The following is a 55,858-nucleotide window of genomic DNA, read 5'->3' on the forward strand; positions in this document are numbered from 1 at the left end:
GATGATAGAGCGTGTACATGCGGGCCTTGGTTAAGGAAGCGGCGTTAACAAAGCGTCTCGGTCGCGGTGGTATAAATGATGCGCGAAGCGCGCCAAACTAGCGAAGCGCGCATGAGAGGCAAGGCGCGATTGCACGCTTTTTGCGATTGCAGCAATGCAGGGAATAAGCGAGAAGAACCCGGCTTTTTGAGGCCCGCAAAATCAGGACGGCAAGTCGATGATGTCTGATGTGTTGAGGGCGGTGATTCTCGGTGTTGTCGAGGGCGCCACCGAATTCCTGCCGGTGTCCTCCACGGGCCATGTCCTTCTCGTCGAACGCATTCTGGGACTCGACGAGATCGGTCTCTGGAAAAGCTTTGCAATCCTGATCCAGCTTGGCGCCATTCTCGCCATTCTCTCGATCTATTTCGGCAAACTGTGGCGGATCGCGCTCGATATGTTCAAGGGCGATGCAGCCGCTCGCCGTTTCGTGATCGGCGTGCTGATTGCCTTCCTGCCGGCAGCCGTGCTCGGCGCGGCCGTTGGCGGCTACATCAAGGGGTATCTGTTCAATCCCTGGGTCGTGTGTTTCACATTGATCGTCGGCGGAGCCATTTTGCTCTGGGTCGATCAGCTTGATCTGCAACCGGTGCATCACGATGCCACCGAGTTTCCGCTGCTCACTTACTTCAAGATCGGCTGCTGCCAGTGCGTGGCCATGATCCCCGGCGTGTCGCGTTCGGGTGCCACGATTGTGGGCGCCATGCTGATGGGCGCCGACAAGCGCGCCGCTGCGGAGTTCTCGTTCTTCCTGGCGATCCCGACCATGGTCGGCGCCTTTGCCTATGATCTCTACAAGAGCCGCAATGACATCACGTCGGATGGCGCTGTCATCATCGCCATCGGCTTCGCCGTCTCGTTCATCACTGCGATCTTCGTCGTGAAGACCCTGCTGAATTACGTCACCCGCCACGGCTTCGCGCTGTTTGCATGGTGGCGCGTGATAGTCGGCACGCTTGGCCTGATCGCGCTGGCGCTCGGCGCGTAAGCGTCCTGTCGGTAAACAACTTATTAAAACCTGAGCTCTAGGGTCGCCGCCATCAGCGGACGATCGCAATGACCATGAATCTCGAAGCCGGCACGCCTGCGATGTCAGGCGCGCGACGCTCGCTTGTCGGCTGGCTTGCATTGGCAGGCCTGTTCGCCGCCGCGATCTGGCTTCGGCAGGTGCTGGCGGCCAATACGGATGTGAGCTGGCTGCTCACGGCCGGCGAGCGCGTGCTCGGTGGTGGCCGCCTTTATACCGACGTGCTTGAAACCAATCCGCCGATGTCCGTGCTGGCGTATTTGCCGGCCATCGTCCTGTCGCGCATGACCGGACTTGCCGCAGAAACCATTGTCGATGCGCTGGTCTTCCTTGGCATTCTCGCATCGCTCACCTTTTGCACGCTTCTGTTGCGGCGACATGCTGGTTTCACTGGCGCGCGTGGTTGGGTGCTTCTGCTGTTGGCCTTCGCCGTTCTGGCGATTCTGCCGACCCACACTTTTGGTCAGCGCGAACATATAGCGCTGATCGCCTTGCTCCCTTTTCTGGCGACGCTGATCGACCGCATCACGGGTGGTGTGCCGCCGCGATGGCTGCCGGTCGCGGCGGGATTCGGTGCGGCAGTAACCTTGGCGTTCAAGCCGCATTTCGCTTTGGCCGTTTATGTCCCGCTTGCGGTCGTCGGTGTCGTGACGCGCGCGTCATGGCGCGTGCTGCTTTTGCCTGAACACGTTGCGGCGGCGGTTGCCGGTCTTCTTTATGTGATCGTCACAGCGATCCTCTGGCCGCAATTCTTCACCGACATTCTGCCGCTGCTGCGCGACGTCTATGTGCCGGTCAAACCGCCCTTGATGGCGCTGCTGGAAAAGCCCGCCGTCTCACTCTGGGCCATTGCCTTGCTCGCGATCGTCGCCTTGCATCGCAGGCATCGGCTATCGCCGTCGCTGACTCTCCTGATGGCGACCTCGGCCGCCTTCGCCGTGGCTTTCATGTTGCAGGGTAAAGGCTGGCCGTATCAATCCTATCCCGCGATCGCGCTGGCTCTGTTTGCCCTTGGCTATGCATTAACGTCGGAGACCGGCGCATCGCGCATCTGGCGGCTCGGGGGCAGTCTGTTGCTGCTCGCGCTGTTCGTCCGTTCGATGCTGTGGTTCGACACATCTTTCGATGCGTTGCCGCTGCAGCAGCGAGTCGCGCAGCTTGGCCAGAAAGATCCGGCTGTTCTCGCGATCACGGCTGAGCCAGGGATTGGTCATCCACTCACCCGCGCCATCGGCGGCACCTGGGTATCGCGCCAGCAGGGGCTCTGGATCGACACCTATCTGAATGTCATGCGCCGCGATGGCATGCTGGATCAGGCGCGGGACTATATGCTTCAACCCTATGTGCAACGCGAGCGTGAGAGATTGATCGCGGATATCCGCCATATGCCGCCAACGATCCTGATCGTGGACGACCTCACCGGCCATGGCAGCGACTGGCTGAAGGCACATCCGGATGTCGCCGCTTTGCTGACGGATTTCGAGCTGGTCGATACCGTCAACAAAGTCGGGATTTTCACGCGGAAGGCGTCAGGCAGCTAGATCGCCGGATTTGACGCGCTTCACGCCGGCTTTGGTCATATCGCTCCACGCCTTGGCGAGTGAGCCCTGCGTATCGATGCCACGACAGGCGTCCTCGATCACATAGGTCTCGAACCCTGCCTTGCGTGCGTCCAGTGCCGACCACGCCACGCAGAAATCGGTGGCCAGCCCGGCTATGAAGATGCGTTGCAGTTTGCGCGCTTTCAGATAGCCGGCAAGGCCGGTCGTGGTCTTGCCATCCGCTTCGGTGAAAGCCGAATAGCTGTCGACCGCCTTCTCGTAGCCTTTGCGCAGAACGAGCTGAGCGTGCGGGATAGCCAGATCCTTCGACAGCGCCGCGCCTTCGGTGCCCATAACGCAATGGTCGGGCCACAAAACCTGCTTGCCATAAGCGACGTCGGTGGTGTCGAACGGCTTCTTGCCGCCGTGGCTGGAGGCGAATGAGATATGGCCGGGCGTATGCCAGTCCTGGGTCAGCACCACATGCGTGAATTTCTTGGCGATGGCATTGATGACGGGCACGACCTTGTCGCCATCTTTCACCGCCAGGCTGCCACCGGGCAGGAAGCAGTTCTGCACGTCCACCACGAGCAGCACAGAATTGCGGTCGGCGGTCACTTTGCCGGCTGCTTCGAGCGCGTTGGGCATCATGCTGGCTGCAGTCATCGCACCAAATCCCACAAGAAGCTGACGTCGATCAAACATCGCAACATCTCCCGCCGGAATGCGCCAGCAAATCAGGTCGGGAGATCGCCGTAAAGCTTTCGGTTGAGTCAGCGCGGCTCGATACCGTCGCGGACGGCACGGAAGCGCGGGAAGGCTTTCGACCAGTCGTCGCGCGGGGCGCTGGCAATGATGCGCATGGCGGTCTTGCCCGAGCCGAAGCGCAGCCACTGCACCACGGTCACCGGCGTGTTGCCTTTGCCGCTGATGGCGTCGATCCGGGTCTCGTAGCCCGGGGCACCATCAATCCGCTGTGGCTCGGACAGCGTGATGCGCGCGTCGCGCAGGCCGGGGATCTGGGCGGCCGCCTGCTGAGCGAAACGGCCGCGGTCATCGGGCCGATCGGGCGCCGAGCCGACGCTGCCGAGGATCATGAACGGGCCCTGCTCGATGGCATTCTCGTCGGCGGAATCCGCCAAGAGAATCGCGGCACCCGGCGCCAGCGTACGGACAGTCTTGAAGGCGCTGAGCTCCGAAATCTTGAACGGCATCATGCCGAGCTGCTCGTCGAGGGGCACTTCCTTGCGCACGGTGACGCTGGCAAACATCTGCCGGACGGCATCGTCGGTATAGATTTTCTGGGCGTTTTCAGGAACTTGCACTGCGACATAGCCCGAGAAGGTGCCGCCATTGATGATCATTGAGTAGCGACGCACGGGAACGCCGGCGGCGTCCTTGGTGGGCTCGACGGTGTAGAAGGCCTGGCCGGCGCCGGTCTCGATGGTCTCCGGCTTGAGCGTCATGCTGGCCGGGTTGGTCCTGAACGCCGTCTCGACCTCGGTGAAGGCACTGGCCGGCAATTCGGTCATCAGCATCTTCACGCCCTGATCCGAGGTCTGGAATCCCGTAAAGGTCTTGGACGGCTCCAGCCCCACCGACGGGGTCACCCCGATGCGGACCCCGGGCGGATAGATGGGATCGGCCGCGGAGGCCGGGGCATGAGCGGCCAGCAACACGGTCAGGGCGAACAGGGGCGCGAGGTGTCTCATCAGGCTCTTACTTGGTTCGGTGTTGCGGCGGGGCGACGGACGGGGCGGCCAGAGCGGCCAGCCAGCCGAAACGGGCTTAGGTTGCCCTGTTCCAGCAACAGATCAAGGCACAAATCCGTTCCCGCAAGGTCCCGCGCCGATCCGCCGCGTTGTCAGTTTCCGACCACGCATTCAGGGTTAATTAATTTCCCGAATACCCTATGATTTCCGCGCCTAAGCCGCGATGGGATGCCTTGCAGCAACCTAGCCCCCTCCTATATGACGCTGAGCGTCGCAATATCGCGAGCATGTGATTGATTTGGGGGTTTGAGCGGGGCGCCCGTTGGGCCCGGCCAACCTGCCGCAAAAAGAAGGAAGTGAGAGCATGGGAAAGGTCATCGGTATCGACCTCGGTACGACGAATTCCTGCGTGGCCGTCATGGACGGCAAAACGCCGAAGGTGATCGAGAACGCAGAAGGTATGCGGACGACGCCGTCGATCGTCGCTTTCACCGATGATGGCGAGCGCCTCGTCGGCCAGCCGGCCAAGCGCCAGGCGGTGACCAATCCCGAGCGTACGATTTTCGCAGTGAAGCGCCTCATCGGCCGCCGCTACGACGATCCGACCGTTGAAAAGGACAAGAAGCTCGTCCCCTACAAGATTGCCAAGGGTGGCAATGGCGACGCCTGGGTCGAAGTCGACGGCAAGACCTATTCGCCCTCACAGATCTCCGCCTTCACCCTGCAGAAGATGAAGGAAACCGCTGAAGCCCATCTCGGCCAGACGGTCGATCAGGCTGTCATCACGGTTCCCGCTTACTTCAATGACGCCCAGCGTCAGGCCACCAAGGACGCAGGCAAGATCGCCGGCCTCGAAGTGCTCCGCATCATCAACGAGCCGACCGCTGCCGCGCTGGCCTATGGCCTCGACAAGTCCAAGTCCGGCACCATTGCCGTGTACGACCTCGGCGGCGGCACCTTCGACGTCTCGATTCTCGAGATCGGCGATGGCGTGTTCGAGGTGAAGTCGACCAATGGCGACACCTTCCTCGGCGGTGAAGACTTCGACATGCGTCTGGTCGGCTACCTCGCCGACGAGTTCAAGAAGGAGCAGGGCATTGACCTGCGCAACGACAAGCTGGCCCTGCAGCGCCTGAAGGAAGCCGCTGAAAAGGCCAAGATCGAGCTGTCGTCCACCACCCAGACCGAAATCAACCTGCCCTTCATCACGGCGGATGCCTCCGGTCCGAAGCATCTGACCCTGAAGCTGACCCGCGCCAAGTTCGAAGCGCTGGTGGATGATCTCGTGCAGAAGACCATCGAGCCTTGCCGCAAGGCGCTGAAGGATGCCGGCCTCACCGCCGGTGAAATCGGCGAAGTGGTGCTGGTCGGCGGCATGATCCGCATGCCGAAGATCCAGGAAGTCGTGAAGCAGTTCTTCGGCAAGGAGCCCCACAAGGGCGTCAACCCGGACGAAGTCGTGGCCATCGGCGCCGCCATTCAGGCCGGCGTTCTGCAGGGCGACGTCAAGGACGTGCTGCTGCTCGACGTCACCCCGCTGTCGCTGGGCATCGAGACGCTGGGTGGCGTGTTCACCCGCATCATCGATCGCAACACCACGATCCCGACCAAGAAGAGCCAGGTGTTCTCGACCGCTGAAGACAATCAGAACGCGGTCACCATCCGGGTCTTCCAGGGCGAGCGCGAAATGGCTGCGGACAACAAGCCGCTCGGCCAGTTCGACCTGATGGGCATTCCGCCGGCGCCGCGCGGCATGCCGCAGGTCGAGGTGACCTTCGACATCGACGCCAACGGCATCGTCAATGTCTCGGCCAAGGACAAGGCGACCAACAAGGAACAGCAGATCCGGATTCAGGCATCTGGTGGTCTGTCGGAAGCCGACATCGACAAGATGGTCAAGGACGCCGAAGCCAATGCGGCCGACGACAAGAAGCGCCGTGAGGCCGTGGACGCCAAGAACCATGGCGATGCGCTGGTGCATTCGACCGAGAAGGCGATTGCCGAGCATGGCGACAAGGTCGGCGAAGACGAGCGCAAGGCCATTGAAGACGCCATGGCCGATCTGAAGGAAGCGCTGAAGGGCGACGACGCAGAGGCGATCAAGACCAAGACCAACACGCTGGCCCAGGCTTCCATGAAGCTCGGCGAGGCGATGTACACGCAGCAGGCCGAAGCCGACGCCAAGCGCGATGCGGCCAAGGACGACATCGTGGACGCCGAGTTCACGGAAGTCGACGACGACAAGCCGAAGAAGTCGGCCTGATCACGAGCAAAATCATGACCCTCATCCACAGCAGCACAAGGCAGCTGACGATGGATGGGGGTCATTTTTTGTAAGGTCGGTGCGGCTAGCATAGCCTTTGCATCGGCATATATCGCATCATGATGATGCGGCGACCTGGGATTTCGGGCGGATCTGACGAATGTCCACCAAGCAATGTTACTACGAGACGCTGGAAGTCGAGCGCACCGCGAATGACGCGACGCTCAAGACCTCGTTCCGCAAGCTTGCGATGAAGTGGCACCCGGACAAGAACCCGGGCGATGCCGCCGCCGAAGTGAAGTTCAAGGAAATCGCCGAGGCCTATGACGTTCTCAAGGACGGCGACAAGCGCGCCGCCTATGACCGTTTCGGCCATGCCGCCTTTGAGCAGGGCCATGGTGGCGGCGGTGGTCCGGGCTTCGGCTCCGGCTTTGCCTCGTCCTTCTCCGATATTTTCGAAGACCTGTTCGGCATGGCCGGGCAGCGTGGTGGCGGTGGCCGCAGCGGCGGTCGCGAGCGTGGCGCCGACCTGCGCTACAATATGGAAATCACGCTGGAGGAAGCCTTCTCCGGCAAGACAGCACAGATCGAAATTCCTGTCGCCGTTACCTGCGAAGCCTGCTCCGGCACCGGCGCCAAGGCTGGCACCAAGCCAAAGACCTGTTCGACCTGCGCCGGCCAGGGCCGTGTGCGTCAGGCCCAGGGCTTCTTCACGCTGGAGCGCACCTGCCCGAGCTGCCACGGCCGCGGCCAGATGATCGAGGACCCGTGCCCAAGCTGCTCCGGCGCCGGCCGTGTCGAGCGCGAGCGCTCGCTCTCCGTGAACATTCCCGCCGGCGTCGAGGATGGCACCCGCATCCGCCTCGCCAATGAAGGCGAAGCCGGCACGCGCGGCGGTCCCGCGGGCGACCTCTACATCTTCCTGTCGCTCGCCTCGCACGACTTCTTCCAGCGCGATGGCGCCGATCTGCATTGTCGCGTGCCGATCTCCATGGTGACGGCAGCACTCGGCGGCGAATTCGAAGTGCCCACCATCGATGGCAACCGCAACAAGGTGAAGGTGCCGTCCGGCACGCAATCCGGGCGTCGTTTCCGCGTTGGCGGCAAGGGCATGCCTGTGCTGCGTTCGCGTCAGTCCGGCGACATGTATGTGCAGGTCGTGGTTGAAACGCCGCAGAACCTGACCAAGAAGCAGCAAGAACTTCTCAGCGAATTCGAGAAGCTTTCGTCTGGTGCAACGCAACCAGAAGCAGCGGGATTCTTCACCAAGGTCAAGGACTTCTTCGGAACACGCAACGCGTCCTGACGTTAGAATGCTTGACCGTTTCCACGGTTGACGATACCCCTTTATGACGAAATTCTGACGTCCCGCACGTTCCGCGGTCTGCTTGGAAGCACAATGCCTCTGCAATCGTCCGCGCGTCCGTTGAAAAAGCCGCTTCGTCTCGATGACGAAGTCCGCTTCATCCGTTCATGGATCGACAAGCCGCTGCATATGGGCGCCGTGATGCCGTCCGGCAAAGCGCTGGCGCGCACAATGGCGCAATATGTCGATCCCAAAGGGACCGGTCCGGTCATCGAACTTGGGCCCGGCACCGGCGCGATCACCACGGCGCTTGTGGCCCATGGCATCGATCAGAAGCGTCTGGTGCTCGTCGAATTCAATCCAACCTTTTGTGCCTTGCTCCGCGAGCGCTATCCGCAAGCGACCGTTGTGCAAGGCGATGCCTATACGCTGCGTGACACGCTGTGGGACGTGCTAAAAGAGCCGGCTGCTGCCGTCGTCTCCGGCCTGCCGCTTGTGACAAAACCGATGCTGACGCGCCTGAAGCTGATCCGCGATGCGTTTGCGGCCCTCGCGCCCAGCGCGCCCTTCGTGCAGTTCACCTATTCGGTGGCGCCGCCGATCCCGAAGTCGCTGCCCGGCGTGTCCACCGAAGCCTCCGAGCGGATCTGGATGAACCTTCCGCCCGCCCGCGTCTGGGTGTACCGCAAGGGCTGAGGCTAGAGCTCGTCGTCCCCGCGCAGGCGGGGACCCATAGCCTCCGACAGTCTGGCTAAGCGCGAAGGCCGATGCTACGGCATCCAATGATCTCTCCAGTGTCTATGGGTCCTCGCCTACGCGGGGACGACAAGAGAGTGATGACCTGACCCATGCCCGCAAAGATTCTCGTCATTCCCGGCTCACTCCGCACCGGCTCGCTCAATGCGAAGCTGGCCGCTGCTGCCGTCGATGAGCTGGTGCGTGCCGATGCCGAGGTCACCCGCATCTCTCTCGGCGATTTTCCGTTGCCGATCTATGACGGCGATCTCGAAGCGTCATCCGGCGTGCCGAAGCACGCGCTGAACCTCAAGCGCATGATCGCATCGCATCACGGCGTGCTGATCGTGACCCCCGAATACAATTCCTCGCTGCCGCCATTGGTGAAAAATACCATCGACTGGGTATCGCGCGTGACGGACGGGCAAGAGGCAAGGGGCCATGTGTTTCGTGGCCGTGCCTTCGCCATCGCTGCCGCATCGAATGGTCGTCTCGGCGGCACGCGCTGTCTTGAGGCGCTGCGGCTGGTGCTCTCGGCATGCCGCGCGCTGGTGATCCCGAGCCAGCTGGCGCTATCGCATGCTGACGACGCCTATGACGAGATGGATCGTCTCAAACACCCCGCCGATGTCGCGGCGATGCAATCCATGGTGCGGCAGTTGATCGATGTCGCCCAGCAGATGAAGTGAGCCTGACATGACCGCCATTATCGATCCCCGCGACCGCCTGATCGTCGCCCTCGACGTGCCCGATGTGGCATCCGCCGAAGCGATGATCGAACGGCTCAGCGACAGCGTGACGTTCTACAAGATCGGCTATCAGCTCGGTTATGCCGGCGGCCTGCCGCTGGTGCGTAAGCTCGCCGATGCCGGCAAGAAGGTGTTTGCCGATCTGAAGATGCATGACATCGGCAACACCGTTGCGCGTGGTGTGGAGAGCGTCGCCAAGCTCGGCGCGACGTTCCTCACGGTTCATGCTTATCCGCAGACCATGCAGGCCGCGGCGAATGCCAGCAAAGGTTCTGACCTGCGCATTCTCGCGGTCACGGTGCTGACGTCCTACGATAATGAAGATCTCAAAGCCGCCGGCTACCAGCTCGGCGTCAGTGATCTTGTGACGACGCGCGCGCAGCAGGCGCAGGCGCTTGGCATCGATGGTCTCGTCTGTTCGCCGGAAGAAGCCGGCAATCTGCGCAAGCTGATCAAGCCGGAGATGGTGCTTGTGACGCCGGGCGTACGTCCCGCCGGTGCCGACATCGGCGACCAGAAGCGTGTGATGACGCCCGCGAAGGCGATCGGTGCAGGTTCGGATTATCTGGTGGTGGGACGGCCGATTCTTGCGGCGGCTGATCCAAAAGCTGCAGCGGAAGCGATTGTCGCCGAGATCGAAACTTCACTCCGCCCCTCATCCTGAGGAGCGCGCATCGCGCGCGTCTCGAAGGATGGCCACGGGCGACAGAGTTTCACAAGCTCATGGTTCGAGACGGCGTTGCGCGCCTCCTCACCATGAGGGACTGAGATAAACAGGGAGAGAACCAAAATGCCAAAGGCCTACTGGATCGCGCGCGTCGATGTGCACAACATGGACGGCTATAAGCAATACGTCGCCGAGAACGGCCCGGTCTTCGCCAAATTCGGCGCGAAGTTCATCGTCCGCGGTGGCCAGTTCGAGGCCAAGGAAGGCACCTCGCGCACGCGTAACGTCGTACTCGAATTCGCGGACTACGCGACCGCTCTCGCCTGCTACAATTCGCCGGAATACCAGCGTCTCGTCGAGATGCGCAAACCGCATGGCGAGAGCGATCTCGTGATCATCGAAGGCTATGACGGGCCGCAGCCCGCTTAAGCATCTCTTTGATTCGATTGGTATCTGAGGGTTTTGCAAGACGCGCGCGTGTTGCCGTGGGCAGCACGCGCCGCTATACCGCCTGAGATACGAAGGAACGCCAGATGTCCGATATGAGATTGATCGTTGCCGGCGCCGGCGGCCGTATGGGCCGCGCGCTGATCCGCACCATCCATGACACGCCCGGTGCCGTGCTCGCCGGTGCGCTGGAGGCGCCGACCTCGGAACTGATCGGCCAGGATGCCGGCATTCTCGCCGGCCTGCCGGAAAACGGCGTCAAACTGTCGGCCGATCTGTGGACCATCTCGAAGGAAGCCGATGGCATCCTCGATTTCACGGTACCGGCCGCGACCATCGCCAATGTCGCCATCGCGGCCCAGCGTGGCATCGTGCATGTGATCGGCACCACGGGCCTCTCGGCGTCGGATGATGCTGTCATCAAGAGCGTCACCAAGCAGGCCATCGTGGTGCAGTCCGGCAATATGAGCTTGGGCGTCAATCTCTTGGCTGCTCTGGTCAAGCGCGTCGCCCAGTCGCTTGACGACGGTTTCGATATCGAAGTGCTCGAGATGCACCATAAGGCGAAGATCGACGCGCCGTCGGGCACCGCCTTCATGCTCGGCCAAGCCGCTGCCGACGGCCGCAGGGTGTCGCTCGATACGCATTCGGCCCGTGGCCGCGATGGCATCACCGGTGCCCGCAAGGCCGGCGATATCGGCTTCGCCTCGCTGCGTGGCGGCACCGTGGCCGGCGAGCACACGGTGATCTTCGCCGGCCCTCATGAGCGGATCGAACTCGTGCACAAGGCCGAGGACCGCATGATCTTCGCCCATGGTGCGCTGAAGGCCGCCATGTGGGCGCATGGCAAGCCGCCCGGACATTATTCGATGGCCGACGTGCTCGGCCTTGGTGAGAAGTAAGAACAAACTGGAATAGGAAACTGCGATGACCGACCGCCTTCTCGTTCTCGTCCGCCACGGCCAGAGCGACTGGAATCTGAAGAACCTGTTCACCGGCTGGAAAGACCCTGATCTCACCGAGAAGGGCGTCGCGGAAGCCAAGGAAGCCGGCCGCAAGCTGAAGGCCCAGGGCCTCACTTTCGACCGCGCCTTCACCTCGGACCTGACCCGTGCGCAGCACACGCTGCGTCTTGCGCTGGAGGAAATGGGCCAGACCGGCATTCCGGTGACCAAGAACCTCGCGCTGAACGAGCGCGATTACGGCGATCTCTCCGGCCTCAACAAGGACGATGCCCGCGAGAAGTGGGGCGAGGAGCAGGTCCATATCTGGCGCCGGTCCTACGACGTCCCGCCGCCCGGCGGCGAGAGCCTGAAGGACACGCTGGCCCGCACCCTGCCTTACTATGTGCAGGAAATCCTGCCCGGCGTGCTCCGTGGGGAGCGCACGCTGGTGGCCGCACACGGCAATTCGCTGCGCGCGCTGATCATGGTGCTGGAAAAACTGTCGCCCGAAGGGATTCTGGCCCGCGAACTCGGCACCGGCGCACCGATCATCTATCGCCTCAAGGCGGATGCGACGGTGGAATCGAAGCTCGATCTCGCGTAAGGCGGCGCTCCCAAACTCCGCCCTCATCCTGAGGAGCCGCGCAAAGCGCGGCGTCTCGAAGGATGGCTGCATGCTCCCATTCATGGTTCGAGACGCGCGCCAAGTGGCGCGCTCCTCACCATGAGGGGCAGTCGATAGCGGAGGTTAGTTCGCGCCGTTATGCGCGAACTGGCCGGTGGCGCGGAAACGCCAGAGATATTGCGGCGCCACGGCTTCCAGCGAATCCGGCGCGATGCCCAGCCCCTCTAGTGTCAGGCCGGCAGCCTTGGCGGCGTCCGAGACGACATTATCGACCTTCAGCATCGCCACCTGATCCGGCGTCAGCTTGAAGTCGCCGGGCGCGAATTGCAGGACATACGACTTCAGCTTGGCGATGCCCATCGGCACCGGCAGGATCATGCGCTCGCGCTCGATGGTCTTGAGCACGATGGCGACGATCTCCTGCACGGTCAGCACTTCCGGACCGCCCAGTTCATAGACGGCGCCCGGCTTGGTCTTGCCCTCGGCCGCATCGGCCACGGCCTCGGCGACATCGCCGACGAACACCGGCTGCATCTTCGTCTCGGCGCCGAACACCGGCATCACAGGCGCCATGCGGGCCAGCGAGGCAAAGCGGTTGGTCAGGCTGTCTTCCGGGCCGAACACCAGCGATGGACGCAGGATCGAGGCCTGTGGCACGGCAGCCAGCACATTCGCCTCGCCGGCGGCCTTGGCGCGGCCATAGGCCGATTCGGAATTGGCGTCGGCGCCGATGGCCGAGACATGCACCAAGCGGGCGCCGATCTCCGCCGCGGCCTGCGCGATGGCGCCGGCGCCTTCGGCCTGCACGGCATCAAAGCTCTGCTTGCCGCCTTCGGCCAGGATGCCGACCAGATTCACCACGATCGAAGCGTCGCGCATGGCGGCCTTGATGGAGGCGGGATTGCGGATATTGGCCTGCACGGTGTGCACCTGGCCGACGCGGCCGAGCGGCTGCAGGTAGCCTGCGAGCTCCGGGCGGCGCACTGCGACACGAATCCGGTAATCGCGCTTGGCCAGCGCGCGGACCACGTGACGACCCACAAAGCCGGATCCGCCGAAAACCGTCACGAGGGTGTCGAGGGGGGCAGCCATGGGGTCAGTTCCTTGCGTGGATAGGGCAGTGAAAAGGCGGCAGTTTAGACCGTTTCGCGATACGCCAACGCGCTTGGCCTGTACAGCGGAAAGGAATTGCACAAAGCAATTTGACAAGTGCGTAACGGCCCCCTACACACCGCGCCACGTGCCTCGCACGTGCCCAGGTGGCGGAATTGGTAGACGCGCTGGCTTCAGGTGCCAGTGGCTTAACGGCCGTGAAGGTTCGAGTCCTTTCCTGGGCACCACACCCCCTTTAAACCATTGGTTTACAAGGACATAAGCGGGATCATCGATCTCGGCGGTGCCGGTTGGTACACGCGGGTGGCACACATGATCTTTGTCGTGGCACGTCCATGAAACACCCCGAATAAGCCCCTCAGTATGGGACATCGCCTTTCAGCGTGAGCGCTGAGACACGGCCTGATGGGCGCAGATCGCTGGCCGAATGTTGTGGCGGTGCCAGCCGCACGATTTTGCGATGGCCGGGTGTCAGATGGAAATAATTATCGTCGGGCAAGAATGCGTCGTCGGCGATTTCGATGAAGCGCGTCGTTGCTGACGTCTGCAGATCCAGGAAGAAGCCGGCGGCGTCTTCGCCGAGTGCGGCTTCGATCGTGTGGTCGAGAACTGACGTCGGGGGACTCAGAAAATGGAACGCCTCTTGCGGCTGATCGGCGTTCTCCGTGGTGAAGCTCGCATGCACGGTGTCGTGCGGGGCGGGGCCGAAACGGTAGCAATGGCCGGCATCGAAGAAACGGTCGAGGAGGTCAAAGGAACTGATGGAGAGACCGCCATGCGGCGCGATGGCCACGTCGCGCGAGGCTTCGATCACCGGGATCTTGCCGTCTTTCAGGCAGCGCAAATTCAGCTGGCCGGTGACGGGCTGTGGCGTGTCGTTGACGACGTGCAGATGGAGCCCGTTGGTGCCTTCATCTGATATCGACAGGCGCAGCGGCAGTGATGCGCGGCGAAGCGCGTAGAAGGTTGATTTCGGACGGCTGTCGGAATCCAGCAGGCCCCAGCCGGCGCCGGGTTCGAGGTCGCGCAAGAGCCACAGCAGCGCGCCGGCGGTGATGGAGGCCGGACGGCGCCATTCGTCGATGGTGCGTTCGATCACTTCGGCTGCAATCGCACGCGAGAGTCGGCGCCAGCGTGGGGGATCGCTGTGGCGCAGGCTGCGCCCGTCTTCATGCCAGAGCGCCTGGAGATAATGCTCGCGCACATCGTCAAAATCCCAGGAGGCGCCGCCGTCGCGGGGCACGCCTTTGAGCCAGCGGTCGGGATTGGCGACGGGATCGACGGAATGATCGATGAAGTGGCGCTCGTCCGGCAGGTTGGCGAAAGCGAGACATTCGGAAGCGAAGCGCACATTGGCGCGGCGGGCGTCGTCGAGCGGGCGCATATAGGCGCCGACGCCGAAATAATGCGAGGGGCCGGCGTCATTCACGAAAGCCAGCGCGCCGCCGGATGGCGAGCCTGGCACATAGATGACGTCGGACCAATCAGCCAAGACTTCGGGAATGACGGTGTCCGCCAGGGGCACGTCACGCGTCTGGCGCGGCAGACCCATCATCGCGGCCTGCTGGGCGACTTCGCTGCCACTGCACACAACCGCCAATGACGGCGATGCGCCCAGGCGGCGAATGAGAGTCGTGACTTCGCTGCGGATGACATCGGCAAAAGCCTGATCCGACGGATAGTCGAAATTGGCCATCATGATGTCCTGCCAGACCATGATGCCGAACCGGTCGCACTGGCGTTGAAACTCCGGCGTCTCGTAGAGCATGGTGCCGCTGAGGCGAAGCATGTTGAGGCCGGCGCTCCGCAACAGGCCGAGATCGCGCGCGTAGTCGGCTTCGGAGGCTTGCAGGCCAACCACGTCGATGGGCGTCCAGCTTGCGCCGCGGCAAAAGATACGGACGCCGTTCACATGAAGCGTGAATCCGTTTCCGTCGAGTCCGCGATCAATGTCAATGCGGCGAAATCCGACTTCGCCGAGATCGATGCGTACGTCACCGATGGTGATACTCGCTGCATGGAGCGTTGGCTTGCCATGGGTGTGCGGCCACCACAGGTCCACATCCGGGATGCGGAGTGTGCCTTGCCAGTGTGTCGTCCCGGTGAGCGGCGTCTCTGATCCGGCGCAGTGCAGGATCGGTGTGACGCCTTCAGGCACGCCGGACAGATCGAGTGCGAGCGTTAGCACGCCGTCGGTGTCGTCGAGGCGGCTGCGCAGATCGATGTTACTGGCGCGCACCGCTCCCTCGTCGATCAGCAGCACGGATCGATAGGGTCCAACCACATCCACCGGCGGGCACCAGCCGGGCATATGGCCGATCAGCGTGGTGCGCAGGAATCGCAGTTTTGGCTCCGCGATCATCATGGTCTTCCAGCGTGCGCGCGGGCCTTTGGTCGCTGCGAGCACGTGGTGAAGACTCCGGAAGGCGATATGCAGCCAATGCTCGCCGTCGAGGACGATGTCGGCCTCATAAGGCTCGAACATCGAGCTGGCGGTGAGGATCGATGCGCCGTCGAGAAAGACTTCAGCGAATGTCGCGAGCCCCTCGAAGCGTAGCTTGCGCTCGCCGTGTCCGCTGATCTTCAGGCGATACCAGACATCCTTGTCATGGAGCGGCTGCGGCTCGTCGAAACTCCATTGCCCGAGAGCCCGCAATGCGCCAGTGGCTGTGCCGGGGACGATCGCCGGCAACCAGACGGCACCACCTAGCGCGCCGGGCTCCTGCCATGCCTGCGCGGGCGACAGCGCCAATTCCCAGCCGCTGTCTAGCGGCTGAACATGGCGCCCCGTCATGGTGCGGATGTCGGTCATGGCTTGAGAGATATCACACCGCAGCGCCGCGTGCGGCGAAAGCATCCGTGAGGCTGTCGAGAGCGATGTCGTAGTCGCTCGCCAACTGGTGGATGGCGCCCGTCACGTCGGGCACCTTGCCGCGGGCGGAGGCGCGGGCGAACTGGAATTGCATCATCTTGGTGCCGCCGGCGATGGCTTCCGCCGCGATCCTTGCGCGTTCAAGCGCCGGGTCCGCAACATGCTCCTGCAGCCAAGCCAAATAGGTCGCGAGCAGTTCAAAATTCGCGCCGGCCTGGCGCAAGGTGTTGAAGGCGTAGATGTGAAACCACTCGGGAGGCCGGCCCATCAGTTTGGCGATGTCGGCGCCGATCGTATCTCCCCATGCCGTGAACGGATTCTGCGATGGGCGGCGACGCAGATGATGTGCCAGCAGCGTGCGGGATATCTCGACCTGTGCCTGGGCTGATGGTGCCGGACCGAATTTGATGAATTCGACATAAGGAAACAGTGGCGCGCCGTTGTCGCGCGGCGTTCGCATTAGCGCGTCAAAATCCTCGCCTTCGAGGCGAAAATAGCCGGCATTGTGGAAGTAATCGAGCCGGCGACTGGTTGAGTCCAACACATTGACGCCGATGGTCGTCTTACCGTGGCTGTGGCGATAGGTGATGCCGCGGGTGTCCGGCAGATAGTAGGAATCGACCTCGATCATCGGCACGCGGCCGCGCGTCAATTGCACACGCACATGCTCTTCCAGCTCATCGAAGATCGAAAGCTCCAGGATCTCGACACCGTAGAGACGCGCAAGATCGGCTGCTGGATACTTGAAGAAAGTGAACTGGTCGCCCTCGTAATCCTGCGCCACGGTGAAAGCCAGCGCCGCGCGGGGATCGTGCCCGCGCTGGTGCAGCACCTCGATCAGGAGATCGACATAGCAATTGGTCTCGGGCCAGTTCCGCGCGGGATCATGCAGCGCATGCCGCGCGTAATGGGCGGGATCGAGACCATCAATGGCACATGCGATCGGCAAGGCTCAGCCCCACAGCACGCGGCGGACATCATCGGGCCAGGCTTCGACCTTGGTGCCGTGATGGCGGAACAGCGCAAGTGCCGTTCGCTCCAGGCCGAAGCCGACGCAGGCGGAATGCACGGCTTCGCCATCGGCAAATTGCATGCCCCACAGCGTACCAAAATGGTTCTGGTGATAGTTGAACGACAGGCACGCCGTCGGATTGTCATCGCTTGCGACCGGGATCAGCAGTTCGAACTTCAAACCCTGTTCGCGCTGGTTCGCCGCCAGCATGCGGCCGGGACGGCCGAAGAACGGGTCGTTGGCGAGATCGATGACGCAGGGCAGGCCCAGCGACTTGATGAGCTGTTCGCCGCGCTCCAGCCAGGTGGCGCGGAAGGCGATAACATCATCGGCGGTGCCGATGCGGACGAATTCGCGCATCCGGAACAGCTGCATGCGGCCGGGATCCTTCGAAGGCTCATGGCGGAAGCAGTAGGATTTGAGGTCGAACAGGCGGCCGCCATCGGGCACCGGGCCTGCAGCCGCCACTGTGGGATAGAGCGGATAGCAGGCCGCGGGTGTCAGCGCGACTTCCGTCGCGTCCTGCATCTCGGTCCAGTCTTCGCCCTTCTCGATCATGCCGACGAGTTTTGCGTGGTCGGCATTGTCGCCCATGAAGGAATGGACGCAGCCGGCGAGTTGCGGAAAGCTCTTGAGGTAGCCCGCCTTTTCGAGATTCTTGCGCGGCATGCCCGGCGGAAAATGAATCCGCGTGGCTTTATCGCCGACCGCCATTTTCGTCACGGCGTCCTCGAACCGGTCGATCACCTCCTCGAACACGCCGGCGCGGCCATAGAGGCCATCGACGCCAGTCTTGATAAGAATCGATTCGTCGAACAAGGAATCGAGGAAGGCTTCCGGGCTTTGTACGGCTTTGGCAGGCGCGTTCATCACTCTCACTCCAGACCTGAGTCAAATCGGCTCGCGACCACCAGGCCGGCGGTGTTGGCGAGAATGCGATCATTGGCCACCATCAGCGGCGCCGACAGCACATCCCTGAGATGGCGTCCGACTGAAAAAGGGCCGTCATTGCGATAGCCGGCAATGCCGGTCACCAGCAGCGCTTCACGGACGACATCGACGGCCATGTTCGAGGCCATGACCTTGAGATTGTTCATCTCGACCGTGAAGTTATTCGAGTTCAGATCGTCATCGTCGCGCTTCGCCGTCTCGAAGCGTTCGATATGGGCGACCAGCGTAGCCTTGAACGCCTGCAATTTCGCGGTCGCCTCGGCCAGTCGCGGTGCGCCGGGCAGCGGCCCTGCGAAATCGGCCGGCACGCGCCGCGCCGTCGCGCGAACCGAAGCATGCGCGCGCGCCAACGCATCGCTGGCGATGCCGAACCAGACGCTGCCCCACAACACATGGGCGGTGGCCAGCATGGATTGCACGGCGATCTCGTGGAACGGCTTTGGGAAGATCTGATCGGTGCCAGCCTTTGCCGTCAGGACAAAACCTTCCGAGCAGGTGCCGCGCATGCCAAGTGTATTCCACTCGGAGATGCGTTCGAGTTGGTAATCGTCACGTCGCAGCGCGATCAGTACCTGATCGGAGCCGGCCGAGCTGGGATGACGGCGCGCCGTGGCGAGAATGACGTCGGCTTCCAAAGCGTAGGACAGCACAGTCGCCTGCTTGGTCAGCGACACCCGATCGCCATCGGTTTCGATCGCGCAATTGGACACGCGCATATCGCCGCCGATACCGGCTTCCGTGGTCGATGACGCAAGCAGCAGCTGCTTGCTCGCCACATCGCGCATCAATGCGCGGTGATAGTCGGTCTCCATGCCATGGGCGACCAGGCTGGAAAGCTTGATCTGATGCATGGCGTAGATCATGCCGCTGGCGCCGCAGGCGCCTGCGAGAATGGCGCAGAGATCGGCGATCTGGCGCAGGCTGAGCTCCTGGCCGCCGAAGCTTTTCGGCACCATCAGGCCGAGCATGCCCTTGTCGCGCAGAGCCTGGAATGTCTGCGTGGGAAATGTCGCGGTCTGGTCCGCATGCGCAGCATGCCGGGCCGCCACGTCGGTCGCGATCTTCCGCATCACATCGCGCCACGGCGCGGCATTCGTCGCGTCAACGCCCTGCTTCACCGTGCTCGATGTCATGAGTTCAGGCTTTCTGCGCGACGAGCTGCTCGACGGCGGCGATCAACCCGCCCAAAGTCGCGAATGTCTTGCGGGTCAACAGCGCGTTGGGGAATTCGATGTCGAAATCTTCCTCGATCCTCAGCATCAGCTGAACCGAGCCGAACGATGTCATGCCGGCATCGAACAGGTTGTCCTCATCGGTCAAGCCTTCGACTGGAACGGGGACCAGATTCATCGATGCGACAATGGTACGCACGCGATCACGCATTCATTCCTCCAGAAATATTAAGCAATGGACGGCTTCTCTAGCGGGAAGCGTCACAAGGTTAGTTCGCTGATATCAGATAAATGGCGCGGGAGTCGTAAATGGGATCCCGAACAACAGGTCGTTTCGGCGTAAAGCCTAATGCATTGAAGATTTGATCTTAGCGAGCAGTTAAGTACCGAAAAGAAAACAGGCCCGACCGGGCATTAATGATGGAAAGCGATATCGAATGACTTCGTCGTCGCTCGTCAGTTACGAAATCGCTGCCCCTCAAGAGGCGATGGCCTGAACGACAAATATCAATTGCGGTCCGATTTCGCGGACGAGCTGAACTAGTCAAACGATAATGGTTTCCAGATCATGAATTCCCGCTATGGCATTCCGGTCACGTTCGAGACTTTCGGCGGCCTCTATCACGCGGGCAGCGTTGATCGGATTGGACGCAAGGCTGTCCTGTTGCTGTCGCCGATCGGCTATGAGGAATTGTTAAGCCGCGCGACCTGGTGCGCGCTGGCGGACATGATCGCAGCATCCGGCCATGCCTGTCTCCGCTTCGATTATCCTGGCACGAGTGATGCCATCGATGTCGTCGGCGAGCCGGACGGCATTGCCGATTGGCTCGATGCGGCGCGCAAGAGCGTCGCCTTTTTGCGCGACCATAATCCGCGTCTGGAACTCGTTCTCGTCGGGCAAGGTTTTGGCGCGACATTGGCGGCTCAGCTTGGAGCGGAACTGCAGGGCGTCACGGCGGCAGTTTTAATGGCGCCGGTGGTCAAGGGGCGCAGCTATCTGCGTGAACTCCAGGCCTGGTCGAATATGCTGACCGAGCGGATCGGCATCGGGCCCGACCCCGTCCATGACAACGGCTATTGCGTCGCCGGCCTTCCGCTCGCCAACGGCCGTGCCGCTGCGATCAAGGCAATCGATCTGACGCGGACGACGCAGTCTCCGGCCCCACGGGTATTGCTGGTCGACCGCACGCAGACCTCGCGCGAAAACTCGATCGGCAATCATCTGGCGACGCTTGGCGCCGATGTCTCCTATCTCGATTATGCCGGTTACGAGAATATACTGCAGAACCCATCGGTGGCCGAGCCGCAGCTCGGGACGCTGCGGCGCATCGTGTCGTGGATCGATGATCTCCCGCCTGGGCCAATGGCCGAGGGCGTGGCACCTGCGAAGGTCGTTGCTCCCCCGCGGGCCATCGCCGGCCCGCATTATGAGGAACTCCCCGTCCGCTTCGGGCCGGATGGGCGGCTGTTCGGCGTTTTGTGCAAGCCGCTCGGCCGCAAGCCGTCAGCCATCGCGGTGCTCGCCAATTCCGGGCGTGACTATCACATCGGCTGGGGCCGCGCCGGGGTCGAGCAGGCGCGGGCATTGGCCGAGCGCGGCATCGCATCATTCAGGTTCGATGCCGGCGGCATCGGCGACAGCATCGCTGCGGCCGGCGCGCCGGACGAAGTGCTGTATTCCGACGAACAGCTCGATGATCTCCGGTGTGCCATCGACTATGCCGCGACCTGCGATGCCGGCCCGATCGCCGTGGCCGGTCGCTGCAGCGGCGCTTACGGGGCCTTCCAGATCGCCGTGCAGGATCCACGGGTTCGCTACGCCATCCCCGTCAACATTCAGCGTTTTGTCTGGGATCCCCGGGAGAGCGTGGCGGAAGCGCTGCAATCGGCCCATCGCAGCATCTACGCATCCGCGACCATGCTGCTCAGCAAGCGCAACCTGAAGCGATTGCTGTCCGGCAACCTGCGCATCGGGACGGCGGCGGGTGCTTTGCTGAAACGCCTTGCCGGCAAGCTCTCACCGAAACCTGCCGAAGCGGCAGGCGGCGCGCCCGTTCCGAACCTCCATGACGAAGGTCATCGGCGCTTCAAATTGCTGGAGGACCGCGGCGTGCGTGTGGCGCTGCTGTTCTCGGAAGGCGATCACGGGCTGAACGAATTCCGCAGCTATATGGGGCGGAAGGGTGCAAAACTGCGTCGCTATTCCATGGCGTCGATCACGATCATCCCCGGCGCCGATCACGACTTCACCCACGCGGCCAAGCGTGCGCAGATGGTGAAAGCCCTGGGTGACGTGCTCGCGGCTAACTAACCGTCCTGTCATAAGCCACAACAGATGCCTGTGCGGTTGCCCTGACGTCGGCGACACTCATGCCGGGTTTGTACAGACTGCTGCCGAGGCCGAACGCCCGGATGCCGGCGGCAATGTAGTCGGCAAAATTCTTGTCGGATACGCCACCGACTGCTCCGATGACGGCATCCTTCGGCAGCACCGCGCGGATGGCGGCGATGCCCGATGGGCCAAGGATCGACGCCGGGAAGAATTTGAGCGCGGCAGCGCCCGAGCGCAGCGCGAGGAAAGCTTCTGTGGGCGAGAATACGCCGGGCATCGTGACCATGCCGCGTCGCGCAGCCATCGCCAGCACGTCCACATCGACATTCGGGCTCACCATCAGCCGCCCGCCGACGTCGGCGACGCGGGCGCAGTCGTCGGCCGTGAGCACGGTGCCAGCGCCGATCCACGTTTCTTTGCCGAATCGCTTGCAGATGCGGGTGATGGAATCGAACGGATCGGGTGAATTCAGCGGCACTTCGATCATCTCGAAGCCGGTGTCGATCAGCGTCTCGACGATGCCTTCCACTTCATCGGGCTTCACGCCGCGCAGGATGGCGAGAAGGGGACGTTTCACTTTGGGCCAAGGGACGGGTTGGGTCATGTGAATGTTGCTCCCCACAAACGGATGGCGGCCTTGGCGAGGCCCTGTTGCGATGCGCGTTCGGCATCGACAATGCTGATGTCGAAGCCGGCTTGCGCGAGCGCGGTGGCATAGAGCTGCCCGAGTGCGCCCGCGCCGATCAGACGTACCGGCTGCGTGCCGTAACGCGCGCTGGCATCGGCGATCTCGGTGCCGATCAGCAGGCCCGACAGGCGCGTTGCGCCATCTGCCCGTTGCTGGAAGCCGAGCAGTTGCGCAGCGCGAAGGCTGAAGAGGGAGGCTGTCAAACCTGCTGGCTTCGCAAGGGCGCGTTGCAGGCCGTCGCGAAACGCGTCATTTGCTGCGGGCGATGCTGCTTCGTACTCCATCGCGTGCTTCAGGATGCTGTGCTGGGCGATGACCGAAAACAATTCGCCAGTCATATAGGTCGTAAATGAGACGACGCTGCCGTTCTCGATCCTGATCCATTTGCTGTGCGTCCCGGGAATGCAAACGAGGCCGGTGAAGTTGGACTCGGTCACACCGAGCAGCTGCGTCTCCTCGCCGCGCATGACGTCGGGCGCGGCTGGGTCAACCTGTGCAATACCAGGCAGGATGCGCACATCACCTGGCGTATCCACGCGTTGGGCGCCGTCATGCAATGCGCCGAGCCGGGTCGGTGTGCGCAGATAGGGCGCCTCAACCCAGCCCTGCTTGGCCCCGGCCATGCCGCAGATCACTATGGGCAGATCCTGCGCCGCATCGAGTTTTGCAAGATGATCGGTGAGCACCGGGGCAAAACCGGTCGTCGCACAATGGAGCATGCCTTCTGAGCCGCGGGCTTCCGCGAGCACATGGCCATCGGCCGCCATCAGCCAGGCGCGAAAACTACTGGTGCCCCAATCCACGGCGACGAAGGCCGGTTTCCTCACAGTCACGTTTTTCTCCGGCTCTCTCGGCACGAATAGGCATCGAGCATAGCCGAAAGCGACGTGCCTAACAGTAGTTCTCGCACAGCATGGGCGTGAAATCGGTGCGCAGTGATGCGATGGCGGGGACGGCTGTCAGATGCGGTGTGCCGCGGCGAGCGATGGCGCTGCGAAACGCATCCAGAATGGCCGTGGCCATGTCGGCATGATGGGTCTCGACGGCACCGTCGAGCCAGTCCGGCATGTTGCGCTCGTTGGACAAGGCGCAATGCCACTCGCCCTCGTCAAAGGCCAGGCGACGGAGCTGCCAGTCCGGCAGTTCGATGGCAATCAGTGCGAGAGCCGCATCAGTCCATGCACCGGCTGCGACGAGACGATCGAGACGCTGTGCCTCTGTAGTCCGGCGCATTGCCGGCAAGCGCTTGCAGGATGCGAGGCAGATGGCGGTGAATGACGCGGCGTCGATATCCGATGTCGGATGCGAAGCAGCATTTGGAAGAAGTAAGAGACGCGGCATGGCGCAACTCCATCAACGGCGCGATCGTCGGGCGACCGCAACCTGACATTTGCTTAGCCGGCCGTTTGAAAACGAGACGATTTCAAAGGTGAAAATATAGCTGCGCCATAAACGCAAGCCGCCCGGCTTCCCGCGTCTTTATGGGATTCCTATAAGTTCGCAGTTCCCCTCATCTCGAAAACCTACGCCGTGAATGGCACCTGATCGAGCATCGGGCGCAGTCTTTGCGTCCTGTGCCAGTGCATCAGGAGCTTTCCATGCTGGACATTCTCATGCTGGGCCTCGGGCTCGGCTTCTTCCTTCTCACGCTTGGCTACACCTATGCCTGCGAGCGGCTGTGAGGCGATGGATCATGATCTTTGATTACGTGCTGGCCGGCACCGTCTCGGCTGCTCTCCTCGTCTATCTCACTTATGCGCTGCTCCGCCCCGAGCGGTTCTGAGCGCGCCGCACAAGGTCACACACCATGACACTCATCGGATGGATTCAGATCGCGCTGTTCTGCGCGGTGATCCTGGCGCTTACAAAGCCGCTTGGCGGCTACATGACGCGCGTGTTCAATGGCGAGGGCACGTTCCTGTCGCCGGTCCTGCGGCCCGTCGAGGCCGGCATCTATTCGCTCGCCGGGATCGATGCCAAGCGCGAGCAGCATTGGCTCACTTATACGGTGGGCATGATCTTGTTCCAGATCGTAGGTCTCCTGTCCCTCTATGCGCTGATGCGGCTGCAGGATGTGTTGCCGCTCAATCCGCAGGGGCAGTCGGCGGTAGCACCCGATCTCGCTTTCAACACCGCGGTGTCGTTCGTCACCAATACCAACTGGCAGAATTACGGTGGTGAGAGCACCCTGTCGTATCTGACCCAGATGCTGGGTCTTACGGTGCAGAATTTCGTGTCGGCGGCCACAGGCATTGCGATCGCCGTGGCGCTGATCCGTGCCTTCGCACGCTCGTCGATGCGCACCATCGGCAATTTCTGGGTCGATCTCACCCGCGCGACGCTTTATGTGCTGCTGCCGCTCTGCGTGGTCCTCACGCTGTTTCTCATCTCGCAGGGCATGCCGCAGACGCTCGGCGCCTATGTGGATGCGACCACGCTTGAAGGCGCCAAGCAGACCATCGCGGTCGGCCCCGTCGCTTCGCAGGTGGCGATCAAGATGCTCGGCACCAATGGCGGCGGCTTCTTCAATGCCAATGCCGCGCATCCATTCGAGAATCCCACAGCGCTGTCGAACTTCGTCCAGATGCTGGCGATCTTCGCCATCGGCGCGGCACTGACCAATGTGTTCGGTCGCATGGTCGGCAATCCCAAACAGGGCTGGGCGATCCTGGCAGTCATGGGCGTGTTGTTCATCGTCGGCGTCGCCGTCACCTATTGGGCTGAAGCCTCTGGCACCAATGTTCTGCAGACGCTCGGTCTCAGCGGCGGCAATATGGAAGGCAAGGAGACGCGCTTTGGCATCGCCGCCTCGGCGCTGTTCGCCGTCATCACAACCGCAGCCTCCTGCGGTGCGGTCAATGCGATGCACGACTCCTTCACCGCACTCGGCGGCATGATCCCGCTGATCAATATGCAGCTCGGCGAGATCATTGTCGGCGGCGTCGGCGCAGGTCTCTACGGCATGCTGCTGTTCATCGTGCTGGCGATCTTCGTCGCGGGCCTGATGGTCGGTCGCACGCCGGAATATGTCGGCAAGAAGATCGAGGCGCGCGAAGTGAAGATGGCGATGCTCGCCATTCTCGTCCTGCCGCTGATGTATCTCGGCTGGACGGCGGTGGCGGTCGTGCTGCCGTCGGCCGTCGCGTCGATGGCTAATGCCGGCCCGCATGGTTTTACGGAAGTGCTCTACGCCTTCACGTCGGCCACGGGCAATAACGGCTCGGCCTTTGGCGGCCTCACTGGCAATACGTTCTTCTACAATCTCACGCTCGCCTGCTCGATGCTGGTCGGTCGCTTCTTCATGATCATTCCGGCCATGGCACTGGCGGGGTCGCTGGTCGAGAAGAGGTCGATCCCGCCATCCGCCGGCACGCTGCCGACCACGGGCGGCCTGTTTGTCGGCCTCGTCATCGGCGTCATCCTCATCATCGGCGGCCTCACCTTCTTCCCCGCGCTCGCGCTGGGGCCGATCGTCGAGCATCTCGCGATGCTGGCCGGCAACCTGTTCTGATCGGAGCAATCCCCATGGAAACCCTCAAACTGCAAAAGCGTGCGTCTGGCTCGGCATTGCTCGATCCCAAGATCGTGGTGCCCGCCATTGGCGCGTCGTTCAGGAAGCTCGATCCGCGGGCGATGATCAGGAACCCGGTGATGTTCGTGGTCGAGGTCGTCGCCGCGCTCACCACGGTCATCTTCATCAAGAATGTGGTGACATCAGGCGAGGATCTCGCTTTCACCTTCCAGATCATCCTGTGGCTCTGGTTCACGGTGCTGTTCGCCAATTTCGCCGAAGCCGTCGCCGAAGGGCGCGGCAAGGCGCAGGCGGATACGCTGAAGAAGACGCGCACCGAAAGTCAGGCCAAGCTGCTCACCAGCAGCGATGCCGGCGATCGGAGCTATCGCATGGTGGCGGGCACCACGCTGAAGGTCGGCGATATCGTGCTGGTCGAGGCCGGCGATCTCATTCCGTCCGATGGTGAAGTGATCGAAGGCGTCGCCTCTGTCAACGAGGCCGCCATCACCGGCGAATCCGCGCCTGTCATCCGTGAATCCGGCGGCGACCGTTCCGCGGTCACCGGCGGTACGCAGGTGTTGTCGGACTGGATCCGCGTTCGCATCACCGCGGCGCAGGGCTCCACCTTCATCGATCGCATGATCAAGCTTGTGGAAGGCGCCGAGCGCCAGAAGACGCCGAACGAGATCGCGCTCAACATCCTGCTGCTCGGCCTCACCATCATCTTCGTGTTCGCGACGGTGACGATCCCGAGCTATGCCGCCTATGCCGGCGGAACGATCTCGGTCGTGGTGCTCGTGGCGCTGTTCGTCACGCTGATCCCGACCACCATCGGTGCGCTGCTCTCGGCCATCGGCATTGCCGGCATGGATCGCCTGGTGCGCTTCAATGTGCTGGCGATGTCCGGCCGCGCGGTGGAAGCCGCGGGCGACGTCGATACGCTGCTGCTCGACAAGACCGGCACCATCACGCTGGGCAATCGCCAGGCGACGGCGTTCCGTCCGCTGCGGGGGATCACCGAGCAGGAACTGGCTGATGCAGCCCAGCTCGCCTCGCTGGCCGACGAGACGCCGGAAGGCCGCTCCATCGTCGTGCTGGCGAAGGAGAAATACGGCATCCGCGGCCGCGACATGGCCGAGCTTGGCGCCACCTTCGTTCCCTTCACCGCGCAGACGCGCATGAGCGGCATCGATGCGTCCGGCATTTCGGTACGCAAGGGTGCCGTGGATTCGATTCTCGCTTATGTCGGCGGCACCGACATGGCGACGGTGTCGGGAAATACGGCCCGCGCGCTGCAGCCTGCGAACCTGTCACCGGCCGCCCGCGAATTGCAGACCATTGCCGATGAAGTGGCGAAGGCCGGCGGCACGCCGCTCGGCGTGGTGCGCGACGGCAGGCTGCTGGGCGTCATCTATCTCAAGGACATCGTCAAGGGCGGCATTCGCGAGCGCTTTGCGGAGCTGCGCCAGATGGGCATCCGCACCATCATGATCACCGGCGATAATCCGATGACAGCTGCAGCTATCGCAGCTGAGGCTGGCGTCGATGATTTCCTGGCGCAGGCAACCCCCGAAGACAAGCTCAAGCTGATCCGCGACGAGCAGGCCAAGGGCAAGCTGGTGGCCATGTGCGGCGACGGCACCAATGACGCGCCGGCGCTTGCACAGGCCGATGTCGGTGTCGCCATGAACACCGGCACCCAGGCGGCGCGCGAGGCCGGCAACATGGTCGACCTCGACAGCAATCCGACCAAGCTGATCGAGGTCGTCGAGATCGGCAAGCAATTGCTGATGACGCGCGGCGCGCTGACCACGTTCTCGATCGCAAACGACGTGGCCAAATACTTCGCCATCATCCCGGCGCTGTTCATCGCCTTCTATCCGCAGCTGGGCGCGCTCAACATCATGGGGCTCGCCAGTCCGCAAAGCGCCATCCTGTCGGCCATCATCTTCAACGCGATCATCATCATCGCGCTGATTCCGCTGGCGCTGAAAGGCGTGTCCTACAAGCCCATCGGCGCCGGTGCGCTGCTCGGCCGCAATCTGCTGATCTATGGCGTCGGCGGCCTCATCGTTCCGTTCATCGGCATCAAGGTCATCGACCTCGCGGTCTCCGCTCTACGCCTCGTCTAACTCCGTCATCGCGAGCGCAGCGAAGCAATCCAGAGCTACATGCAAAAAAAAGACCTGGATTGCTTCGTCGCTTCGCTCCTCGCAATGACGATCACAAAGGACATTCGTCATGTTGAAAGAATTGCGTCCCGCCATCGTCGTCTTCGTCCTGCTCACCGCCATCACCGGCCTTGCCTATCCCCTGGCGATGACCGGCATCGGCGGCGCTATCTTCCCCGCCCAGGCCGCAGGCAGCCTGATTGAAAAGGACGGCAAGGTGATCGGCTCATCGCTGATCGGCCAGGAGTTCAAGGGCGACACCTATTTCCGGGGCCGCCCGTCGGCGACCACAGGCGCCGATCCGCAGGATGCCACCAAGACGGTGCCGCAGCCCTACAATGCCGTGAACTCCATGGGCTCCAATCTCGGTCCCACAAGCAAGGCACTGGCGGATCGCATCAAGGAAGACGTCGAGAGACTGAAGGCAGAAAACCCGTCGATGCCGGTGCCGGTCGATCTCGTGACAGCCTCAGCCAGCGGCCTCGATCCGAACATCTCGCCGGAAGGCGCGCTGTTCCAGGTGCCCCGTGTCGCCAGGGCGCGAGGCCTGCCGGAGGATCGGGTGCGTGCGCTGGTACAGGAGAGAACCGAAGGCCGGCTGTTCGGCTTTCTGGGCGAACCCCGCGTTAACGTCCTCGCGCTGAATCTGGCGCTGGATGCGGCTGGCGCAAAGTAGCCATCTAGGCCGGTTCCCCGGCGGAGACTATATATCGCTTCATGGCACATCAAAGCCGCGACCCCGACCAACGTCCCTCGCCGGAAGCCTTGCTCGAAACAGCACGGCGCGAGGAAGGTGTGGCCGGGCGGCTGAAAATCTTTGTCGGCGCCGCCCCCGGCGTCGGCAAGACCTATGAGATGCTGCAAAGCGCCCATGCCAAGAAGAAGGCGGGTGTCGATGTGGTGGTCGGCGTGGTCGAAACCCATGGCCGCGCCGAGACCGAGGCGCTGCTCGCCGGGCTCGACGTCATCCCGCGGCGGATGATTGCCCATAAAGGCCAGACGCTCGACGAGATGGATCTCGATGCGATCCTCGCGCGTCGCCCGAAACTCGTGCTGGTCGATGAGCTCGCGCATACCAATGCACCGGGCTCGCGTCATCCGAAACGCTATCTCGACGTTGCCGAGCTGCTCACCGCCGGGATCGATGTTTATACCGCTGTCAATATCCAGCACATCGAAAGCCTGAATGATGTCGTCGCGCAAATCACCCATGTACGGGTGCGCGAGACCGTGCCGGACTCGGTGTTCGACCGCGCCGATGCCATCGAGCTGATCGATCTCACGCCGGACGACCTGATCCAGCGCCTGAAGGAAGGCAAGATCTACGTCCCGAAACAGGCCGAGCGCGCGCTCGAGCATTACTTTTCGCCGGGCAATCTCACGGCGCTGCGCGAACTCGCTCTGCGCCGCACGGCCGATCGCGTGGACGAGCAGTTGCTCACCCATATGCAGGCGAACGCCATTGCCGGCCCCTGGGCGGCGGGCGAGCGTATTCTGGTTTGTATCAGCGAAGATCCGCGCTCGGCGGGTCTTGTCCGCTACACCAAGCGCCTGGCCGATCGCCTGCATGCGCCATGGACGGCCGTCAGCATCGAAACGCGGCGCAGCCTGCAGTTCTCGGAAGAACAGCGCGATCGTCTCGCAGATACGCTGCGGCTGGCCGAAGCGCTTGGCGCCGAGGCGCTGACGATCCCTGCCGCAGCCCGGCATATCGCCGATGATCTGCTCGGCTATGCCCGTGCCAACAATGTCACCCAGATCGTGATCGGCAAGGCGTCGCGGTCATGGTGGTTCGAGCTGCTGCGTGGCTCGGTGGTGCATGATCTCGTGCGCCGTGCCGGTAATATCGGTGTCTATGTGGTTGCCGGCGATGCGTTGCCGACGGAGCCAAGCACCCGGCGCGCCCAGATCAGTGACCGGGCCGAGCCGTTCGATCCAAAACCTTATGCGTTGTCGATCGCCATTATCGCGGCAGCGCTCGGCGTCGGCATGCTGCTCTATCCGGTTTTCGGCGTCGAGAATGTCGATCTCATCTTCATGACGGCGGTGGTCGGCATCGCCGTCCGCTTCGGGCTCGGGCCGTCGCTACTCGCCAGCCTGAGCGGATCGCTGGCCTACAACTTCTTCTTCCTGCCGCCGGTCTACACGTTCACGATCACCGACCCGACCAATGTCGCGGCTTTCTTCTTCTTCATGCTGGTGGCGGTGCTGGTGTCCAATCTCGCGGCGCGGGTGCGTAGCCAAGCCGTTTCCGCCTTCGGCCGCGTGCGGACCACCGAGTCGCTCTATGCGTTCAGCCGCAAGCTCGCGGGCACGGCGACGCTCGATGATGTGCTCTGGGCCTCTGCCTATCAGATCGCGCTGATGTTGCGCGTCCGCGTCGTGTTGCTGCTGCCGGATGCCGGCGTCATCACGGTGAAGGCCGGTTATCCGCCGGAAGATCAGCTCGACCAGGCCGATCTCGCCGCCGCCAATTGGGCCTGGAGCAATGATCGCCCCGCCGGTCGCGGCTCCGACACACTGCCGGGCGCCAGGCGCCTGTTCCTGCCGATGCGCACCGGGCGCGGATCGATCGGGGTCATCGGCATCGATGACGACCGCACCGGGCCGCTGCTGACGCCCGATCAACGCCGGCTGCTCGATGCACTGGTGGATCAGAGCGCGCTCGCCATCGAGCGCGTGCAACTGGTCGAGGACATGGACCGTGCCCAGCGCAATATCGAATCCGATCGTCTGCGCGCGGCGCTGCTGACCTCGATCTCGCATGACCTGAAAACACCGCTGGCATCCGTGCTTGGTGCAGCCTCCACCTTGCGCGATCTGTCACCGAAGCTCAGCGAAGCCGAGCGTGCCGATCTGCTCGCCACCGTGATCGACGAATCCGAACGCCTCAATCGCTTTATCGCCAATCTGCTGGATATGACAAAACTCGAATCCGGCGCGGTGGTGCCGAATGCCGTGTTGCTCGATCCCGGTGAGATCGTCGGCAGCGCGCTGCGCCGGGCTGGAAAAATCCTGGGCGGTCATCGTGTAGCGCTAGACTTGGCGCCGCATCTTCCGATGTTGAAGCTCGACGCCGTCCTGTTCGAGCAGGTGCTGTTCAATCTGCTCGATAACGCCGCCAAATATGCGCCATCGGATACGACGATCTCCATCCGTGCAAGGCGTGAGGATGATGCCGTGATCTTGCAAGTCATGGACGAAGGCGCAGGGATTTCGGCTGCCGACCTCGAACAGGTGTTCGACAAGTTCTACCGCGCCAACAAAGGCGATCATGTTCGTGCCGGCACCGGCCTCGGTCTCGCCATCTCGCGTGGCTTTGTCGAAGCCATGCAGGGTACCATCACCGCGACCAATCGCACCGATCGTTCGGGTGCCGTGCTCACCATCCGCTTGCCGGTCCCGCCGGCGTCCGAAGCCCTGGACACCGCCGCATGAATGCCTCCCCTATCAAGGTCCTGGTCATCGATGACGAGCCGCCGATCCGCAAATTGCTGCGGATGGGCCTGAGCACGCAGGGCTACGACATCATCGAAGCCAGCAATGGCAAGCTGGCGCTGGAAAAGCTGGCCGAGGAGCCGGCGCTGATCATCCTCGATCTCGGTCTGCCGGATATCCAGGGTCACGATCTCCTGCAGATGATTCGGGCGCGCAATGACAGCGTGCCGATCGTGGTGCTGTCGAGCCGGGGCGACGAGGCCGGCAAGGTGCAGGCCCTGGATCTCGGGGCTGACGACTATCTGACAAAGCCGTTCGGGATGGATGAGTTGCTGGCGCGGTTGCGCGCTGCATTGCGGCATCAGTTGCAGGTGCATGGCGAGCGGCCGGTGTTCAAGACCGGTGAGCTGTCGGTCGATTTGGTCCGCCGCATCGTCAAGGTCGGCGAGCGCGAGGTGAAACTGTCACCGAAGGAGTACGACTTATTGCGCGTGCTGGTTCAGCATGCCGGTAAGGTGCTGACCCATCGTTTCCTGCTGAAGGAATTGTGGGACGAGCTAACCGACGCGCAATATCTGCGCGTCTACGTGCGCCAGTTGCGACAGAAGATCGAGTTGGACCCCGAGCGCCCCCAATTCGTGCTGACCGAAACCGGCATTGGCTATCGGCTCCGGGCGCCGGATTGAGACCGATCTCCGCCCTCATGGTGAGGAGCGCGCCACTTGGTGCGCGTCTCGAACCATGAATGGAGTGCGCCGCCGTCCTTCGAGACGCGGTCGGAGACGACCGCTCCTCAGGATGAGGGGAGAGTTTGTGAAGGCGGCTTACTTGCCGGATTTTCCCGGCCCCTTCGGCGCATTGTAGTCCAGCAAGCGAATCGCCTCATCCGCTGCATCGACCATGTCGGACATCAGCTTGCGGTTGCGTTCGAAATCGGCGGCGGACATGGCGCGGAACAGCATGTCGTTCACCGGGCGTTGCACAGGTGCCAATTCGTTGAGCAGTGCGCGGGCCTTCTGTGTCGTGGTGAGGATGACCCGGCGGCGATCGTCCGCGTCGGTTTCCTTTTCCACCAGGCCGGCGGCCACCAGCTTGTTGATCTCGATGGTGATGAAGGCGCCGCTGAAATGCAGATGCTCGGCGACCTGATTGACGCCGATTTTCTCATCTCCACTACTCAAATGAGAAATGGCGATCAGCACCGTATATTGCGTGCCTGACAGGCCGATCACGGCACCCAGTTGGCCCCGCACGGCTTGCAGCCGTGCCGAAAACGCCAATGTGTCATGCAAGAATTGCCGAAACGCCCGATCCGACCCATCGACCATCAATTGTGGCCGTGAAATGGTCAGTTCGGCTCGAATTTTCTTTGATTTGCTTTTCGTCGCCATCAGGTCCCCGCACACCTATGAGTCGTATAGCGGGCCGCTTACTAGCAAACAAGTTCGCATCGACAGTTTGATAGCAGCCCTGCCATGCTTGACAGGGCATCATCGCTCGATAATATAGCTTTGTAGCAAAGCTAATGGCTTCCGGTCAGGAGAAGGTCTCATGAGCGTGACTGCGGACGTGGATCCCCGCGCTTTCCGCCAGGCGCTCGGGCAGTTCGCTACCGGCGTTGCTGTCATCACCGCCGAAGGCGCCGGTGGGCAGCCGATCGGGCTGACCATGAGTTCCTTCAACTCGGTGTCGATCGATCCGCCGCTGATCCTGTTCTCCATCGATCGCAAGGCGTTCAGCCTCAAGGCGATGACCGAGGCCAAGGGTTATGCCGTGAATATCCTGGGCCGCAACCAGGAGCATCTGTCGAACAAGTTCGCGCGGGCGCTGGGCGACAAGTGGGAAGCCGTGGAACACACGCTGGGCCACGAAGCGGCGCCGCTGATTGCTGGCGCGCTCGCGCATTTCGAATGCGCGCCCTATGCGCAATATGACGGCGGCGACCACGTCATCTTCGTGGGTCGCGTGGTGAAGTTCTCGGCCTATCCGGCCAATGAGCCGCTGGTCTTCTTTCGCGGGGCCTATCGCAGCCTCAAGGATACGGAGCGTAGCCCGGAATGGCCGCTCCCCATGCACTATTAAGAGTTGGCACGACGAAAGTTCGGAAGTTTCGAGGGACAGCATGATCAAGACCGGCGAACAGCACATTGCCAGCCTGCGCGACGGCCGCGAGGTTTACCTCGACGGCGAGCTCGTCAAGGACGTTACCACCCATCCCGCCTATCGCGGCGCCGTCGCTTCGGTGGGGAAGATGTTCGATTTTCACAGCGCACCCGAAAATCGCGACTTGATGACGTTCGAGACCGAAACCGGCACCCGCGCCAACCGCATCTGGGAACTGCCGGGCAGCTATGACGCGCTGAAGAAGCGCCGTGCCGGCCTGGAAGCCTGGACCGAGCTGCATGCCGGCTTCATGGGCCGCGCGCCGGATCACGTCGCCTCCTGCATTGCCGGCATGTTCATGGGTCTCGAGGTGTTCGAGGCCTACAATGCCGACCGCGCCAAGGCGCTGGCCGATTACTATCGTTACGCCCGCGACAACGATCTCTATCTGACATACGTGATCATCAATCCGCAGGCCGACCGCTCCAAGAGCGCAGCCCAGCAGGCCGATCCCTATCTGTCGGCTGGCGTACTTTCGCGCGATGCCGATGGCCTCGTGATCCGCGGCGCCAAGATGCTGGCCACCGGCGGCATCATGGCCAATGAAGTGTTCGTCACCTGCATCCAGCCACTGCAGCCCGGCGACGAGAAATATGCGGTGTCCTTCGCGATTCCGATGAACACGAAGGGTCTCAAGATCCTGTCGCGTAAGTCGTACGAGGCGTCGGCGACGTCGGTGTTCGACAACCCGCTGGCCAGCCGCTTCGACGAGAACGACGCCGTCCTGTATTTCGACGATGTGAAGGTGCCTTGGGATCGCGTGTTCATCGATCAGGACATCGCGATGTGCCAGAAGCAGTTCCACGCAACGCCGGCGCATTCCTATCAGAATTACCAGGCGATGATCCGCCTGTCGGTGAAACTGCGCTTCCTGATCGGCATCGCGCATCGCACCGCCGAGACCAATGGCGTCATCGGCTTCCCGCAGGTCAAGGAAATGCTCGGCCAGCTCGCTGCCGAAGTGTCCATGGTCGAAGCCTTCGTGCTCGGCATGGAAGCCAAGGGCGCCCAGCGCGGCCCCTATTTCGTGCCGGATCGCGGGCTGCTGTACGGCGCGCAGGTTCTGACCCAGCAGCTCTATGCCAAGGTCATCAACACGCTGCGTGAACTCGCCGGCGGTGGCATGATCATGCTGCCGTCTTCGGTGAAGGACTTTGGGAATCCGGAGCTGGCGTCGTTGATCGGCAAGACCCAGCAGTCGCCGGCCGCCAGCGCCGTCGACAAGGTGAAATTCTACAAGCTCGCCTGGGATGCGGTCGGCTCCGAATTCGCCTCGCGCCACTCGCAATATGAGATGTTCTTCGCGGGCGCGACCTTCGTCACCAAGGGCCATGCGTTCCGCACATATGACTGGGCGCAGGCCACGGCGTTGCTCGACAAGATGCTGGCGAGCTATGACCTTGCCGATGAACTCACCACCGGCGGCAAGCCCGTCGCCGCACCTCGCGCCGTTGCTTAAGCTGCCGAGTCTTAAAACTGCGAAGTCTTAATCTGCTACGTCAGGACAACCATCATGGCCGTTAACAAGATTCACGACGAATTCCGCACCATCGACATGTCGTCGGGCTGGGAAACGCCGCCCGGTTATCCCGCCGGCATCCAGCAGAAGATCCTGTCCGGCGCGCTCGACGAGCCGAACAAGCAGGGCAGCCGCACCCGCCTGCTGCGCTTCGAGCCGGGCGTGTACACCACCGAGCCTTTCGTGCATGAATATTGGGAAGAAGTGTTCCTGTTCACCGGCGATCTGATCGTCGGCAACGACAAGCAGGGCAATGGCGGTGAGAGCTTCCAGCCGAACACCTATGCGGTCCGTCCGCCGGGCGTCTTCCATGGCCCGTTCAAGTCGGTGGGCGGCTGCGTGCTGATGGAGATCCACTATTTCGATCCAGCCTGAGATCGCGCCGCGACGTTTGATCGTTGCCATAACCGGAGCGTCGGGCGCCATTTATGGTGTCCGCCTGCTGCGGCTGTTGCAGGCGACGGATGTCGAGACGCATCTCGTGCTGAGCCGGTCGGCGAAGATCACGCTGACCCAGGAACTTGATCTCGCCGTCTCCGACGTCGTCGATCTCGCCGACGTCGTGCATCAGGCGGACAATATCGGCGCCACGATATCGTCCGGATCGTTCAAGACCATGGGCATGGTCATCGCGCCATGTTCCATGCGCAGTCTGGCGGAAATCGCCACCGGCGTGACGTCGTCGCTGGTCACGCGCGCCGCCGATGTGGTGTTGAAGGAACGGCGCCGGCTTGTACTGATGGCGCGCGAGGCGCCGTTGCATCTCGGGCATCTCAAGGCCATGGCGGCAGTGACCGAAATCGGCGCCATCGTCTATCCGCCTGTCCCTGCCTTTTATGCCAAACCCGCCAGCCTCGAGCAGATGGTCGATCAGACCCTCGGCCGCGTTCTCGATCTGTTTGATATACAGACGGATGTGGTGAGCCGCTGGGAAGGGCTCGGCGCCGGCAAGCCGCGGGATATTGCATGAATGCGCACCCGTCATTTGCGGTATCTGGCCGATGACGGGCGATAATCGAACGATCGCTGCCGAAAGCTGGGCTTTCGCCCTCCGGCTTTACGCCAGGCCCGGCGTTTCGGACGCGTGCCTGAAACTGCAGGCCGATGCCGGTGTCGATGTGATGTTGCTGCTCGTGGCCAGTTTTGCCGCGGTCGAGCGACGCATCTGCCTCAGTCAATCCGACATCGAAGATATGGACACGGCCTGTCGCGCCTGGCGCGAGCAGATCATCCGTCCGCTGCGTGCACTGCGCACGACGCTGAAATCCGGCCCGATGCCGGCGCCGTCCGACGAAACAGAACAGTTGCGGTCGCAGATCAAGGCGAGCGAGCTTGCGGCTGAGCGTCTCGAAAACGATCTGCTGGCAGGCTGGTTGCAGCGCAAGACAGCGCTGGATCGCTCTGCAACACGCGACGAGGTCGGCGACGTGATGCGTTCTGTCGTGCGGCATTTCCTCGGTGACGCGGATGCGCATCGTGTTGCGACGATGCAATCTGCCATTGATACAATTCTCTCAGCTGCTGATAAATCCCAGTAAATGATGCAGCGCACGCTGACAAATTAGTCAGAGGTGCCTACCGAGCGAGCTTGACTACCTTTGTTGCTTAGCTATCGTTGTTCGCAATTACGTGATCACGCGAGACAAGAACAAAATGACGCAGCCGCAGATTCTCGACACCCGCTTTCGCTCGGCGCTCGCGCGTCTCGCCAAGAACGATCGCATTCTGACTTTCGAGAAGACGGCCGATCCCCATCTCGAGATCGCGGCGGTGCTGAAGAAGCATGACGGCAAGCAGACGCTGCTGTTTCCATCGGTCAAAGGTTACGACGTTCCGCTGATCGGAAATCTGCTCAGCTCGAAGGAAAACTGCGAGGCGGCATTCGGCCTCGATTTCAATGGCATCCGTGGTCTGGTGCAGCGCGCGATGGGCGGCCCGCTCCCGCCCGAAGTCATCAGCAACGCGCCGTCGCAAGAGGTCGTGTTGAAGACCGGCTTCGACATCGCCAAGCTGCTGCCGGCGCTGTTTCATGCGCCGGGGGACGCGGGTCGCTACATCACGTCCGGCATCGTGGTGGTGAAAGATCCTGAAACCGGCATCTATAATGCCTCCTATCACCGGCTGCAGCTGCTGGGACCTGATCGCGTCGCCATCAAGCTCGATTTCGGTCGTCATCTCCGTCTCGCTTTCGACCGCGCCAAGGCGCGCGGCAAGGCGCTGCCGGTGGCGGTGTGCATCGGCACCGATCTCGCGCTGCACTTCACGGCAGCCACCATGGGCTCGCAGATGCCGGAGCACGCGGATGAACTCGCCGTTGCGGGTGGTCTCGCCGGCAAGCCGTTGACGGTGACGAAGGCTGTTTCGCAGGACATGATCGTTCCGGCCGAATGTGAATTCGTGCTGGAAGGCGAGATCTCCGTCGATGATGTCGCGCCGGAAGGGCCGTTCGGCGAATTCGTCGGCTTCGCTGCGCCCGCCGCCGATGCGCCGGTGCTGAAGATCACGGCCGTCACCCATCGCCTGCGCCCGATCTATCACGTCATCAACGGCTTCGGTCGCGAGACCATCATCTTGCGCAAATATGTGCTCGAAGCGAGCTTGCTCAAGGTGTTGCAGTCGGCGATCCCGATCGTCACTGATGTGGAGATGACTTCAGGTGGCCTGCATCGCTTCCATGCGATCATCCAGGTCAAGAAGCAGAGTCGCCAGCATAATGGTTTGCAGCGCAATGCCATTCTCGCCGCCTTCGGTGCGTTGAAGGATCTCGACCTCATCACGGTGGTCGATCATGACATCGATATCCGCGATCCCGTCGATGTCGAATATGCGGTCGCCACGCGCATGGAAGCGTCGAGCGATCTCATCCTGATTCCCGGCGCGCGCGGCCATGAATACGTCCGCGTCAGCAAGGAAGGCATCCGCACCAAGCTCGGCATCGACGCCACGGTGCCGTTCGAGGATCAGGCCACGTTCCGTCGCGTCGAATTCGCCAAGACCGATATCGAGCTCAGCCATTTCACCACGGGTGAAGACAAGGCAACGCTGGCGCTCGGTCTAGTGGGAACGAACATTGCATAGTCTTTGACATCAAAACATTCGAAGCCTTCGCGTTACTTTCTCAATCAGCAGGAAACACCGATGAAGCGATTTCTCGTAGCGGCCCTTTTGGTGGGCACTGGACTGACTGCCACGGTTGCGTCCGCGCAGGAGTGGCCGAGCAAGCCGATCAAGCTCGTGGTGCCCTATGCGCCTGGTGGTTATACCGATGCGGTCGGCCGCATTACGGCGCGTTTCCTCGAGAAAGAACTCAGCCAGACCGTGATCGTCGAGAACCGGCCCGGTGGCGGCGGCATTGTCGGCTCTGATCTGGTGTCGAAGTCGCCTGGCGACGGCTACACGCTGTGCGTCTGCAGCGTGGGCGCAATTTCCATCGCGCCCGTCGCGCAGACCACGTCCTATGATCCGATCAAGAGCTTCAAGCCGATCAGCGTGGTCAGCACCATCCCGCAGACGGTGATCGTGAATCCGTCGCTGCCGATCAATTCGATGGAAGACCTGGTCAAATATGCGAAGGCCAATCCGGGCAAGCTGACCTATGGCTCCAGCGGCGCCGGCGGCCTGATGTATTTCTCGGTGGCCCTGTTCGATGCCCGCGTCGGCACCAAGATGACCCATGTGCCGTTCAAGGGCGGATCGCCTGCCACGGCCGCCGTGGTTTCGGGTGAGGTCAATCTGTCCTTCACCAACATGACCGATGCGCTGCCGCAGATCGAAGCCAATACGGTGCGTGCACTGGCCGTGACTTCGGCGACCCGCAGCGAGTTCCTGCCGAAGGTGGCGACGGTCGCCGAAACCGTCTCGCCCGGTTACGCCGTGGAATCGTGGAATGGCATCATGGCGCCGGCATCGACGCCGGACGCAGTCATCGCCAAGGTTTCGGCGGCCCTCAAGAAGATGGCGGCCGATCCGGACGTGAAGAAGAACATGGCGGTCGCCGGTGCATCGACGGTGTTCACCACGCCGGAGGAATACACCGCGCAGATCGGCAAGGAAGTCGAGCAGTGGCGCACGCTGCTGAAGGAAATCTCCGACAAGAAGACCTGACAGCAAGCCGGATGGGCGGCGACCACTGCTGTGTCGTCGCCCATCATTTCAATCGTCGGCACGGGAGCGCGCCATGAAATCCCTCGCACAACGTGGCAATTCGGACTTCTACACCGGCTTGCTCCTCGTCGTCGTTGCCACGATCGCCCTTCTCTATATCCGCACGCTGACCATCGGCACCGTGCTCGATATGGGACCGGGCTATTTCCCGCTCGGTCTGGCGCTGATCCTGCTGGGCATGGGCCTCGTGATGGTGGTGAAGGGCCTGACCACCGCCGGTGTTCCCGTCGGCGCGATCCATCTGCGCCCGCTGTTTTTCATCCTGCTGTCCTTTGCCGCATTCGGCCTTCTGGTCGAGCGTGCCGGCCTCATCATCGCGATTCTCGCGCAGGTCGGCCTCGCGCATTTCGCATCGCGTGAGACGACCTGGCCGGCCAGCGTCATCACCGGCGTGGTGCTGGCCATCGCGTCGTCGATCATCTTTGTCTGGCTCCTCAAGATTCCGGTGAATGTGCTGCCATGATCGATGTCTTTGCTGCGCTCGGTCACGGTTTCTCCGTCGCCGCGACCCCGCTGAATCTGGTGTTCTGCCTGCTGGGCGCGATATGCGGCACGCTGATCGGGGTGTTGCCGGGGCTTGGTCCGGTGGCGACGATCTCACTGCTATTGCCGGCCACCTACGCGCTCGATCCGGTCGGTGCCATCATCATGCTCGCCGGCATCTATTACGGCGCCCAGTATGGCGGCTCCACCACCGCTATCCTGGTGAACATCCCGGGTGAATCCACCTCGGTCGTCACGGCCATCGACGGTTACAAGATGGCGCAGCAGGGCCGCGCCGGTGAGGCGCTGGCGATTGCCGCCATCGGTTCATTTATCGCCGGTTGCTTCGGCACCGTGGTGATCGCGCTGCTCGGACCGCCACTGGCATTGATGACGCAGAAATTCGCGTCGCCGGATTACTTTTCGCTGATGGTGCTCGGTCTCGTTTCGGCGGTGGTGCTGGCCAATAGCTCGCCATTCCGCGCGGTGGCGATGATCTTTCTCGGCCTGCTGCTCGGCATGGTCGGCATGGACATCAATACCGGCGAAGCGCGCATGACCTTCGGCCTCATCGAGTTGTCGGACGGCATCAATTTCGTCGCGCTGGTGATGGGCCTGTTCGGTGTTGCCGAGGTGATCTCGAATCTCGAGAACAAGTTCACCCGCATCGTCAATCATTCGAAGATCAACAGCATCTGGCCGTCGCTCAAGGTGCTGCGCGGCGCCTGGGGTGCGGTGACGCGCGGGACCCTGCTGGGCACGCTGTTCGGCATTCTTCCCGGCGGCGGCGCCACCATCGCATCGTTCTCGTCCTATGCGCTCGAGAAGCGCGTGTCGAAAACCCCGGAACGGTTCGGTAATGGTGCCATCGAAGGCGTGGCCGGGCCTGAATCAGCCAACAATGCCGCTGCACAGACATCCTTCGTGCCGCTGCTCACGATGGGTATTCCGACCAGCGCCACCATGGCTTTGCTGGTCGGTGCATTAACCTTGCACGGCATTGCGCCCGGACCCACCATCATCTCGCGTCAGCCCGACCTGTTCTGGGGCCTCATCGCCAGCATGTTCATCGGCAATGCGATGCTGGTGATCATCAATCTCCCGATGATCGGCCTGTGGGTTCGCCTGCTCAATGTGCCTTACCGCATCCTCTATCTGGTCATTGTGGTGGTCTGTGCGATCGGCGTCTATTCGGTCAACAATTCGAGTTTCGACATCTACATGACCGTCGGCTTCACGGCCCTCGGCTACATCCTGCGCAAGCTCGATGCCGAGCCGGCGCCGCTGCTGATGGGCTTCGTGCTCGGTCCGATGGTGGAGGAGAATTTCCGCCGCAGCCTGATCACGTCGCATGGCGATCCGATGGTGTTCCTGCAGCGGCCGATCAGCCTTGTGCTGCTGTTGCTGTCCGCGGCCTTGCTGATCTCGATTGTGATGCCGTCGATCAGCAAGCGGCGACAGGAAGTGTTCCAGGAGTGATGCCGGCGATTTGGCGATCGCGCGGATGAAATCAGGACGAGATATCCCATGAACAAGCACGAGTCGGTCCGGTCGGTCGCCGCCAAAGCGGGCGAACGTAATGGTGGTCAGATTCTCGTCGCCGCCCTGCGCCGCAACGGCGCCGACCGGATGTTCGGTGTCCCCGGCGAGAGCGCGTTGCCGATCTTCGACGCGCTTTACGAGCCGGATGCCGGTATCCGCTTCATCGTTTGCCGGCACGAAACCACGGCCTCTCACATGGCCGAAGCCGATGGCAAGCTGTCCGGCAGGCCGGGCATCTGTGTCGTCAGCCGCGGTCCCGGCGCCATGCAGGCGGCACTCGGCCTGCACACGGCCTGGCAGGATTCGACGCCGATGATCCTGATCATTGGCCAGGTGCCACGCAGCCATCTTGGCCGCGAGGCGTTTCAGGAAATGAATTACGTCCGCACCTTCGACGACATGACCAAATGGGTGGTCGAAATCGATTCAGTCGATCGCATCCCGGAGCTGGTGAGCCGCGCCTTTCATGTGGCCATGCAGGGGCGGCCGGGCCCGGTCGTGCTGTCGATTCCGGAGGACGTTCTGAGCTCCGTCAGTGAAGTCGCCGACGCTGCCCCCGCCACGGTCATTCAGGCCGCGCCGTCGGACGCGCAGATTGCCGACATTCACGCCTTGCTGCAGAAAGCGCAGCGCCCGCTAGTGATCGTCGGCAATTGCGGCTGGACACCGGGGGCCGCCGATCAGTTCCGGACTTTCGTCGAGCGCAATGATCTGCCGGTCGTTGCCGGATTCCGCTCGCAGGATGTGCTCGACAATCGCAGCAATCAATATATCGGCGATATCAGCCTTGGCTGCAGCCGGCCTCTGATGGCGCGGGTGAAGACTGCGGATCTGTTGCTGGTGATCGGCGACCGGCTCGGCGACGTCACCACCAATCACTACACGCTGTTCGATGTCCCGACGCCGCAGCAGGTGCTGATCCACGTCTTTCCGGGTTCGGAAGAGCTTGGCCGCGTCTATGTCCCGACCCTCGGAATTCCCGCCAATTCAGCGCGTTTCGCCGAGGCGCTGGCGAAACTTGCACCGCTCGACAGCAAGGCCTGGGCGGACTGGCGCGCGGAATCGCGCCAGGCCTATGTTGATTACCAGGCGCCGCGCACCGATGCGCCACCCTTCGACATGGCAACGGTCATCGATCATCTGAATACGGAGCTGCCGGATGACGCGATCGTCACCAATGGCGCCGGCAACTACACGATCTGGCTGCACCGCTACTATCGCTACCGCAAGCTGGGGACGCAGATCGCGCCGAAATCCGGCACGATGGGCTATGGCCTGCCAGCCGCGGTCGCGGCGCAGCTGCGCTATCCCGAGCGGCGGGTGGTTTGTCTCGCCGGCGACGGCTGTTTCATGATGGCCTCGCAGGATTTTGCCACGCTGGTGCAGCAGCAGTTGCCGATCGTCATCATCATCGTGAACAACACGATGTATGGTTCGATCCGGATGCATCAGGAATTGCACTTCCCGAATCGGCCCAGTGGCACGGATCTGCTCAATCCTGATTTCGCCGCTCTGGCGCGGTCCTACGGCGCCCATGGCGAGGTCATCGATGCGCATCAGGAGTTTCCCGCGGCATTTGCGCGTGCGGTGGCGGCGAAGGGCCCGGCCATCATCGAATTGCGCGTCAATCGCAACCAGCTGACGCCGGACCGGCGCATGTAAGGTCGGGCCGTTGGGACGGCGTCACTTCTTGCTGGCGACATCCCCGTTTGTGTCGCCGGCTTTTGCGCTCCGTTTCGACGTCTTCTTTCGGCGCTTTGTTTTTTGCACTTCCAGGTCCGGGGCGGTCGCAGTCGAGGCAGACGGCTTGGACTGCGTGGCCGTCGGTCTGACCCGAACCCGCAGCCGACCAGCATCGGTCTTCTCGACCTCGAATGTTTCGGCCTTGCGCACGAGATCGCTCAGTTTCCTGAAACCATAGGTGCGCGTATCGAAGTCCGAGACGAAATTGGGCAGCTGCTCGCCGAGCCGATCCAGATTGACCCAGCCTTCTTCGCTGCCGAGCTGGGCAATCACCCGTTCCAGAATGGGAATGGCCGCAGTGGGGCTTTTCGAGGCTGCGGCGACCGGCGGCTGCTCCGTTGCGGCCACCGGCCGCTCGGACATCAGGTTTTCCGTATAGATGAAGCGCCGGCAGGCCTGGCGAAAACTCTCCGGTGTCTTGCGCGTGCCGAAGCCATAGACATCCGCGCCCTGCTCACGCAGCCGGGACGCCAGGCGGGTGAAGTCGCTGTCGGAGGAGACCAGGCAAAATCCGTCGAAGCGTTCGCTGTGCAGCAGGTCCATCGCATCGATGACGAGCGCGATGTCAGATGCGTTCTTGCCCTTCGTGTAGGCGAACTGCTGATAGGGATCGATGGCGTGCTTTTGCAGGATGTCGGCCCAGGAGCGGAGCTGCGAGCTCGAGAAGTCGCCGTAAATGCGGCGAACGCTGGCTTCCCCGAATTTGGAGATTTCCTCGAATAGTCCTGCCGCGATCTGGGGAGAGGTGTTGTCGGCATCGATCAGGACGGCGAAGCGAGGCAGGCGCTGCTGGGCGACGTTCATAGGCGACCTCTGCACGTTCCGCTTGCGGATCAATGAGGTTTCAGTCTGACAGGTTTCCGCGATAAAGTCGCCCAAAGCCCTCGAATCGTGGGCGCTGACAGAGGCCTTTGAGACCATGACCATCCGCCTGCATCGCGGCGATCTGCCGGATTTGAGCCGCTACACCAATTCGGTGGCTATCGACACCGAGACCATGGGGCTCAATCCGCATCGTGATCGGCTGTGCGTGGTTCAGCTCTCGCCGGGCGACGGCAGTGCCGATGTGGTGCAGATCCCGCAGGGGCACACCGATGCGCCGAACCTGAAGAAGCTGCTCGGCGATGCCGGCGTGACGAAAATCTTCCATTTCGCCCGCTTCGATCTGGCCGCGCTGTATAATGCGCTCGGCGTGATGCCGCAGCCGGTCTATTGCACCAAGATCGCCTCGCGCCTGTGCCGCACCTATACGGATCGCCATGGTCTCAAGGACCTCGTGCGCGAAGTCCTGGGCGTCGACCTGTCGAAGCAGCAGCAGTCGAGCGACTGGGGTAGCGAGACGCTGAGCGATGCGCAGCTGGCCTATGCAGCGTCGGATGTGCTGCATCTCCATGCTTTGCGCGAAAAGCTGAATGTGATGCTGGCGCGGGAAGGGCGGACCGAACTGGCGCAGGCCTGTTTCGAGTTTCTGCCGAGCCGGGCCAAGCTCGATCTGTCGGGCTGGGAAGAAGAAGACATCTTCGCCCATTCCTGAATTCAGCCTGCGGCACTGTGCCACCGGTCGGCCATTGGCCGATCGCGCCGCCGTGTTTCGGCCAAACTCCTCGTTCTGGGTGCGTGGGGCTGCAAAACGGCACAATTCAGCGTAGAATATCCGCGGATGCCGGGCGGCGGATGGAAGCCGGCCCGTTGGAGCAGCGGTGAGTTCAGTTCAGGTCGATCGTTACGAAGTGACCATGGAGGCGCGGTTCAAAGCCGCGGCGCGCCATAGCCGCTTTGTGCGCCTGCTGCGCATCGCGGTCCCCGCCATCGTGCTGCTGTCGATGGCGGTCATTGTCGGCATTTCAGTGTTCAATCCGTTCCGGATCCTTACCAAACTGCCGGTCGATATCGGCAATCTGGTCGTGTCCGGCACCAAGATCACCATGGAGACGCCGCATCTGGCCGGTTTCTCGCCGGACGGGCGGCCTTATGAGCTCTGGGCCAAGGCGGCGACCCAGGACCTCACCGACCCCGATAATCTCGAACTGTCCATCCTGCGCGCCAAAGTCGTGATGGAAGACAAATCGACGCTGAGCCTTGATGCGCGCACCGGGCAGTTTAATTCCAAGACGCAATTGCTGCATCTGACCAAGGACATTTTCCTGCAGACCACCACAGGCTACGAGGCGCGGCTGACCGAAGCCATTGTCGATATCGCCAAGGGAACGGTGGATTCCAACAAGCCGGTGGATGTGAAGCTGCTCAACGGCACTTTGCTCGGGCAGCGGATGCGGATTACGGACAATGGTGAAGTGGTGCGATTCGAAGGCGGTGTGTCGATGAATCTGGTGATGGAGCAGCCGACGCCGAACGGCGCGGAGCCCGCTCCTGAGCCAGCCGCAAAAGCGCCAGCAGAGCCGGATAAGCCGCGCGCCAATGGCGCCAAGCGTGCTCACACGAAATGAATGTGATGATGGTTGTGAAATCTTCCTTGTCGGCCCGTCGGTGGATCGGCGCAGGTCTGTCGGTGCTGGCGATTGGTGTTGCCGGCGCTGCGATTGCGCAAAGCTCGATGCAAGGCGTTCCCAATGCCATGCAGGGCTTTTCGCAGAATCGCGATCAGCCGATCCAGATCGAGGCCGCCTCGCTGGAAGTGCGCGACAAGCAGAAGGAAGCGACCTTCACCGGCGATGTCAAAGTCGTGCAGGGCGACACCACGATGAAATCGAAGTCGCTGGTGGTGTTTTACGACGGCAGCGATTCTGCGAAACAGTCGGGCGGGGCGGCGCCTGCAAAGGGCGCTGGCAAGAACCAGATCAAGGCAGCCGAGCCCGGGCCGGGAGGATCGTCATCGATCCGTCGGCTGGAAGCGCGCGGCAATGTGATCGTGACGCAAAAGGACCAGGTCGTGACCGGTGACGCGGCGATTTTCGACACGCGCTCGAATCTCGTCACCATGCAGGGCGGGTCTGGCAAGGTCGTGCTGACAAAAGGGAAGAATATCCTGCGAGGCGACCGGCTGATTGTCGACATGACGACAGGAACGTCGCGTGTGGAATCGACCTCTGGTCCGGTACAGGCGGTGTTTGATTCCGCCGGCTCCGGGCAATCCGGCAGCGGACCGACCTCCATCATTCCAGGCGCAAAAAAATAGTGCAGGTCGTGAGCCTGCCCGCATAGCGCGCGGCCGTTGAAACCTGCCCGTTAACCCGTTATCGCCATTGTTGGGTCGGATAGTCGGGTGTCACTCGACGATCGTTAAAGGTAAATCGTAGCGCGAATGGTTGATCTCCTCGGCATGTTCCGTCGGCGCGCTCCGAAACGCGGCCCGCAAGGTTTTGCGCGCCAGCCGGTCGATATTACCGCTTTGCAGGACGATATGGGCGGCCTCGTCGGCCAGCCCATGCGCGATGCCCCGCCGATGTCGCGCGCCGCCACGGCTGCGCCGCAAGCGGCCCAATCGTCACCCATCCAGCAGGCCCGCCGCCCCGATGTTCCGCCGCCGCAGGCGCCGCGTCAGCGCAACAATGGCGTCGCCCAGCCGAAACAGGCGCGTTCCGGCTATCTCGCGGTACACGGCGTGAAGAAGACCTATGGCTCGCGCCAGGTCGTGCGCGGCGTCAGCATCTATGTTCGCCGCGGCGAGGCGGTCGGGTTGCTCGGACCGAACGGTGCCGGCAAGACCACCGTGTTCTACATGATCACCGGGCTGGTCGGAGCCGACAGCGGCGCCATCGAGCTCGACGGTCACGATGTCACGAAGCTGCCGATGTATCAGCGCGCCCGCCTCGGCATCGGCTATCTGCCGCAGGAAGCGTCCATTTTTCGCGGCCTCACGGTGGAACAGAACATCCGCGCCGTCCTCGAAGTGATCGAGCCGAGCCGGAAGAAGCGTGAATACGAACTCGATGCGCTGCTCGACGAATTCAACGTCACCAGGCTGCGCAAATCGCCGTCCATCGCGCTGTCAGGCGGCGAGCGCCGTCGCGTCGAAATCGCGCGCGCTTTGGCGACGCGACCGAACTACATGTTGCTGGACGAACCTTTCGCCGGCATCGATCCCATCGCTGTCGGCGATATTCAGGATCTCGTGCGCCATCTCACCAATCGCGGCATCGGCGTGCTCATCACCGACCATAATGTCCGCGAAACATTGGGCCTGACGGACCGCGCTTATATCGTCTATGCTGGTGAGATCCTGACGGAAGGAACGCCGGAACAGATCGTGGCGGACCCGGACGTGCGCCGTCTTTACCTTGGCGAAGAATTCCGCCTCTAGCCCAAAATTCCCTTTCGTCAAGACGTGTACATCACGTCAGTAAAGGTCTAAGCAAGAAACGGACCAATTTTCGGCCCAGTTCTTCTTGGATCGGTTTTTGCCGCAATGGCGCTGACGCAGAGACTCGAATTTCGGCAGACCCAGTCGCTGGTGATGACGCCGCAGCTGATGCAGGCGATCAAGCTGCTGCAGCTGTCGAATCTGGACCTCTCCACCTTTGTCGAGGATGAACTCGAGCGCAATCCGCTGCTGGAGCGCGCCAATGACGGGCCGGAAGCCCCGGTGGCCGGCGAGCCAGTGCCCGAGCGGTCCGACTATGAGCGTTCCGACGACTACGGTTCCGGGTCGGATGGCGGCGATAGTTCCGATTTCGCCGATCGCGGCGAGAGCAGGTTCGACGCGCCGGCGCCCGACGACTGGATCAACAACGATCTTGGCTCGCGCAGCGAGATCGAGCAGACCCTCGACACCGGTCTCGAGAATGTTTTTTCCGAAGAGCCCGCTGATGCCGCCGCGCGCAATGCGCAGGACGCGGCACCCACCGCCTATACCGAATGGGGCGGTGGTTCGTCGAATGATGATGATTACAATCTCGAAGCCTTCGTCGCTGCGGAAGTGACGCTCGGCGATCATCTCGCCGAACAGCTTGCCGTGGCTTTCACGTCGCAGGCGCAGCGCATGATCGGGCAGTACCTGATCGATCTCGTCGATGAGGCCGGCTATCTGCCGGCCGATCTCGGCGACGTCGGTGACAAGCTCGGTGCATCCGCGGAAGATGTCGCACTCGTGCTCACCACACTGCAGACCTTCGATCCGCCAGGCGTCTGCGCGCGCAATCTCAGCGAATGTCTCGCGATTCAATTGCGCGAACAGGACCGCTACGATCCGGCGATGCAGGCCTTGATCGAAAATCTCGATCTGCTCGCGAAGCGCGACGTCGTGTCACTGCGCAAACTCTGCGGCGTCGATGACGACGACATCACCGACATGATTGGCGAAATTCGAAGGCTCGATCCGAAGCCCGGTTTGAAGTTCGGCGTATCGCGTGCGCAGACAGTGGTGCCTGATGTCTATGTGCGCCCTGGCCCCGATGGCGGCTGGCATGTGGAGCTGAACAGCGACACCTTGCCCCGTGTGCTGGTCAACCAGACTTACTATTCCGAATTGTCGAAGACGATCCGCAAGAGCGACGACAAGACGTATTTTTCCGATTGCATGCAGAATGCGACATGGCTCGTTCGTGCGCTGGATCAACGCGCGCGAACCATTCTCAAGGTATCGACAGAGATCGTCCGCCAGCAGGACGGCTTCTTCACGCAGGGCGTCGCGCATCTGCGTCCCCTGAATTTGAAGGCTGTTGCCGATGCCATTCAAATGCATGAATCGACTGTTTCTCGCGTCACCGCCAATAAATATATGGCGACCAATCGCGGCATCTTCGAATTAAAATACTTCTTTACCGCGTCCATCGCATCCGCCGACGGTGGTGAAGCACATTCGGCCGAAGCGGTGCGGCATCACATCAAGCAATTGATAGATGGTGAAAGTCCGTCAGCCATCCTGTCCGACGACACGATCGTGGAACGCTTGCGCGCAACCGGCATTGATATCGCGCGTCGTACCGTGGCGAAATACCGCGAGGCCATGCGGATTCCGTCGTCGGTGCAGCGCCGTCGTGACAAGCAAAGCATGCTCGGCAATGCTCTCAAGGCGCCCTCCACCCCGTCCGACAGGACATCTTCTGAGAAGTCATCCGACCGGTCCCGCGACACCGCATCAGCTTGATTGCGCTCCCGTGGAAACGGGATACTGTCGGTTCTACTTGGATCGAATCGAGGTATCAGCATGACCCTTCGCATCTCGGGAAAAAGTATCAGTGTTGGCGACGCTCTGCGCGGCCGTGTGTCCGAGCGCACGGATGAAGTGCTCCGAAAATATTTCGATGGCAATTATTCCGGGCACATCACGCTGAGCAAAGACGGCTTCGGTTTCCGCACCGACTGTTCTCTGCATCTCGATTCCGGAGTGACGCTCGAAGCCGAATCCAACGCACAGGATGCCTATGCGAGCGCCGACCAGGCGCTGCTGCAAATCGAGAAGCGACTGCGTCGTTACAAGAGCCGGCTGAAGGATCGCTCCGCGCGCAAGGCGCATGCGGAAGCCGAGCAACTCGCCGAACTCACGGCGCCCACGCTGGATGCGCCGAGCTACATTATCGAAGCGCCCGATCACGACGACGAAGCATCGAGTGGTTATGAACCTGTCATCATCGCGGAATCGACCAAGTCACTGAAGCGCTTCTCGGTGAGCCAGGCGGTGGAGGAACTCGACTTCACGGGTGCCGCTGTCGTGGTATTCCTGCATGGCAGCACGGGGCGGGTGAATCTCGTCTATCGCCGGACCGACGGGAATGTCGGCTGGGTCGATCCCCCGGTGATTAAACCGTCCTGACGCCATTGACGCCCCGGCGGGCCATGCATATGGTCCGCCGCCTTTGACGGGTTATACCGGTCGATGGATTTCGCATGGGGGTTTCCGGTGCTAGACTACGCTTTGGGCGGAAGCCGCCGGGGCGTGATCCGTCACCGGGAACGATGTCCACTTACAGTTTTTCTTGACGCTGCCGGTCTTGGTCCAAACACACCGCGGACGGTCAATTTTCCTCGGAACGGTCGATGACAATTACCGATCTGGTAGCGCCCGAGGCGATCCTCCCGGCGTTGAAAGTTAATAGCAAGAAGCAGGCGCTGCAGGAGCTGGCAGCGCGCGCCTCTGCGTTGACCGGACAGAACGAGCGCACGATCTTCGAAGTGCTGCTGCAGCGTGAAAAGCTCGGCACCACGGCGGTCGGTTATGGTGTCGCGATTCCGCATGGCAAGCTGCCGAAGCTGGACAAACTGTTCGGCCTGTTCGCGCGGCTGGAGCGTCCGATCGATTTCGAGGCGATGGATGGCCAGCCGGTCGATCTCGTCTTCCTGCTACTGGCGCCGGAAGGTGCGGGCGCGGATCACCTGAAGGCATTGGCGCGCATCGCACGTTTGCTGCGTGACCAGGATGTCGCCAAGAAGCTCCGCGCCTCGCGCGATGCGCAGGCGATTTATTCGGTGCTGGCACTGCCGCCCGCGACGGCGGCGTGATAAGAGCCGAGTTATTTTCTGTTGTCGTCGCCCGGCTTGACCGGGCGATCCATTAAACTCTGTCCGTGCCGTGTGGACTGGGTCACCCGGTCAAGCCGGGTGACGACAGGTCGAGACACACAGCTCAGCTCAGGCCGCAAATTCCTTACCGCCCTGCTGGCGCGATCCGGCGAGGCTTGCCAGCTCGGCCACCATTTCCGGATTCGCTTCGCTCTGCTGTGCGTCAAAACGCTGGGCTTCGGCTTCTTCGGCCGCTGCGGCGGCGCGCGATCCGGCGGCCATGCGCAGTGCGGTCTGGATCTCGTTCGCATCGGCGCCGTTCTTCAACAGCATCAGCGTGATCAGCGCCTTGATGTCGGAATTCATCGCATCCGCGCTCTGCTTCATGCGGCGCACGGAAGCGGAGGTCTCCGGCATATTCGCATTCGGGCGCAGCTTGGCGACATTGCTGGCGGTGGCATCCGCATGGCCGCGCGCGGGATTCGCATGTTCTTCTGCCATCATCACGCGTGACGCAGCAGCCAGCTGCAGCGCGTGGTGGATCTCCGGCGAGGTGGTGCCGGTCTTGAGGGCCAGGAGAGTGAGGAGGGCTTTGACGTCCGAATTCATCGCTGCAGTGTTTTGCATTTTGATACTCGCTTGTTTGGATGTTGGCAGAATTAGTTGAAACGCGTCCCGAATAGTTTTTCGAAGAAGGTTGGTTCTGGAGGTTCAGGTATCGGCGGGGCTTCTGCCACGCGAATGGGAGGAGCGCGGCGCGCCTGTCGCTTGGCGCGTGGCTTTGCCGGCGCGGCGCTTGGCTCGGTGGCGGCTGGCGCTTCGCTGAATGCGGCTTCGCTGACGGCTGCTGTGGGGATGACTGTGATGGTGCCGTCTTCGAGGCTGCCGCGGATCACCATGGGCTGAAGAAATCTTGCATCTTCGGCGATCATCGCAGCGGCGGCGCGGACATCCTGCTGTGCGCCGAGACGTTCGCTTGCTTCTGCGCTCCATTGTTCGAGCGGCAGGCGGTCGGATTTCGCCGCGAGTGCAGGGGTACTCTCTGATGTCACCAGCGGCGGCACAGTGCCGTCGCTGCGCAACAGGAAAGCAGCGGCTGCGGCGCAGCCTGGCGCGAAGACGAAGAAGGCGAGACAGGCCGCGACAACCGGCCGGCCGTCGAAGCGGCGGCTGCGTGGCGCGACATTGTCATTGGCATGCGTCGTACTGAAGCTATGCAACAGGCTCTCGATCTTCACGATGTGAGCCTGTGGCGATTCAACCAGTGATTCAGTCATGGTGACCTCGAATCTCGTCATGACCTGACTTTCTCAAGTCATGGTGAATGCGTGGTCACCATTCGCTTCGCGCTGACAGGCGATGCAATCAACCGCGATGGAGGCATCGCAGCCGATGTTCAGATTGAATGTGATGGGGGGATCAGTTCTATGAATGTCGATCGGCGCGGGCGGATCGATTCGGTGCAGCAAGGATGCCGCGGGAAGATTGATCGTGGGTTAAATACATACCCACGCGGCCAGGTCGTAGGATGGGTTGAGCGTAGCGATACCCATCACCACAGACCTGGAGCGTGCAATGATGGGTATCGCTCCAGCTTCGCGCCTTCGCTCAACCCATCCCACGCGTTTGGCATGACGTCAGTGAACGCTGACGGCCTGCAATTCCTGGCTCCATGCATTCGCGATCGCCGTCTCGCGGCTATCGGTGAGCATGATCGGGGTGCCATCGGCGGCGTGCAGCGCGAACAGCTGCAATCCCGGCGCAATCTCTGGCGCCTGCGGAAACAGGCCAGGCACGTCCTCGGAGCGTACGGGCTTCACATAAGCGATCAAACCCTCGCCCAGATGCGCCAGCGCTTCGGTGGTGATGGAAGGATTCTTCACGGCAGCAATTTCAACTTCAGTCATCGTCTCGACTCCTACAAAGATTCAAGCGGTCGAGTCCGCTACTAGTTCCGTATTATTCGTGCTCATTGATAGCGATTGTCTTAATGACCCTTTCAGGCTCAGGCCTGGCGAGATCAACGGACAACAACCCGTTCCTCAGATCCGCACCCAGCACCAGCATCCCCTCCGCCAGCACGAAGGTGCGCTGGAAGTGGCGCGCGGCAATGCCGCGATGGATGTATTGCCGGGTCTTGTCGTCCTGCTGGCGGCCGCGGATGACGAGTTGGTTTTCCTCGGTGGTGACATCGAGCTGCTCACGGGTGAAGCCGGCGACCGCCAGCGTGATCCGCAGCTTTTCCGGCTGGCCGTTTTCACGGTCGCACCGCTCGATATTGTAGGGAGGATAGCCGTCGGCACCTTTGACGACGCGGTCGAGCGCACGCTCGATCTCGTCGAACCCCAACAGGAACGGACTGGACAACGAAGGAACACGAGACATCGGTACAAAGCCCTCTCGAAGCGACTTTGAGGGGCCCTTACGGCACCCCTGGCCGATCAGCACTGTGCCAACCGGTCTGCCAAAGATATGGGGATCGGCCGGTCCGGTTCAAGCACCCGCCGATTGCAGGGTAAACAGTGTCAACAGCTTGAAATGGATCAGCTTTCGATCCGCGTCCGACCGTCGGCCGAGAACAGGTGCAGTTTTCCGCGGGGAGCCACGGCACGGATTTGGGCGCCGATGGCCGGGGCGTCCAGTCCAGGGATGCGGACGATCATTTCCCCTTCGGGCAATTCGCCTGGCGTGCTGCTGACCGCCGCCTCGCGGCCCGCGCGGGAGCCGTAAACATAGGTCTCGGCACCGACACGCTCGATGGTCTCCACGGTGAGATCCAGCGCAATGCCGCCCTCCGGAGCGGCATCCGCAAGGACGAGATCTTCGGGGCGGACGCCAAGAATGCCGGCGCCGGTGCCTGCCACGGTGGTGCTGAGTGCATCGTCGCGCAGTTTGATCAGGTTCATAGGTGGCGCGCCAATGAACGAGGCGACGAAGGTCGTTCTCGGCCTGCTGTAGATATCGAGCGGGCTGCCGATCTGCTCCACCACGCCGCCATTCATGACGACGAGGATATCCGCCAGCGTCATCGCTTCGAGCTGGTCATGCGTCACATAGATCGAGGTCGTCTTCAGCCTGCGCTGCAGTTTTCGAATTTCCACGCGCATGGCCACGCGCAGCTTGGCGTCGAGATTGGACAGCGGTTCGTCGAACAGAAACACTTTTGGCTGCCGCACGATGGCGCGGCCCATGGCGACGCGCTGGCGCTGGCCACCGGAGAGCTGCCGCGGCTTGCGGTCGAGCATGGTGGCAAGTTCAAGCGTCTGCGCCGCCTCGCGCACGCGGGTATCGATCTCGGGCGCTGCCATGCCGCGATTGCGCAGCCCATAGGCCATGTTGTTGTAGACGGTCATATGCGGATAGAGCGCGTAGTTCTGGAACACCATGGCGATGTCGCGATCCGCCGGCTCCACCTGGTTGACAACGCGGCCACCGATATCGACCTCGCCGGATGTCACCGTCTCCAGCCCCGCCACCATGCGCAGCAGCGTTGACTTGCCGCAGCCGCTTGGTCCGACCAGCACGCAGAACTGGCCGTCGGGAATGTCGAAGCCGATGCCCTTGATGGCTTCGAAGCCGCCGGGATAGGTCTTCCTGATATCGCGCAGGGTCACGCTGGCCATGTTATTTCTCCGTCTCGACCAGGCCGCGCACGAACAGCCGCTGCATGAAGATCACCACCGCCACCGGCGGCAGCATCGCCAGGATCGCCGTGGCCATCGCCAATTGCCACTCGGCGAGCTCGTCCGTCGTGGTCAGCATTTTCTTGATACCGGTGACGATGGTCTGCATCGAATCCTGCGTGGTGATCAGCAGCGGCCACAGATACTGGTTCCAGCCATAGATGAACTGGATCACGAACAGCGCCGCCATGGTCGTCACCGACAGCGGCAGCAGCGTATCCTTGAAGAAGCGATAGGGGCCGGCGCCATCGATGCGGGAGGCTTCCAGCAGCTCTTCCGGAATCGTCATGAAGAACTGCCGGAACAGCAGCGTGCCGGTGGCGGAAGCAATCAGCGGCAGGATCAGTCCGCCATAGGTGTCCAGCATCTTCAGGTCGGCGATCACCTTGTAGGTCGGATAGATGCGCACCTCGACGGGCAGCATCAGCGTGATGAAGATGATCCAGAACGCCGTCTTGCGGAACGGGAAACGGAAATACACCACGGCATAGGCCGACAGGATCGAGATGAAAATCTTTCCGAGCGCGATCCCCATCGCCATGATGAAGGAATTGATCAGCATGGTGCCCACCGGCTCGCGGCTGGCGCGCGATCCGCCGACGAAGATGGCGCGATAGTAATTGTCCCAGCTGTGGCTGCCCGGCGTCATCGGCATGTTGCCGTTGACCACGGTGGCCGCGTCGTGAGTGGAGGCGATCAGCGCGACATAGACGGGGAAGACCACCAGCAGCACGCCGAGCGTGAGGATCAGATAGGCGACAATGTCGTTCCAGCGGCGGTGCTCGACCATCAGTATTGCACCTTGCGTTCGACATAGCGGAACTGGATCGCCGTCAATGCGATCACGATCACCATCAGCACCACCGACTGTGCCGCGGACCCGCCGAGATCGCCGCCGAGCCGGCCATCGGCATAGACCTTGTAGACCATGGTGGTGGTCGATCCCGCGGGGCCGCCGCCGGTGACGGCATCAATGATGCCGAATGTGTCGAAGAAGACGTAGACGACATTCACCACCAGCAGGAAGAAGGTGGTCGGCGACAGCAGCGGGAAGGTGATGGTCCAGAACCGGCGCAGTGGCCCGGCGCCGTCGATGGCGCCGGCTTCGAGCACGCTGCGCGGGATCGATTGCAGGCCGGCGAGGAAGAACAGGAAATTATAGGCGATCTGTTTCCACACCGCGGCCATGACGATCAGCGCCATGGCATGATTGCCGTTGAGCAGCGGATTCCAATTCATGCCAAGCACGCGCATCGGCCGCGCCAGCGTGCCGAGCGTCGGATGGAACATGAACAGCCACAGCACACCGGCGACGGCCGGGGCGACCGCATAGGGCCAGATCATCATCACCTTGAACACGGGCGCGGCCTTGATGTTCTTGTCGGCCTGGGTCGCGAACAGGAGCGCGATGGAGAGCGACAGCGCCGCCACCAGCGACGAGAACACCAGCGTGGTGACCATCGCCTTGTAATATTCGGGCTGTGCGAATAGTGCCTGATAGTTCTCCAGCCCGACGAAGTCAGAGTTCAAACCGAACGCATCCTCGCGCAGGAAGGATTGCCACACCGCCTGGCTCGCCGGCCAGTAGAAGAACACCAGCGTGATGACGAGTTGCGGAAGTAGCAGCGCATAGGGGAGCGCCTTGTTGCCGAAGATCGCGGTTTTTTCCATGTGGTGTGTCGTGCCCCCAGCCGCCTCATTCTCCTATGTCATCACCCGCGAAAGCGGGTGATCCAGCAGACACGCATGTCAGTGTTTACCGGGTCACCCGGTCAAGCCGGGCGACGACAGGAGGAGTTACTTCACCGTCTTCTCGAACGTCCGCAGCATCGCATTGCCGCGCGT

General features: G+C 62.1%; 56 protein-coding genes and 1 tRNA gene (2 of these 57 only partly in view). 35 read left to right on the forward strand and 22 right to left on the reverse strand.

Going from position 1 to position 55,858, the window contains the following annotated elements; translation table 11 throughout:
- Nucleotides 1–19 carry the 5' end (the start) of a glutathione S-transferase family protein gene (locus tag AC1RQ5_RS03450; protein ID WP_398475877.1) on the reverse strand. The gene continues 674 nt to the left of window position 1, outside the view, so 19 of the gene's 693 nt are visible here — the first part of the coding sequence; the start codon lies at nt 17–19; its stop codon lies beyond the left edge, outside the window.
- A gap of 198 nt (nt 20–217) precedes the next feature.
- Between AC1RQ5_RS03450 and AC1RQ5_RS03455 the strand changes: the two genes are divergently transcribed.
- A complete protein-coding gene (locus tag AC1RQ5_RS03455; RefSeq protein ID WP_398475879.1) occupies nt 218–1,027 on the forward strand; it encodes an undecaprenyl-diphosphate phosphatase in 810 nt (269 codons plus the stop codon).
- 68 nt (nt 1,028–1,095) lie between these two features.
- Nucleotides 1,096–2,607 carry a hypothetical protein gene (locus tag AC1RQ5_RS03460; protein ID WP_493197094.1) on the forward strand — a complete coding sequence of 504 codons (1,512 nt, stop codon included), beginning with the start codon at nt 1,096–1,098 and terminating at the stop codon, nt 2,605–2,607.
- Here AC1RQ5_RS03460 and pncA read toward each other — a convergent pair.
- A complete protein-coding gene (gene pncA / locus AC1RQ5_RS03465; protein WP_493197095.1) occupies nt 2,596–3,312 on the reverse strand; it encodes a bifunctional nicotinamidase/pyrazinamidase in 717 nt (238 codons plus the stop codon). The genes AC1RQ5_RS03460 and pncA overlap by 12 nt on opposite strands.
- Nucleotides 3,313–3,380: 68 nt before the next feature.
- Nucleotides 3,381–4,319 carry a hypothetical protein gene (locus AC1RQ5_RS03470; protein ID WP_493197096.1) on the reverse strand — a complete coding sequence of 313 codons (939 nt, stop codon included), beginning with the start codon at nt 4,317–4,319 and terminating at the stop codon, nt 3,381–3,383.
- Between the two features lie 364 nt (nt 4,320–4,683).
- Here AC1RQ5_RS03470 and dnaK point away from each other — a divergent pair, with 364 nt between their 5' ends.
- From dnaK to AC1RQ5_RS03510, 8 genes are all read left to right on the forward strand, one after another.
- Nucleotides 4,684–6,582, forward strand: coding sequence for a molecular chaperone DnaK (dnaK, locus tag AC1RQ5_RS03475; RefSeq protein ID WP_398475887.1), 1,899 nt, complete (start codon nt 4,684–4,686; stop codon nt 6,580–6,582).
- Nucleotides 6,583–6,742: 160 nt separating this feature from the next.
- Nucleotides 6,743–7,888, forward strand: a complete 1,146-nt coding sequence (dnaJ, locus tag AC1RQ5_RS03480; RefSeq protein WP_398475890.1) for a molecular chaperone DnaJ — start codon at nt 6,743–6,745, stop codon at nt 7,886–7,888.
- Between the two features lie 93 nt (nt 7,889–7,981).
- Nucleotides 7,982–8,584 (forward strand): class I SAM-dependent methyltransferase, encoded by a 603-nt coding sequence (locus tag AC1RQ5_RS03485; protein ID WP_398475892.1) that lies wholly within the window; start codon nt 7,982–7,984, stop codon nt 8,582–8,584.
- Between the two features lie 152 nt (nt 8,585–8,736).
- The gene (locus AC1RQ5_RS03490) at nt 8,737–9,312 is read left to right on the forward strand and encodes an NADPH-dependent FMN reductase (RefSeq protein ID WP_493197097.1); all 576 of its coding nucleotides are present in this window, start codon (nt 8,737–8,739) and stop codon (nt 9,310–9,312) included.
- 7 nt (nt 9,313–9,319) lie between these two features.
- On the forward strand, nt 9,320–10,036 hold the full coding sequence (gene pyrF / locus AC1RQ5_RS03495) for an orotidine-5'-phosphate decarboxylase (protein WP_493197098.1): 717 nt from the start codon (nt 9,320–9,322) through the stop codon (nt 10,034–10,036).
- Nucleotides 10,037–10,162: 126 nt separating this feature from the next.
- Nucleotides 10,163–10,468, forward strand: a complete 306-nt coding sequence (locus AC1RQ5_RS03500) for a DUF1330 domain-containing protein (protein WP_493197099.1) — start codon at nt 10,163–10,165, stop codon at nt 10,466–10,468.
- Between the two features lie 104 nt (nt 10,469–10,572).
- A complete protein-coding gene (dapB, locus tag AC1RQ5_RS03505) occupies nt 10,573–11,388 on the forward strand; it encodes a 4-hydroxy-tetrahydrodipicolinate reductase (protein WP_493197100.1) in 816 nt (271 codons plus the stop codon).
- A gap of 25 nt (nt 11,389–11,413) precedes the next feature.
- The gene (locus AC1RQ5_RS03510) at nt 11,414–12,034 is read left to right on the forward strand and encodes a 2,3-bisphosphoglycerate-dependent phosphoglycerate mutase (protein ID WP_493197101.1); all 621 of its coding nucleotides are present in this window, start codon (nt 11,414–11,416) and stop codon (nt 12,032–12,034) included.
- 144 nt (nt 12,035–12,178) lie between these two features.
- On the opposite strand, the gene AC1RQ5_RS03515 is transcribed toward AC1RQ5_RS03510, so the two are convergent.
- Entirely contained in the window at nt 12,179–13,147 is a 969-nt protein-coding gene (locus AC1RQ5_RS03515) for a complex I NDUFA9 subunit family protein (protein WP_493197102.1), read from the reverse strand.
- Nucleotides 13,148–13,308: 161 nt separating this feature from the next.
- Between AC1RQ5_RS03515 and AC1RQ5_RS03520 the strand changes: the two genes are divergently transcribed.
- Nucleotides 13,309–13,395, forward strand: a tRNA-Leu gene (locus tag AC1RQ5_RS03520).
- Nucleotides 13,396–13,526: 131 nt separating this feature from the next.
- On the opposite strand, the gene AC1RQ5_RS03525 is transcribed toward AC1RQ5_RS03520, so the two are convergent.
- The 5 genes from AC1RQ5_RS03525 to AC1RQ5_RS03545 all read right to left on the reverse strand — a co-directional run bounded on the left by AC1RQ5_RS03525 (nt 13,527) and on the right by AC1RQ5_RS03545 (nt 19,386).
- The gene (locus AC1RQ5_RS03525; RefSeq protein WP_493197103.1) at nt 13,527–15,980 is read right to left on the reverse strand and encodes a glycosyl hydrolase 2 galactose-binding domain-containing protein; all 2,454 of its coding nucleotides are present in this window, start codon (nt 15,978–15,980) and stop codon (nt 13,527–13,529) included.
- Nucleotides 15,981–15,993: 13 nt separating this feature from the next.
- Entirely contained in the window at nt 15,994–16,989 is a 996-nt protein-coding gene (locus AC1RQ5_RS03530; RefSeq protein WP_493197104.1) for a DUF1839 family protein, read from the reverse strand.
- A gap of 3 nt (nt 16,990–16,992) precedes the next feature.
- Nucleotides 16,993–17,922 (reverse strand): amino acid--[acyl-carrier-protein] ligase, encoded by a 930-nt coding sequence (locus AC1RQ5_RS03535; protein ID WP_493197105.1) that lies wholly within the window; start codon nt 17,920–17,922, stop codon nt 16,993–16,995.
- A gap of 5 nt (nt 17,923–17,927) precedes the next feature.
- A complete protein-coding gene (locus AC1RQ5_RS03540; RefSeq protein ID WP_493203290.1) occupies nt 17,928–19,073 on the reverse strand; it encodes an acyl-CoA dehydrogenase family protein in 1,146 nt (381 codons plus the stop codon).
- 67 nt (nt 19,074–19,140) lie between these two features.
- Nucleotides 19,141–19,386 carry an acyl carrier protein gene (locus tag AC1RQ5_RS03545; protein WP_398475914.1) on the reverse strand — a complete coding sequence of 82 codons (246 nt, stop codon included), beginning with the start codon at nt 19,384–19,386 and terminating at the stop codon, nt 19,141–19,143.
- A 357-nt stretch (nt 19,387–19,743) separates the two neighbouring features.
- Between AC1RQ5_RS03545 and AC1RQ5_RS03550 the strand changes: the two genes are divergently transcribed.
- Complete coding sequence (locus AC1RQ5_RS03550) at nt 19,744–21,486, forward strand: serine aminopeptidase domain-containing protein (RefSeq protein WP_493197106.1); 1,743 nt, start codon at nt 19,744–19,746, stop codon at nt 21,484–21,486.
- Here AC1RQ5_RS03550 and AC1RQ5_RS03555 read toward each other — a convergent pair.
- The 3 genes from AC1RQ5_RS03555 to AC1RQ5_RS03565 form a co-directional block, all read right to left on the reverse strand.
- Nucleotides 21,479–22,111 carry a 2-dehydro-3-deoxy-6-phosphogalactonate aldolase gene (locus AC1RQ5_RS03555; RefSeq protein ID WP_493197107.1) on the reverse strand — a complete coding sequence of 211 codons (633 nt, stop codon included), beginning with the start codon at nt 22,109–22,111 and terminating at the stop codon, nt 21,479–21,481. The genes AC1RQ5_RS03550 and AC1RQ5_RS03555 overlap by 8 nt on opposite strands.
- A complete protein-coding gene (locus tag AC1RQ5_RS03560) occupies nt 22,108–23,022 on the reverse strand; it encodes a 2-dehydro-3-deoxygalactonokinase (RefSeq protein WP_493203292.1) in 915 nt (304 codons plus the stop codon). The genes AC1RQ5_RS03555 and AC1RQ5_RS03560 overlap by 4 nt, the downstream gene beginning before the upstream one ends.
- A 64-nt stretch (nt 23,023–23,086) precedes the next feature.
- Complete coding sequence (locus AC1RQ5_RS03565) at nt 23,087–23,536, reverse strand: hypothetical protein (protein WP_493197108.1); 450 nt, start codon at nt 23,534–23,536, stop codon at nt 23,087–23,089.
- A gap of 352 nt (nt 23,537–23,888) precedes the next feature.
- Between AC1RQ5_RS03565 and AC1RQ5_RS03570 the strand changes: the two genes are divergently transcribed.
- The 6 genes from AC1RQ5_RS03570 to AC1RQ5_RS03595 all read left to right on the forward strand — a co-directional run bounded on the left by AC1RQ5_RS03570 (nt 23,889) and on the right by AC1RQ5_RS03595 (nt 32,004).
- Nucleotides 23,889–23,978 carry a K(+)-transporting ATPase subunit F gene (locus tag AC1RQ5_RS03570; RefSeq protein WP_398475924.1) on the forward strand — a complete coding sequence of 30 codons (90 nt, stop codon included), beginning with the start codon at nt 23,889–23,891 and terminating at the stop codon, nt 23,976–23,978.
- A gap of 24 nt (nt 23,979–24,002) precedes the next feature.
- Nucleotides 24,003–25,706 (forward strand): potassium-transporting ATPase subunit KdpA, encoded by a 1,704-nt coding sequence (gene kdpA, locus AC1RQ5_RS03575; RefSeq protein ID WP_493197109.1) that lies wholly within the window; start codon nt 24,003–24,005, stop codon nt 25,704–25,706.
- Nucleotides 25,707–25,720: 14 nt separating this feature from the next.
- Nucleotides 25,721–27,841 (forward strand): potassium-transporting ATPase subunit KdpB, encoded by a 2,121-nt coding sequence (gene kdpB / locus AC1RQ5_RS03580; protein WP_493197110.1) that lies wholly within the window; start codon nt 25,721–25,723, stop codon nt 27,839–27,841.
- A 109-nt stretch (nt 27,842–27,950) separates the two neighbouring features.
- Entirely contained in the window at nt 27,951–28,556 is a 606-nt protein-coding gene (locus AC1RQ5_RS03585; RefSeq protein WP_493197111.1) for a K(+)-transporting ATPase subunit C, read from the forward strand.
- A gap of 41 nt (nt 28,557–28,597) precedes the next feature.
- Nucleotides 28,598–31,318, forward strand: coding sequence for a DUF4118 domain-containing protein (locus tag AC1RQ5_RS03590; protein ID WP_493197112.1), 2,721 nt, complete (start codon nt 28,598–28,600; stop codon nt 31,316–31,318).
- Nucleotides 31,315–32,004, forward strand: coding sequence for a response regulator (locus tag AC1RQ5_RS03595; protein ID WP_493197113.1), 690 nt, complete (start codon nt 31,315–31,317; stop codon nt 32,002–32,004). Before AC1RQ5_RS03590 ends, AC1RQ5_RS03595 begins: the two co-directional genes overlap by 4 nt.
- 138 nt (nt 32,005–32,142) lie before the next feature.
- Here AC1RQ5_RS03595 and AC1RQ5_RS03600 read toward each other — a convergent pair whose 3' ends face one another.
- Complete coding sequence (locus tag AC1RQ5_RS03600; RefSeq protein ID WP_398475936.1) at nt 32,143–32,571, reverse strand: MarR family winged helix-turn-helix transcriptional regulator; 429 nt, start codon at nt 32,569–32,571, stop codon at nt 32,143–32,145.
- 298 nt (nt 32,572–32,869) lie between these two features.
- Here AC1RQ5_RS03600 and AC1RQ5_RS03605 point away from each other — a divergent pair, with 298 nt between their 5' ends.
- From AC1RQ5_RS03605 to AC1RQ5_RS03650, 10 genes are all read left to right on the forward strand, one after another.
- On the forward strand, nt 32,870–33,400 hold the full coding sequence (locus AC1RQ5_RS03605) for a flavin reductase family protein (protein ID WP_493197114.1): 531 nt from the start codon (nt 32,870–32,872) through the stop codon (nt 33,398–33,400).
- A 40-nt stretch (nt 33,401–33,440) separates the two neighbouring features.
- The gene (locus AC1RQ5_RS03610; protein ID WP_398475940.1) at nt 33,441–34,940 is read left to right on the forward strand and encodes a 4-hydroxyphenylacetate 3-hydroxylase family protein; all 1,500 of its coding nucleotides are present in this window, start codon (nt 33,441–33,443) and stop codon (nt 34,938–34,940) included.
- A 54-nt stretch (nt 34,941–34,994) separates the two neighbouring features.
- Nucleotides 34,995–35,375 carry a cupin domain-containing protein gene (locus AC1RQ5_RS03615; RefSeq protein ID WP_398475942.1) on the forward strand — a complete coding sequence of 127 codons (381 nt, stop codon included), beginning with the start codon at nt 34,995–34,997 and terminating at the stop codon, nt 35,373–35,375.
- Between the two features lie 16 nt (nt 35,376–35,391).
- A complete protein-coding gene (locus AC1RQ5_RS03620) occupies nt 35,392–35,970 on the forward strand; it encodes a UbiX family flavin prenyltransferase (protein ID WP_493197115.1) in 579 nt (192 codons plus the stop codon).
- A 31-nt stretch (nt 35,971–36,001) separates the two neighbouring features.
- Entirely contained in the window at nt 36,002–36,538 is a 537-nt protein-coding gene (locus AC1RQ5_RS03625; protein ID WP_493197116.1) for a TIGR02444 family protein, read from the forward strand.
- A gap of 115 nt (nt 36,539–36,653) precedes the next feature.
- Entirely contained in the window at nt 36,654–38,078 is a 1,425-nt protein-coding gene (locus AC1RQ5_RS03630) for a UbiD family decarboxylase (protein WP_398475946.1), read from the forward strand.
- Between the two features lie 60 nt (nt 38,079–38,138).
- Complete coding sequence (locus AC1RQ5_RS03635; RefSeq protein ID WP_398475949.1) at nt 38,139–39,104, forward strand: Bug family tripartite tricarboxylate transporter substrate binding protein; 966 nt, start codon at nt 38,139–38,141, stop codon at nt 39,102–39,104.
- 73 nt (nt 39,105–39,177) lie between these two features.
- Nucleotides 39,178–39,627, forward strand: coding sequence for a tripartite tricarboxylate transporter TctB family protein (locus AC1RQ5_RS03640; RefSeq protein WP_398475951.1), 450 nt, complete (start codon nt 39,178–39,180; stop codon nt 39,625–39,627).
- Nucleotides 39,624–41,126: a tripartite tricarboxylate transporter permease gene (locus AC1RQ5_RS03645; protein WP_493197117.1), complete on the forward strand. Its 1,503-nt coding sequence runs from the start codon at nt 39,624–39,626 to the stop codon at nt 41,124–41,126. The genes AC1RQ5_RS03640 and AC1RQ5_RS03645 overlap by 4 nt, the downstream gene beginning before the upstream one ends.
- Before the next feature lie 48 nt (nt 41,127–41,174).
- Nucleotides 41,175–42,851, forward strand: coding sequence for a thiamine pyrophosphate-binding protein (locus AC1RQ5_RS03650; protein ID WP_493197118.1), 1,677 nt, complete (start codon nt 41,175–41,177; stop codon nt 42,849–42,851).
- 21 nt (nt 42,852–42,872) lie between these two features.
- Here the strand turns inward: AC1RQ5_RS03650 and AC1RQ5_RS03655 are convergent, their stop codons facing one another.
- Nucleotides 42,873–43,736: an NYN domain-containing protein gene (locus AC1RQ5_RS03655; RefSeq protein WP_493203293.1), complete on the reverse strand. Its 864-nt coding sequence runs from the start codon at nt 43,734–43,736 to the stop codon at nt 42,873–42,875.
- A gap of 115 nt (nt 43,737–43,851) precedes the next feature.
- On the opposite strand from AC1RQ5_RS03655, the gene AC1RQ5_RS03660 reads away from it, so the two are divergent.
- The 7 genes from AC1RQ5_RS03660 to ptsN all read left to right on the forward strand — a co-directional run bounded on the left by AC1RQ5_RS03660 (nt 43,852) and on the right by ptsN (nt 50,330).
- Nucleotides 43,852–44,466, forward strand: coding sequence for a ribonuclease D (locus tag AC1RQ5_RS03660; RefSeq protein ID WP_398475957.1), 615 nt, complete (start codon nt 43,852–43,854; stop codon nt 44,464–44,466).
- 166 nt (nt 44,467–44,632) lie between these two features.
- On the forward strand, nt 44,633–45,379 hold the full coding sequence (gene lptC, locus AC1RQ5_RS03665; RefSeq protein ID WP_398475959.1) for an LPS export ABC transporter periplasmic protein LptC: 747 nt from the start codon (nt 44,633–44,635) through the stop codon (nt 45,377–45,379).
- 5 nt (nt 45,380–45,384) lie between these two features.
- The gene (locus AC1RQ5_RS03670; RefSeq protein ID WP_493197119.1) at nt 45,385–46,068 is read left to right on the forward strand and encodes an LptA/OstA family protein; all 684 of its coding nucleotides are present in this window, start codon (nt 45,385–45,387) and stop codon (nt 46,066–46,068) included.
- A gap of 126 nt (nt 46,069–46,194) precedes the next feature.
- Nucleotides 46,195–47,193 carry an LPS export ABC transporter ATP-binding protein gene (gene lptB / locus AC1RQ5_RS03675; protein WP_398475964.1) on the forward strand — a complete coding sequence of 333 codons (999 nt, stop codon included), beginning with the start codon at nt 46,195–46,197 and terminating at the stop codon, nt 47,191–47,193.
- Between the two features lie 105 nt (nt 47,194–47,298).
- Nucleotides 47,299–48,978 (forward strand): RNA polymerase factor sigma-54, encoded by a 1,680-nt coding sequence (rpoN, locus tag AC1RQ5_RS03680; RefSeq protein ID WP_493197120.1) that lies wholly within the window; start codon nt 47,299–47,301, stop codon nt 48,976–48,978.
- A 60-nt stretch (nt 48,979–49,038) separates the two neighbouring features.
- A complete protein-coding gene (gene hpf / locus AC1RQ5_RS03685; protein ID WP_493197121.1) occupies nt 49,039–49,644 on the forward strand; it encodes a ribosome hibernation-promoting factor, HPF/YfiA family in 606 nt (201 codons plus the stop codon).
- Between the two features lie 224 nt (nt 49,645–49,868).
- The gene (ptsN, locus tag AC1RQ5_RS03690) at nt 49,869–50,330 is read left to right on the forward strand and encodes a PTS IIA-like nitrogen regulatory protein PtsN (protein ID WP_398472966.1); all 462 of its coding nucleotides are present in this window, start codon (nt 49,869–49,871) and stop codon (nt 50,328–50,330) included.
- A 129-nt stretch (nt 50,331–50,459) separates the two neighbouring features.
- On the opposite strand, the gene AC1RQ5_RS03695 is transcribed toward ptsN, so the two are convergent.
- From AC1RQ5_RS03695 to ugpB, 8 genes are all read right to left on the reverse strand, one after another.
- The gene (locus AC1RQ5_RS03695) at nt 50,460–50,957 is read right to left on the reverse strand and encodes a hypothetical protein (protein WP_398475970.1); all 498 of its coding nucleotides are present in this window, start codon (nt 50,955–50,957) and stop codon (nt 50,460–50,462) included.
- Nucleotides 50,958–50,989: 32 nt separating this feature from the next.
- Nucleotides 50,990–51,607, reverse strand: coding sequence for a hypothetical protein (locus AC1RQ5_RS03700; protein WP_493197122.1), 618 nt, complete (start codon nt 51,605–51,607; stop codon nt 50,990–50,992).
- Between the two features lie 360 nt (nt 51,608–51,967).
- Nucleotides 51,968–52,237 (reverse strand): BQ00720 family protein, encoded by a 270-nt coding sequence (locus tag AC1RQ5_RS03705; RefSeq protein ID WP_398473396.1) that lies wholly within the window; start codon nt 52,235–52,237, stop codon nt 51,968–51,970.
- A 52-nt stretch (nt 52,238–52,289) separates the two neighbouring features.
- Nucleotides 52,290–52,715: an Hsp20 family protein gene (locus tag AC1RQ5_RS03710; RefSeq protein ID WP_398475995.1), complete on the reverse strand. Its 426-nt coding sequence runs from the start codon at nt 52,713–52,715 to the stop codon at nt 52,290–52,292.
- A gap of 158 nt (nt 52,716–52,873) precedes the next feature.
- Nucleotides 52,874–53,953, reverse strand: coding sequence for a sn-glycerol-3-phosphate import ATP-binding protein UgpC (locus tag AC1RQ5_RS03715; RefSeq protein WP_493197123.1), 1,080 nt, complete (start codon nt 53,951–53,953; stop codon nt 52,874–52,876).
- 1 nt (nt 53,954) lies between these two features.
- Nucleotides 53,955–54,803 carry a sn-glycerol-3-phosphate ABC transporter permease UgpE gene (gene ugpE / locus AC1RQ5_RS03720; protein ID WP_493197124.1) on the reverse strand — a complete coding sequence of 283 codons (849 nt, stop codon included), beginning with the start codon at nt 54,801–54,803 and terminating at the stop codon, nt 53,955–53,957.
- Nucleotides 54,803–55,684, reverse strand: coding sequence for a sn-glycerol-3-phosphate ABC transporter permease UgpA (gene ugpA / locus AC1RQ5_RS03725; protein WP_398475978.1), 882 nt, complete (start codon nt 55,682–55,684; stop codon nt 54,803–54,805). The genes ugpE and ugpA overlap by 1 nt, the downstream gene beginning before the upstream one ends.
- 126 nt (nt 55,685–55,810) lie before the next feature.
- Nucleotides 55,811–55,858, reverse strand: the final stretch of a protein-coding gene (gene ugpB / locus AC1RQ5_RS03730) for a sn-glycerol-3-phosphate ABC transporter substrate-binding protein UgpB (protein ID WP_493197125.1). Its footprint extends 1,266 nt past the window's final position; the window shows 48 of its 1,314 coding nt (coding positions 1,267–1,314); its start codon lies off the right edge, out of view — the gene reads right to left on this strand; the stop codon is at nt 55,811–55,813.

The sequence above is a fragment of the Tardiphaga sp. GW821-FHT12E02 genome (assembly GCF_058807155.1).

Bases quoted from the DNA above. Each gene is read 5' to 3' on its own strand.
- hpf (WP_493197121.1), top strand. From the start codon at position 49,039: ATGACCCTTCGCATCTCGGGAAAAAGTATCAGTGTTGGCGACGCTCTG.
- AC1RQ5_RS03715 (WP_493197123.1), bottom strand. From the start codon at position 53,953: ATGGCCAGCGTGACCCTGCGCGATATCAGGAAGACCTATCCCGGCGGC.
- AC1RQ5_RS03650 (WP_493197118.1), top strand. From the start codon at position 41,175: ATGAACAAGCACGAGTCGGTCCGGTCGGTCGCCGCCAAAGCGGGCGAA.
- AC1RQ5_RS03555 (WP_493197107.1), bottom strand. From the start codon at position 22,111: ATGACCCAACCCGTCCCTTGGCCCAAAGTGAAACGTCCCCTTCTCGCC.
- AC1RQ5_RS03500 (WP_493197099.1), top strand. From the start codon at position 10,163: ATGCCAAAGGCCTACTGGATCGCGCGCGTCGATGTGCACAACATGGAC.
- ugpA (WP_398475978.1), bottom strand. From the start codon at position 55,684: ATGGAAAAAACCGCGATCTTCGGCAACAAGGCGCTCCCCTATGCGCTG.
- AC1RQ5_RS03460 (WP_493197094.1), top strand. From the start codon at position 1,096: ATGACCATGAATCTCGAAGCCGGCACGCCTGCGATGTCAGGCGCGCGA.
- ptsN (WP_398472966.1), top strand. From the start codon at position 49,869: ATGACAATTACCGATCTGGTAGCGCCCGAGGCGATCCTCCCGGCGTTG.
- AC1RQ5_RS03585 (WP_493197111.1), top strand. From the start codon at position 27,951: ATGTTGAAAGAATTGCGTCCCGCCATCGTCGTCTTCGTCCTGCTCACC.
- AC1RQ5_RS03595 (WP_493197113.1), top strand. From the start codon at position 31,315: ATGAATGCCTCCCCTATCAAGGTCCTGGTCATCGATGACGAGCCGCCG.
- AC1RQ5_RS03645 (WP_493197117.1), top strand. From the start codon at position 39,624: ATGATCGATGTCTTTGCTGCGCTCGGTCACGGTTTCTCCGTCGCCGCG.
- AC1RQ5_RS03660 (WP_398475957.1), top strand. From the start codon at position 43,852: ATGACCATCCGCCTGCATCGCGGCGATCTGCCGGATTTGAGCCGCTAC.
- AC1RQ5_RS03455 (WP_398475879.1), top strand. From the start codon at position 218: ATGATGTCTGATGTGTTGAGGGCGGTGATTCTCGGTGTTGTCGAGGGC.
- pncA (WP_493197095.1), bottom strand. From the start codon at position 3,312: ATGTTTGATCGACGTCAGCTTCTTGTGGGATTTGGTGCGATGACTGCA.
- AC1RQ5_RS03565 (WP_493197108.1), bottom strand. From the start codon at position 23,536: ATGCCGCGTCTCTTACTTCTTCCAAATGCTGCTTCGCATCCGACATCG.
- AC1RQ5_RS03515 (WP_493197102.1), bottom strand. From the start codon at position 13,147: ATGGCTGCCCCCCTCGACACCCTCGTGACGGTTTTCGGCGGATCCGGC.
- AC1RQ5_RS03540 (WP_493203290.1), bottom strand. From the start codon at position 19,073: ATGCGGAAGATCGCGACCGACGTGGCGGCCCGGCATGCTGCGCATGCG.
- AC1RQ5_RS03640 (WP_398475951.1), top strand. From the start codon at position 39,178: ATGAAATCCCTCGCACAACGTGGCAATTCGGACTTCTACACCGGCTTG.
- AC1RQ5_RS03545 (WP_398475914.1), bottom strand. From the start codon at position 19,386: ATGCGTGATCGCGTGCGTACCATTGTCGCATCGATGAATCTGGTCCCC.
- kdpB (WP_493197110.1), top strand. From the start codon at position 25,721: ATGGAAACCCTCAAACTGCAAAAGCGTGCGTCTGGCTCGGCATTGCTC.
- AC1RQ5_RS03615 (WP_398475942.1), top strand. From the start codon at position 34,995: ATGGCCGTTAACAAGATTCACGACGAATTCCGCACCATCGACATGTCG.
- AC1RQ5_RS03525 (WP_493197103.1), bottom strand. From the start codon at position 15,980: ATGACCGACATCCGCACCATGACGGGGCGCCATGTTCAGCCGCTAGAC.
- AC1RQ5_RS03700 (WP_493197122.1), bottom strand. From the start codon at position 51,607: ATGACTGAATCACTGGTTGAATCGCCACAGGCTCACATCGTGAAGATC.
- lptB (WP_398475964.1), top strand. From the start codon at position 46,195: ATGGTTGATCTCCTCGGCATGTTCCGTCGGCGCGCTCCGAAACGCGGC.
- AC1RQ5_RS03535 (WP_493197105.1), bottom strand. From the start codon at position 17,922: ATGAACGCGCCTGCCAAAGCCGTACAAAGCCCGGAAGCCTTCCTCGAT.
- pyrF (WP_493197098.1), top strand. From the start codon at position 9,320: ATGACCGCCATTATCGATCCCCGCGACCGCCTGATCGTCGCCCTCGAC.
- AC1RQ5_RS03670 (WP_493197119.1), top strand. From the start codon at position 45,385: ATGATGGTTGTGAAATCTTCCTTGTCGGCCCGTCGGTGGATCGGCGCA.
- AC1RQ5_RS03705 (WP_398473396.1), bottom strand. From the start codon at position 52,237: ATGACTGAAGTTGAAATTGCTGCCGTGAAGAATCCTTCCATCACCACC.
- ugpE (WP_493197124.1), bottom strand. From the start codon at position 54,803: ATGGTCGAGCACCGCCGCTGGAACGACATTGTCGCCTATCTGATCCTC.
- AC1RQ5_RS03485 (WP_398475892.1), top strand. From the start codon at position 7,982: ATGCCTCTGCAATCGTCCGCGCGTCCGTTGAAAAAGCCGCTTCGTCTC.
- dnaJ (WP_398475890.1), top strand. From the start codon at position 6,743: ATGTCCACCAAGCAATGTTACTACGAGACGCTGGAAGTCGAGCGCACC.
- AC1RQ5_RS03610 (WP_398475940.1), top strand. From the start codon at position 33,441: ATGATCAAGACCGGCGAACAGCACATTGCCAGCCTGCGCGACGGCCGC.
- AC1RQ5_RS03470 (WP_493197096.1), bottom strand. From the start codon at position 4,319: ATGAGACACCTCGCGCCCCTGTTCGCCCTGACCGTGTTGCTGGCCGCT.
- dnaK (WP_398475887.1), top strand. From the start codon at position 4,684: ATGGGAAAGGTCATCGGTATCGACCTCGGTACGACGAATTCCTGCGTG.
- rpoN (WP_493197120.1), top strand. From the start codon at position 47,299: ATGGCGCTGACGCAGAGACTCGAATTTCGGCAGACCCAGTCGCTGGTG.
- AC1RQ5_RS03570 (WP_398475924.1), top strand. From the start codon at position 23,889: ATGATCTTTGATTACGTGCTGGCCGGCACCGTCTCGGCTGCTCTCCTC.
- AC1RQ5_RS03625 (WP_493197116.1), top strand. From the start codon at position 36,002: ATGACGGGCGATAATCGAACGATCGCTGCCGAAAGCTGGGCTTTCGCC.
- AC1RQ5_RS03630 (WP_398475946.1), top strand. From the start codon at position 36,654: ATGACGCAGCCGCAGATTCTCGACACCCGCTTTCGCTCGGCGCTCGCG.
- AC1RQ5_RS03510 (WP_493197101.1), top strand. From the start codon at position 11,414: ATGACCGACCGCCTTCTCGTTCTCGTCCGCCACGGCCAGAGCGACTGG.
- AC1RQ5_RS03550 (WP_493197106.1), top strand. From the start codon at position 19,744: ATGAATTCCCGCTATGGCATTCCGGTCACGTTCGAGACTTTCGGCGGC.
- AC1RQ5_RS03710 (WP_398475995.1), bottom strand. From the start codon at position 52,715: ATGTCTCGTGTTCCTTCGTTGTCCAGTCCGTTCCTGTTGGGGTTCGAC.
- AC1RQ5_RS03695 (WP_398475970.1), bottom strand. From the start codon at position 50,957: ATGCAAAACACTGCAGCGATGAATTCGGACGTCAAAGCCCTCCTCACT.
- AC1RQ5_RS03635 (WP_398475949.1), top strand. From the start codon at position 38,139: ATGAAGCGATTTCTCGTAGCGGCCCTTTTGGTGGGCACTGGACTGACT.
- dapB (WP_493197100.1), top strand. From the start codon at position 10,573: ATGTCCGATATGAGATTGATCGTTGCCGGCGCCGGCGGCCGTATGGGC.
- AC1RQ5_RS03655 (WP_493203293.1), bottom strand. From the start codon at position 43,736: ATGAACGTCGCCCAGCAGCGCCTGCCTCGCTTCGCCGTCCTGATCGAT.
- AC1RQ5_RS03490 (WP_493197097.1), top strand. From the start codon at position 8,737: ATGCCCGCAAAGATTCTCGTCATTCCCGGCTCACTCCGCACCGGCTCG.
- kdpA (WP_493197109.1), top strand. From the start codon at position 24,003: ATGACACTCATCGGATGGATTCAGATCGCGCTGTTCTGCGCGGTGATC.
- AC1RQ5_RS03590 (WP_493197112.1), top strand. From the start codon at position 28,598: ATGGCACATCAAAGCCGCGACCCCGACCAACGTCCCTCGCCGGAAGCC.
- AC1RQ5_RS03605 (WP_493197114.1), top strand. From the start codon at position 32,870: ATGAGCGTGACTGCGGACGTGGATCCCCGCGCTTTCCGCCAGGCGCTC.